This is a genomic window from Pseudomonas rustica (assembly GCF_049959085.1).
In the GTDB taxonomy this organism is placed as follows: Bacteria; Pseudomonadota; Gammaproteobacteria; order Pseudomonadales; family Pseudomonadaceae; genus Aquipseudomonas; species Aquipseudomonas rustica.
Window position 1 is genome coordinate 4,201,739 of sequence record NZ_CP188200.1, and the last position, 55,308, is coordinate 4,257,046.

The 55,308-nt window shown below is 58.8% G+C and carries 58 protein-coding genes and 2 tRNA genes (2 of these 60 only partly in view); 23 read left to right on the forward strand and 37 right to left on the reverse strand.

Annotation, left to right across the window (positions count from 1 at the left end):
- The 5 genes from ACP3TY_RS19065 to pdeM all read left to right on the forward strand — a co-directional run.
- On the forward strand, window positions 1-122 hold the final stretch of the coding sequence (locus tag ACP3TY_RS19065; protein WP_158832068.1) for an ABC transporter permease. 589 nt of this gene lie to the left of the window's left edge; only the last 122 of its 711 coding nucleotides appear in the window; its start codon lies beyond the left edge, outside the window; its stop codon occupies window positions 120-122.
- Window positions 123-150: 28 nt separating this feature from the next.
- Window positions 151-1,269: a succinylglutamate desuccinylase/aspartoacylase family protein gene (locus ACP3TY_RS19070; RefSeq protein WP_212545300.1), complete on the forward strand. Its 1,119-nt coding sequence runs from the start codon at window positions 151-153 to the stop codon at window positions 1,267-1,269.
- A 13-nt stretch (window positions 1,270-1,282) separates the two neighbouring features.
- Complete coding sequence (locus ACP3TY_RS19075; protein WP_008083895.1) at window positions 1,283-2,047, forward strand: ABC transporter ATP-binding protein; 765 nt, start codon at window positions 1,283-1,285, stop codon at window positions 2,045-2,047.
- Window positions 2,048-2,240: 193 nt separating this feature from the next.
- Window positions 2,241-4,730 (forward strand): ligase-associated DNA damage response DEXH box helicase, encoded by a 2,490-nt coding sequence (locus ACP3TY_RS19080; protein WP_426618215.1) that lies wholly within the window; start codon window positions 2,241-2,243, stop codon window positions 4,728-4,730.
- A complete protein-coding gene (gene pdeM, locus ACP3TY_RS19085) occupies window positions 4,727-5,383 on the forward strand; it encodes a ligase-associated DNA damage response endonuclease PdeM (protein ID WP_426618216.1) in 657 nt (218 codons plus the stop codon). Before ACP3TY_RS19080 ends, pdeM begins: the two co-directional genes overlap by 4 nt.
- 119 nt (window positions 5,384-5,502) lie before the next feature.
- Here pdeM and ACP3TY_RS19090 read toward each other — a convergent pair whose 3' ends face one another.
- Both ACP3TY_RS19090 and dcd read right to left on the reverse strand, forming a co-directional pair.
- Entirely contained in the window at window positions 5,503-5,712 is a 210-nt protein-coding gene (locus ACP3TY_RS19090; RefSeq protein WP_053117770.1) for a hypothetical protein, read from the reverse strand.
- Window positions 5,713-5,819: 107 nt separating this feature from the next.
- The gene (gene dcd / locus ACP3TY_RS19095) at window positions 5,820-6,386 is read right to left on the reverse strand and encodes a dCTP deaminase (protein WP_053117768.1); all 567 of its coding nucleotides are present in this window, start codon (window positions 6,384-6,386) and stop codon (window positions 5,820-5,822) included.
- A 354-nt stretch (window positions 6,387-6,740) separates the two neighbouring features.
- Between dcd and ACP3TY_RS19100 the strand changes: the two genes are divergently transcribed.
- Window positions 6,741-6,950 (forward strand): cold-shock protein, encoded by a 210-nt coding sequence (locus ACP3TY_RS19100; RefSeq protein WP_002554837.1) that lies wholly within the window; start codon window positions 6,741-6,743, stop codon window positions 6,948-6,950.
- A 150-nt stretch (window positions 6,951-7,100) separates the two neighbouring features.
- On the opposite strand, the gene ACP3TY_RS19105 is transcribed toward ACP3TY_RS19100, so the two are convergent.
- The gene (locus ACP3TY_RS19105) at window positions 7,101-8,108 is read right to left on the reverse strand and encodes a DUF481 domain-containing protein (RefSeq protein WP_159815002.1); all 1,008 of its coding nucleotides are present in this window, start codon (window positions 8,106-8,108) and stop codon (window positions 7,101-7,103) included.
- A 164-nt stretch (window positions 8,109-8,272) separates the two neighbouring features.
- On the opposite strand from ACP3TY_RS19105, the gene ACP3TY_RS19110 reads away from it, so the two are divergent.
- From ACP3TY_RS19110 to ACP3TY_RS19125, 4 genes are all read left to right on the forward strand, one after another.
- A complete protein-coding gene (locus ACP3TY_RS19110; protein ID WP_053117764.1) occupies window positions 8,273-8,626 on the forward strand; it encodes an MGMT family protein in 354 nt (117 codons plus the stop codon).
- A 43-nt stretch (window positions 8,627-8,669) separates the two neighbouring features.
- Window positions 8,670-10,229 carry an AmpG family muropeptide MFS transporter gene (locus tag ACP3TY_RS19115; RefSeq protein WP_053117762.1) on the forward strand — a complete coding sequence of 520 codons (1,560 nt, stop codon included), beginning with the start codon at window positions 8,670-8,672 and terminating at the stop codon, window positions 10,227-10,229.
- Between the two features lie 129 nt (window positions 10,230-10,358).
- Window positions 10,359-12,074 carry a proline--tRNA ligase gene (locus tag ACP3TY_RS19120; RefSeq protein WP_053117760.1) on the forward strand — a complete coding sequence of 572 codons (1,716 nt, stop codon included), beginning with the start codon at window positions 10,359-10,361 and terminating at the stop codon, window positions 12,072-12,074.
- 17 nt (window positions 12,075-12,091) lie between these two features.
- Window positions 12,092-13,045 carry a hypothetical protein gene (locus tag ACP3TY_RS19125; protein ID WP_008083883.1) on the forward strand — a complete coding sequence of 318 codons (954 nt, stop codon included), beginning with the start codon at window positions 12,092-12,094 and terminating at the stop codon, window positions 13,043-13,045.
- 89 nt (window positions 13,046-13,134) lie between these two features.
- Here the strand turns inward: ACP3TY_RS19125 and dinB are convergent, their stop codons facing one another.
- Entirely contained in the window at window positions 13,135-14,196 is a 1,062-nt protein-coding gene (gene dinB, locus ACP3TY_RS19130; RefSeq protein ID WP_053117758.1) for a DNA polymerase IV, read from the reverse strand.
- Window positions 14,197-14,476: 280 nt separating this feature from the next.
- Here dinB and ACP3TY_RS19135 point away from each other — a divergent pair.
- From ACP3TY_RS19135 to ACP3TY_RS19150, 4 genes are all read left to right on the forward strand, one after another.
- Window positions 14,477-14,553: transfer RNA gene (locus ACP3TY_RS19135), tRNA-Met, on the forward strand.
- 221 nt (window positions 14,554-14,774) lie between these two features.
- Window positions 14,775-14,851: transfer RNA gene (locus ACP3TY_RS19140), tRNA-Met, on the forward strand.
- A gap of 278 nt (window positions 14,852-15,129) precedes the next feature.
- Complete coding sequence (gene mprF, locus ACP3TY_RS19145; RefSeq protein ID WP_426618217.1) at window positions 15,130-17,769, forward strand: bifunctional lysylphosphatidylglycerol flippase/synthetase MprF; 2,640 nt, start codon at window positions 15,130-15,132, stop codon at window positions 17,767-17,769.
- A complete protein-coding gene (locus tag ACP3TY_RS19150) occupies window positions 17,769-19,064 on the forward strand; it encodes a virulence factor family protein (RefSeq protein WP_212549565.1) in 1,296 nt (431 codons plus the stop codon). The genes mprF and ACP3TY_RS19150 overlap by 1 nt, the downstream gene beginning before the upstream one ends.
- Window positions 19,065-19,461: 397 nt before the next feature.
- Here ACP3TY_RS19150 and ACP3TY_RS19155 read toward each other — a convergent pair whose 3' ends face one another.
- Entirely contained in the window at window positions 19,462-21,303 is a 1,842-nt protein-coding gene (locus tag ACP3TY_RS19155) for a potassium transporter Kup (protein WP_400649148.1), read from the reverse strand.
- 355 nt (window positions 21,304-21,658) lie between these two features.
- Here ACP3TY_RS19155 and rimO point away from each other — a divergent pair, with 355 nt between their 5' ends.
- Window positions 21,659-22,996 carry a 30S ribosomal protein S12 methylthiotransferase RimO gene (rimO, locus tag ACP3TY_RS19160; protein ID WP_426618218.1) on the forward strand — a complete coding sequence of 446 codons (1,338 nt, stop codon included), beginning with the start codon at window positions 21,659-21,661 and terminating at the stop codon, window positions 22,994-22,996.
- A gap of 223 nt (window positions 22,997-23,219) precedes the next feature.
- Window positions 23,220-23,693, forward strand: a complete 474-nt coding sequence (locus ACP3TY_RS19165) for a GNAT family N-acetyltransferase (protein ID WP_426618219.1) — start codon at window positions 23,220-23,222, stop codon at window positions 23,691-23,693.
- Between the two features lie 36 nt (window positions 23,694-23,729).
- Here the strand turns inward: ACP3TY_RS19165 and ACP3TY_RS19170 are convergent, their stop codons facing one another.
- Window positions 23,730-24,725 (reverse strand): IS110 family transposase, encoded by a 996-nt coding sequence (locus ACP3TY_RS19170; protein ID WP_426617800.1) that lies wholly within the window; start codon window positions 24,723-24,725, stop codon window positions 23,730-23,732.
- Window positions 24,726-25,131: 406 nt separating this feature from the next.
- On the opposite strand from ACP3TY_RS19170, the gene ACP3TY_RS19175 reads away from it, so the two are divergent.
- The 4 genes from ACP3TY_RS19175 (at window position 25,132) to tsaA (ending at window position 28,103) form a co-directional block, all read left to right on the forward strand.
- Window positions 25,132-25,842: an rRNA pseudouridine synthase gene (locus ACP3TY_RS19175; protein ID WP_159813160.1), complete on the forward strand. Its 711-nt coding sequence runs from the start codon at window positions 25,132-25,134 to the stop codon at window positions 25,840-25,842.
- A gap of 72 nt (window positions 25,843-25,914) precedes the next feature.
- Window positions 25,915-26,382: a DUF1456 family protein gene (locus ACP3TY_RS19180; RefSeq protein ID WP_158830785.1), complete on the forward strand. Its 468-nt coding sequence runs from the start codon at window positions 25,915-25,917 to the stop codon at window positions 26,380-26,382.
- Window positions 26,383-26,511: 129 nt separating this feature from the next.
- A complete protein-coding gene (locus tag ACP3TY_RS19185; protein WP_159813158.1) occupies window positions 26,512-27,282 on the forward strand; it encodes an SDR family oxidoreductase in 771 nt (256 codons plus the stop codon).
- A gap of 122 nt (window positions 27,283-27,404) precedes the next feature.
- Window positions 27,405-28,103 (forward strand): tRNA (N6-threonylcarbamoyladenosine(37)-N6)-methyltransferase TrmO, encoded by a 699-nt coding sequence (gene tsaA, locus ACP3TY_RS19190; protein WP_426618220.1) that lies wholly within the window; start codon window positions 27,405-27,407, stop codon window positions 28,101-28,103.
- Window positions 28,104-28,333: 230 nt separating this feature from the next.
- Here tsaA and fpr read toward each other — a convergent pair whose 3' ends face one another.
- Complete coding sequence (fpr, locus tag ACP3TY_RS19195; protein ID WP_007908723.1) at window positions 28,334-29,113, reverse strand: ferredoxin-NADP reductase; 780 nt, start codon at window positions 29,111-29,113, stop codon at window positions 28,334-28,336.
- Between the two features lie 133 nt (window positions 29,114-29,246).
- Between fpr and ACP3TY_RS19200 the strand changes: the two genes are divergently transcribed.
- Entirely contained in the window at window positions 29,247-30,173 is a 927-nt protein-coding gene (locus ACP3TY_RS19200; RefSeq protein WP_053117737.1) for a LysR family transcriptional regulator, read from the forward strand.
- Here the strand turns inward: ACP3TY_RS19200 and ACP3TY_RS19205 are convergent.
- The 3 genes from ACP3TY_RS19205 to ACP3TY_RS19215 all read right to left on the reverse strand — a co-directional run bounded on the left by ACP3TY_RS19205 (window position 30,170) and on the right by ACP3TY_RS19215 (window position 32,227).
- Window positions 30,170-30,532: a diacylglycerol kinase gene (locus ACP3TY_RS19205; protein ID WP_053117735.1), complete on the reverse strand. Its 363-nt coding sequence runs from the start codon at window positions 30,530-30,532 to the stop codon at window positions 30,170-30,172. The genes ACP3TY_RS19200 and ACP3TY_RS19205 overlap by 4 nt on opposite strands.
- Before the next feature lie 74 nt (window positions 30,533-30,606).
- Window positions 30,607-31,257, reverse strand: a complete 651-nt coding sequence (gene erdR / locus ACP3TY_RS19210) for a response regulator transcription factor ErdR (RefSeq protein ID WP_053117733.1) — start codon at window positions 31,255-31,257, stop codon at window positions 30,607-30,609.
- Between the two features lie 223 nt (window positions 31,258-31,480).
- The gene (locus ACP3TY_RS19215; RefSeq protein WP_426618221.1) at window positions 31,481-32,227 is read right to left on the reverse strand and encodes a tRNA-uridine aminocarboxypropyltransferase; all 747 of its coding nucleotides are present in this window, start codon (window positions 32,225-32,227) and stop codon (window positions 31,481-31,483) included.
- A 188-nt stretch (window positions 32,228-32,415) separates the two neighbouring features.
- Between ACP3TY_RS19215 and ACP3TY_RS19220 the strand changes: the two genes are divergently transcribed.
- Window positions 32,416-32,841, forward strand: coding sequence for a PA3611 family quorum-sensing-regulated virulence factor (locus ACP3TY_RS19220; RefSeq protein ID WP_053117728.1), 426 nt, complete (start codon window positions 32,416-32,418; stop codon window positions 32,839-32,841).
- Here the strand turns inward: ACP3TY_RS19220 and ACP3TY_RS19225 are convergent, their stop codons facing one another.
- Window positions 32,842-33,036, reverse strand: coding sequence for a hypothetical protein (locus tag ACP3TY_RS19225; RefSeq protein ID WP_426618222.1), 195 nt, complete (start codon window positions 33,034-33,036; stop codon window positions 32,842-32,844).
- 349 nt (window positions 33,037-33,385) lie between these two features.
- Between ACP3TY_RS19225 and ACP3TY_RS19230 the strand changes: the two genes are divergently transcribed.
- Window positions 33,386-34,504 (forward strand): TIGR00730 family Rossman fold protein, encoded by a 1,119-nt coding sequence (locus ACP3TY_RS19230; protein WP_426618223.1) that lies wholly within the window; start codon window positions 33,386-33,388, stop codon window positions 34,502-34,504.
- A gap of 55 nt (window positions 34,505-34,559) precedes the next feature.
- Here ACP3TY_RS19230 and recX read toward each other — a convergent pair whose 3' ends face one another.
- From recX to ACP3TY_RS19360, 26 genes are all read right to left on the reverse strand, one after another.
- Window positions 34,560-35,030, reverse strand: coding sequence for a recombination regulator RecX (gene recX, locus ACP3TY_RS19235; RefSeq protein WP_426618224.1), 471 nt, complete (start codon window positions 35,028-35,030; stop codon window positions 34,560-34,562).
- Window positions 35,031-35,038: 8 nt separating this feature from the next.
- The gene (gene recA / locus ACP3TY_RS19240; RefSeq protein WP_212549572.1) at window positions 35,039-36,091 is read right to left on the reverse strand and encodes a recombinase RecA; all 1,053 of its coding nucleotides are present in this window, start codon (window positions 36,089-36,091) and stop codon (window positions 35,039-35,041) included.
- An 83-nt stretch (window positions 36,092-36,174) separates the two neighbouring features.
- Window positions 36,175-36,675 (reverse strand): CinA family protein, encoded by a 501-nt coding sequence (locus tag ACP3TY_RS19245; protein ID WP_426618225.1) that lies wholly within the window; start codon window positions 36,673-36,675, stop codon window positions 36,175-36,177.
- 67 nt (window positions 36,676-36,742) lie between these two features.
- Entirely contained in the window at window positions 36,743-37,261 is a 519-nt protein-coding gene (locus ACP3TY_RS19250; RefSeq protein ID WP_426618226.1) for a lysis system i-spanin subunit Rz, read from the reverse strand.
- Entirely contained in the window at window positions 37,240-37,806 is a 567-nt protein-coding gene (locus tag ACP3TY_RS19255; RefSeq protein WP_426618227.1) for a glycoside hydrolase family 19 protein, read from the reverse strand. Before ACP3TY_RS19255 ends, ACP3TY_RS19250 begins: the two co-directional genes overlap by 22 nt.
- Before the next feature lie 36 nt (window positions 37,807-37,842).
- Window positions 37,843-38,061 (reverse strand): hypothetical protein, encoded by a 219-nt coding sequence (locus tag ACP3TY_RS19260; protein ID WP_212549576.1) that lies wholly within the window; start codon window positions 38,059-38,061, stop codon window positions 37,843-37,845.
- Window positions 38,062-38,073: 12 nt separating this feature from the next.
- Window positions 38,074-39,276, reverse strand: a complete 1,203-nt coding sequence (locus ACP3TY_RS19265; protein WP_426618228.1) for a carbohydrate-binding protein CenC — start codon at window positions 39,274-39,276, stop codon at window positions 38,074-38,076.
- A gap of 18 nt (window positions 39,277-39,294) precedes the next feature.
- Window positions 39,295-39,741 carry a phage tail assembly chaperone gene (locus ACP3TY_RS19270; protein ID WP_426618229.1) on the reverse strand — a complete coding sequence of 149 codons (447 nt, stop codon included), beginning with the start codon at window positions 39,739-39,741 and terminating at the stop codon, window positions 39,295-39,297.
- Entirely contained in the window at window positions 39,742-40,635 is an 894-nt protein-coding gene (locus ACP3TY_RS19275; RefSeq protein WP_426618230.1) for a gp53-like domain-containing protein, read from the reverse strand.
- 22 nt (window positions 40,636-40,657) lie between these two features.
- The gene (locus ACP3TY_RS19280; protein ID WP_426618231.1) at window positions 40,658-41,224 is read right to left on the reverse strand and encodes a tail fiber assembly protein; all 567 of its coding nucleotides are present in this window, start codon (window positions 41,222-41,224) and stop codon (window positions 40,658-40,660) included.
- A gap of 8 nt (window positions 41,225-41,232) precedes the next feature.
- Window positions 41,233-42,327, reverse strand: coding sequence for a phage tail protein (locus ACP3TY_RS19285; protein ID WP_426618232.1), 1,095 nt, complete (start codon window positions 42,325-42,327; stop codon window positions 41,233-41,235).
- Window positions 42,328-42,340: 13 nt separating this feature from the next.
- Window positions 42,341-42,940, reverse strand: coding sequence for a YmfQ family protein (locus ACP3TY_RS19290; RefSeq protein ID WP_426618233.1), 600 nt, complete (start codon window positions 42,938-42,940; stop codon window positions 42,341-42,343).
- Window positions 42,928-43,974: a baseplate J/gp47 family protein gene (locus ACP3TY_RS19295; protein ID WP_426618234.1), complete on the reverse strand. Its 1,047-nt coding sequence runs from the start codon at window positions 43,972-43,974 to the stop codon at window positions 42,928-42,930. Before ACP3TY_RS19295 ends, ACP3TY_RS19290 begins: the two co-directional genes overlap by 13 nt.
- Window positions 43,964-44,362, reverse strand: a complete 399-nt coding sequence (locus tag ACP3TY_RS19300) for a phage GP46 family protein (protein ID WP_426618235.1) — start codon at window positions 44,360-44,362, stop codon at window positions 43,964-43,966. Before ACP3TY_RS19300 ends, ACP3TY_RS19295 begins: the two co-directional genes overlap by 11 nt.
- Window positions 44,362-44,871 (reverse strand): phage baseplate assembly protein V, encoded by a 510-nt coding sequence (locus ACP3TY_RS19305; protein WP_053117691.1) that lies wholly within the window; start codon window positions 44,869-44,871, stop codon window positions 44,362-44,364. Before ACP3TY_RS19305 ends, ACP3TY_RS19300 begins: the two co-directional genes overlap by 1 nt.
- A gap of 107 nt (window positions 44,872-44,978) precedes the next feature.
- The gene (locus tag ACP3TY_RS19310) at window positions 44,979-46,019 is read right to left on the reverse strand and encodes a phage baseplate assembly protein (RefSeq protein WP_426618236.1); all 1,041 of its coding nucleotides are present in this window, start codon (window positions 46,017-46,019) and stop codon (window positions 44,979-44,981) included.
- 3 nt (window positions 46,020-46,022) lie between these two features.
- A complete protein-coding gene (locus ACP3TY_RS19315; RefSeq protein WP_400755255.1) occupies window positions 46,023-47,261 on the reverse strand; it encodes a DNA circularization protein in 1,239 nt (412 codons plus the stop codon).
- Window positions 47,248-49,650, reverse strand: a complete 2,403-nt coding sequence (locus ACP3TY_RS19320) for a hypothetical protein (protein WP_426618237.1) — start codon at window positions 49,648-49,650, stop codon at window positions 47,248-47,250. Before ACP3TY_RS19320 ends, ACP3TY_RS19315 begins: the two co-directional genes overlap by 14 nt.
- A 130-nt stretch (window positions 49,651-49,780) precedes the next feature.
- Complete coding sequence (locus ACP3TY_RS19325) at window positions 49,781-50,077, reverse strand: phage tail assembly protein (protein WP_007908778.1); 297 nt, start codon at window positions 50,075-50,077, stop codon at window positions 49,781-49,783.
- Window positions 50,074-50,421 (reverse strand): phage tail tube protein, encoded by a 348-nt coding sequence (locus ACP3TY_RS19330; protein WP_053117683.1) that lies wholly within the window; start codon window positions 50,419-50,421, stop codon window positions 50,074-50,076. The genes ACP3TY_RS19325 and ACP3TY_RS19330 overlap by 4 nt, the downstream gene beginning before the upstream one ends.
- Window positions 50,422-50,488: 67 nt before the next feature.
- Window positions 50,489-51,985, reverse strand: a complete 1,497-nt coding sequence (locus ACP3TY_RS19335) for a phage tail sheath subtilisin-like domain-containing protein (RefSeq protein ID WP_053117681.1) — start codon at window positions 51,983-51,985, stop codon at window positions 50,489-50,491.
- Window positions 51,985-52,164 carry a DUF2635 domain-containing protein gene (locus ACP3TY_RS19340; protein WP_053117680.1) on the reverse strand — a complete coding sequence of 60 codons (180 nt, stop codon included), beginning with the start codon at window positions 52,162-52,164 and terminating at the stop codon, window positions 51,985-51,987. The genes ACP3TY_RS19335 and ACP3TY_RS19340 overlap by 1 nt, the downstream gene beginning before the upstream one ends.
- Entirely contained in the window at window positions 52,161-52,745 is a 585-nt protein-coding gene (locus tag ACP3TY_RS19345; RefSeq protein ID WP_426618238.1) for a phage tail terminator protein, read from the reverse strand. Before ACP3TY_RS19345 ends, ACP3TY_RS19340 begins: the two co-directional genes overlap by 4 nt.
- 198 nt (window positions 52,746-52,943) lie before the next feature.
- A complete protein-coding gene (locus tag ACP3TY_RS19350; RefSeq protein WP_053117676.1) occupies window positions 52,944-53,282 on the reverse strand; it encodes a phage holin family protein in 339 nt (112 codons plus the stop codon).
- A 147-nt stretch (window positions 53,283-53,429) separates the two neighbouring features.
- Complete coding sequence (locus ACP3TY_RS19355; protein ID WP_426618239.1) at window positions 53,430-54,008, reverse strand: hypothetical protein; 579 nt, start codon at window positions 54,006-54,008, stop codon at window positions 53,430-53,432.
- Window positions 54,009-54,097: 89 nt separating this feature from the next.
- Window positions 54,098-55,308: the 3' portion of a colicin-like pore-forming protein gene (locus ACP3TY_RS19360; RefSeq protein ID WP_400649096.1), read on the reverse strand. Its footprint extends 463 nt past the window's final position; 1,211 of the gene's 1,674 nt are visible here — the last part of the coding sequence; the start codon falls outside the window, past its right edge; its stop codon occupies window positions 54,098-54,100.

The window sequence follows — 55,308 nt, forward strand, 5'->3', positions numbered from 1 at the left end:
TTCTGACCTTTCAGTCGTTCGGCATCGCCGCGCTGATCTACCTGACCATTACCTTTGCGCTGGTCGGCCTGTTCCGCCTCGCCGAACGCCGATGGCTGGCCTTCCTCGGCCCGACTCACTAGGACCGGCCCCAGAAAAAAAGAGATGCCAATGCGCCACCTGATCCATGACTTGCTGGCCCCGCTGCCGGGGACTGCGCGACAGATTCACAGCTTCCACTTCGGCCCGGAGCAGGCCAAGGGCAAGGTTTACATTCAGTCTTCGCTGCACGCCGACGAACTGCCGGGCATGCTCGTCGCCTGGCACCTCAAGCAGCGACTGGCGGAGCTGGAAGCCGCCGGCCGCCTGCGCAGCCAGATCGTGCTGGTGCCGGTGGCCAACCCGGTCGGCCTCGAACAAGTGCTGATGGACGTGCCGCTGGGCCGTTACGAACTGGAGAGCGGGCAGAATTTCAACCGCTGGTTCGTCGACCTCAGTGAAGAGATCGGCAACGCCATCGAGGGCAAGCTCAGCGACGATCCGCAGCACAATCTCGAACTGATCCGCAGCCATCTGCGCGACGCCCTCGCCCGCCAGACCGCCACCACGCAACTGCAATCGCAGCGCCTGACCCTGCAACGGTTGGCCTGCGATGCGGACATGGTGCTGGACTTGCACTGCGATTTCGAATCGGTGGTGCACCTCTACACCACGCCCGAAGCGTGGCCGCAGGTCGAACCGCTGGCGCGCTACATCGAATCCCAGGCGAGCCTGTTGGCCACCGATTCCGGCGGCCAGTCGTTCGACGAATGCTTCACCCTGCTGTGGTGGCAACTGAAGGAACGCTTCGGCGAACACTTCGAGATTCCGCTCGGCAGTTTTTCGGTGACCGTCGAGTTGCGCGGTCAGGGTGACGTCAATCACCCGATGGCCAGCCGCGACTGCCAGGCGTTGATCGACTACTTGATTCAGTCCGATGCGATCGTTGGTGAAACCAAACCGCAACCGCCGCTGCCGTATCCCGCTACGCCACTGGCGGGTGTCGAACCGGTGACCACGCCGGTCGGTGGCTTGCTGGTGTACACGGCAGTGGCCGGCCAATACCTGGAGGCCGGGCAGCAGATCGCTGAAATCATCGACCCGATCCACGACCGCATCACTCCTATTCATAGCTCGACTGCCGGGCTGATGTACGCCCGCTCGCTGCGCCGCATGGCCACCGCGGGCATGGTCATCGCCCACGTGGCGGGCGCCGAAGCCTATCGCAGCGGCTACCTACTTTCGCCTTGAGGATGTCTGTCCCATGTACAAACTGACCGTTGAAGGCCTGCACAAAAGCTATGGCGACCATCAGGTGCTCAAAGGCGTTTCGCTCAAGGCCAAGACCGGCGACGTGATCAGCCTGATCGGCGCCAGCGGCTCGGGCAAAAGCACCTTTTTGCGCTGCATCAACTTTCTCGAACAACCCAACGACGGCGCCATGAGCCTCGATGGCCAGACCATCCGCATGGTCACCGACCGCCACGGCATGCACGTCGCCGACGCCGATGAACTGCAACGTTTGCGCACGCGACTGGCGATGGTGTTCCAGCATTTCAACCTGTGGAGCCACATGACCGTGCTGGAAAACATCACCATGGCCCCGCGCCGGGTGTTGGGTTGCAGCAAGCAGGAAGCCGATGATCGCGCACGGCGTTATCTGGATAAGGTTGGTTTGCCGGCGCGGGTGGCGGATCAGTACCCGGCATTTTTATCCGGCGGTCAGCAACAGCGCGTGGCGATTGCCCGGGCACTGGCGATGGAGCCGGAGGTGATGCTGTTTGATGAACCGACGTCGGCGCTTGACCCCGAGTTGGTGGGCGAAGTATTGAAGGTGATTCAAGGTCTGGCCGAAGAAGGCCGCACCATGATCATGGTCACGCATGAGATGAGCTTCGCCCGCAAAGTCTCCAGCCAGGTGCTGTTCCTGCACCAAGGCCTGGTCGAAGAAGAAGGCGCCCCCGAAGACGTGCTCGGCAACCCGAAAAGTGAACGCCTGAAACAATTCCTCAGCGGCAACCTCAAGTAACCCCGTACGCCGTCCCCCTGTGGGAGCGAGCCTGCTCGCGAAAGCGGTGTGTCAGTTAAGAAATTGTTGGCTGACACACCGTATTCGCGAGCAGGCTCGCTCCCACATTCGTTTTTCATCGTCTACAAAAATCAAACTTGTCCGCCCGCGCCGTGGTCTCTGGAAGAACCCCTCCAGAGCGCGCGCAGCCGGCATGGCGAAATCTCTCGACCTCGCAAAAATCTGGTTCAGCGCCCGCAACTGGAAGCCCTTCGCCTTTCAGAAACAGGTGTGGGCGGCCGTCAAAAACGGCGAATCCGGTCTGCTCCACGCCAGCACCGGCGCCGGTAAAACCTATGCCGTATGGTTCGCCGCCCTCAATCGATTCGCCAAAACCGTTCCCGTCGATGCGCCGCCACGCAAACGCAAACAACCTGCCGAACCACTGACCGTGTTGTGGATCACCCCGATGCGGGCACTTGCCGCCGACACCGCGCGCGCCCTGCAAACACCCGTCGATGACCTGCAAATCCCGTGGAGCATCGGCCTGCGCACCGGTGACACCAGCAGCAGCGAACGTGCGCGGCAGGGTCGACGTTTGCCAACCACGCTGATCACCACGCCGGAAAGCCTGACCCTGCTACTGGCCCGTGCCGACGCACAGACCGCGCTCGCTTCGCTAAAGATGATCGTCGTCGATGAATGGCACGAATTACTTGGCAACAAACGCGGCGTGCAGCTGCAACTGGCGCTCGCTCGTTTGCGCCGCTGGCAGCCTGATCTGATCGTCTGGGGGGTGTCCGCCACGCTCGGTAATCAATCCCACGCCGAACACGTGCTAATCCCACAGGGCGGCGGCGTGAGTATTCAGGGACAAAGCGAAAAAACGCTGAAGGTCGACACCCTGATCCCACCGTCCATTGAGCGTTTTCCGTGGGCCGGGCACATTGGTCTGAAGATGCTTGCGCAAGTCGTCGCCGAACTCGATGCCTGCGCCAGTACGCTGGTGTTCACCAACACCCGGGCGCAATCGGAAATCTGGTATCAGGCATTACTGGAAGCGCGGCCGGACTGGGCCGGGTTGATTGCGTTGCACCACAGTTCACTGTCTCGCGACACCCGTGACTGGGTCGAAAAAGCCTTGAAGGATGGTTTGTTGAAAGCGGTGGTCTGCACGTCGAGTCTGGATCTCGGTGTGGATTTTTTACCGGTCGAACGCGTGCTGCAAATCGGCTCGGCCAAAGGCGTTGCACGTTTAATGCAGCGTGCCGGACGCTCCGGTCACGCACCGGGACGCACCTCGCGGGTGACGCTGGTGCCTACCCACAGTCTTGAACTGATCGAAGCCGCTGCCGCGCGCGACGCCGTCGAACAACGGCGCATCGAACCGCGCCTGTCGCCACATCAATCGCTGGACGTGCTGGTGCAGCATCTGGTCAGCATGGCGCTGGGTGGCGGATTTTTACCGGATGAGCTGTACGAAGAAGTCCGCACGGCGTGGGCTTATCGTGATCTGACGCCTGCGGATTGGGCGTGGGCGCTGGCTTTCGTACGCCATGGCGGGATGTCTCTGACAGCCTATCCGGATTATCGCCGGGTCGAACCGGATGAGCACGGCGTGTGGCGCGTGCCCGATGCGCGACTGGCGCGGCGGCATCGCATGAGCGTCGGCACCATTGTCAGCGATGCGAGCATCAACCTGAAATTCTGGAGCAAGGGCGGCGGTGGCAAGCAGCTCGGCAGCGTCGAGGAAGGCTTTATCGCCCGATTGAAACCCGGTGATGGTTTTCTGTTCGCCGGGCGTTTGCTGGAATTGGTGCGGGTGGAAAACATGACGGCGTACGTCAAACGCAGCACCGTGAAAAAAGCGGCAGTGCCACGCTGGAATGGCGGGCGGATGCCGCTCTCCAATGAACTCGCGCAAGCGGTGGTTGCGCGGTTTAGTGCAGCCGCCGAAGGTGAGTTCGTCGGCCCGGAAATGCAGGCGCTGCGCCCGCTGCTTGAGACTCAGGCACGTTGGTCAGGCTTGCCGACGGTTAATAATCTGCTGGCGGAGGTACTGAAATCCCGCGAAGGCTGGCACCTTTTCCTCTACCCGTTCGCCGGGCGCCAGGTGCATCTGGGGCTGGCGAGCCTGTTGGCGTGGCGCGTCAGCCAGCGCCAACCGGTGACCTTTTCCATCGCGGTGAATGATTACGGGCTGGAGCTGCTCAGTGCCACGCCGGTGGATTGGTCGCAACACCTCAATGCTGAGCTGCTCGACCCTGCGGATCTTTTGGCTGATGTGCTCGCCAGTCTCAATGCCGGTGAATTGGCCTTGCGCCGTTTTCGCGAAATCGCCCGAATCGCCGGGCTGGTATTCGCCGGCTATCCCGGCGCGCCGAAAAGTACCCGGCAGGTGCAGGCCTCCAGCGGATTGTTTTTTCAAGTGTTCAAACAATATGACGCCGACAACCTGTTGCTCGCCCAGGCCGGGGAAGAAGTCCTACGTGAAGAACTGGATATTCGTCGATTGGAACAGACACTGGAGCGGATCAACGGGATGAAACTCGATGTGCATCAGATCAAACGTCCTACGCCGCTCGGGTTCCCGCTGCTGGTGGAACGCATGCGCGAAAGCATGAGTTCGGAAAAACTCGCCGACCGGATCAGGCGCATGGTCGGTGATCTGGAGAAGTCTGCCGACAACGGTAAATCGTCATGAACGCGGCGTATCCCGTGCGTTTGGCCGGCGAGGAGTTGTGGTTACTTCCGGAAAAGGCGCTCTACTGGCCAGCGCAAGAGGCGTTGTTGATCGCTGATGTGCATTTTGGCAAGGCAGCGGCCTATCGCAGCCTCGGACAACCGGTGCCGCAGGGAACGACGGCGAGCAACATTGCGGTAATCGACCGATTGTTGGCCGTGCTGCCGTGTCGGCAACTGATCTTTCTGGGGGATTTCCTGCACGGGCCGGGCTCGCATGCGGTGGGTACGCTGAATGCGCTGGCGCAATGGCGTGAGCGTCATGCGGATCTGCCGATGACGTTGATTCGCGGCAATCACGATAAACGCGCAGGGGATCCGCCTGCGTCGCTAAACATTCGCGTGGTGCCAGAGCCGCTGCTCTTAGGGCCGTTTGCGCTTCAACACGAGCCTGATCCGCACCCGGAACGGCATGTTTTGGCCGGCCACGTACACCCGGTTTACCGGTTGTTCGGCAAAGGGCGGCATAGTTTACGATTAGCCTGTTTCAGACTGGGCGAGCGAATCAGCCTGCTACCGGCGTTCGGAGCGTTTACCGGCGGCTATCCGGTCGAAAAAGATGACCAATGCCGAATCTTCGTCACCGGCGACAACGAAATCTGGCCCATCAACTAATCACACCCCGCCCTTGTAGGAGCAAAGCTTGCTCGCGAAAGCGTTCGTCCAATCAAAATCGATGAATCAGACAAATCGCTTCGCGAGCAAGCTCTGCTCCTACAAAGGCAAGTAATTAATCAGGCAACTGGCGCCGGTGGTGGCTCGTCCGGAAGGGTTGGCTCGCCCGGCTCGGTCGGTTGCTCATTGGGGGTATCTGGATCAGGCTGACCAGGAATTCCGCCGGCCATGTTGATAGGCGGGTGTGCCAACAAGGACCAGGCCAATACGCCAATCTGATTGGGCTCAAGCCTTGCCAGTTCGGCAGTGATATGCGGATCGATCTTCATAAAGCACTCCTCGGCGAAGGCCCGCATTTGCTGAAACAAAAACGGGCAGTACACCCCATAGAGTGTCTGCCCGCCAAAGAATTCCCGGCATCCGCCGGATGGACGAATCAGGTACGTGGCAGCGTTACGCCACGTTGGCCCTGATACTTGCCGCCGCGATCCTTGTAGGAAACTTCACATTCTTCATCGGATTCGAGGAAGAGCATCTGTGCCACGCCTTCGTTGGCGTAGATCTTCGCCGGCAGGTTGGTGGTGTTGGAGAATTCCAGCGTCACGTGACCTTCCCACTCAGGCTCGAGCGGCGTCACGTTAACGATGATGCCGCAGCGTGCGTAGGTGCTTTTACCCAGGCAGATGGTCAATACGTTGCGCGGAATGCGGAAGTATTCGACGGTGCTGGCCAGGGCGAAGGAGTTCGGCGGAATAATGCAGACATCACTGTGGACGTCGACGAAGCTGCCCGGATCGAAGTTTTTCGGATCGACGATCGACGAGTTGATGTTGGTGAACACCTTGAAATGATTGGTGCAGCGCACATCGTAGCCGTAGCTCGAGACACCGTAGGAGATGACCCGGCTCTCGTCGCTGCCGCGCACCTGGCGCTCGACGAAAGGTTCGATCATGCCGTGTTCCTGCGCCATGCGGCGAATCCACTTGTCCGATTTGATGCTCATGGCGGGGTGTCCTGAATAGCGAGGTGGAAAAATTCTGTCCGGCATCTTACCGGGCGCGCCGTCCTCTTCAAAGTGCGCGCTGCAATTCTCGCCGAACACCCCATATTTACGCGCGCTGGCGACGAACTGTCACACCGCTGGTCCCTAAATCTTAGAAACCTTCGCAAGAAGCATTGGCACGTTCCGGAAAAAGGGTTAAGGTGGCGCCACTGTGCTGCTTGTGTCACTGAGAATCTCTACACGATATGTTGAATTTCGATCCAACCATCTACAAGAATTTTTCCTGCTCTTTGCACTCAGTCTCGGCCAGGGTTCTTCCTGTGTCGCAGTTATCTTTGTTCAAGGAGTTACACCATGTCTAATCGCCAAACCGGTACCGTTAAGTGGTTCAACGATGAAAAAGGCTTCGGCTTCATCACTCCACAATCCGGTGACGACCTGTTCGTTCACTTCAAAGCTATCCAATCCGACGGCTTCAAAAGCCTGAAAGAAGGCCAACAGGTTTCTTTCATCGCTACCCGCGGTCAGAAAGGCATGCAAGCTGAGGAAGTACAAGTTATCTAACTTGTAGCTTCTTTAGAAAAGAGCCCCGCCCTTAAAAGCGGGGCTTTTTTGTGGGCGCCTGTTTTTCAGGCGCAAAAAAAATCGCGGCCTTCGCAGCCCCACACAATCCGTGCAGGAGCTGCCGAAGGCTGCGATCTTTTGCTTTAAACGTTACCAGGCAACGCCAAACCCAGCGGTATAACGGGTCTTGCTCAAATCAGCATCATCGGTACCACTGATAATGTCGCGCTCAGCTTTCAAATTCAGAGACGCCCATTCAGTAACCTTGTAGCGCAGGCCCATCTCGGCATCCAGCGCGTAATCCGCGACACCCGACAACGGCTTGCCAAACTCGCCGTTGGTGAAGAACTCGACCTTCTTGCCGATCAGGTAACGGTTGTAATCCCACTTCATCGCGACCGAATAGAAGTTGTCCTTGCCGCCATCGCTGTATTCGTAATCGGTACGGTTGAGCAGCGAACCGAGCGAGAACGCGCCCAACTCGTCATCCCAGAACTGGTAACCGGGACCGGTACCGACCACGCGCTGGCGCGAAAGGTCTTCAACATGGTCGCGCTTGTAATTCAGGCGCCCCTGCCAAAACCACTTATCGGTCAGGAAGCGGTCGAGGGAGTATTCGGCGCGCCAGTTGTTGGTGGTGACTTCGTCGTCCTGCACTTCGCGGTTGTACTCGCCCTCGGCGGTGTGACGCCAGCGACCGTGACGCGCGGAGGTTTTGAAATCGATGTCGTAATCGTCGGTGTCTTTTTCCGCGCGCTGATAATCCATTGCCAGGTCGACATTGCCCTTCCAGACCAGATCCTCGACCACCGGTTTCGGCTTGAGAATCTGCTGAATGCTCGCCAGCTCGACAGTTTTTGGCGCCTCGCCGTTGGCCAGGGTGACCTTGCCGTCTTCCGCCGCCGTCAGCGACTTGGAGACTTCGCCGGTGTAGGCATCCTGTTTGACCAACAGGTGCTGATCGCTCTCAAGGGTCTTGACCTCTTTCCAGTCGATCGTGACGGCTCCGGCGTACTTGGTCTGAATCAACAGTTTGCCGCCGTCGAACAGGGAAATGGTGCCGCTCAACTTGTCACCGTTCTTCAACCAGACGGTGTCGGCAAGCAGGGGCGTGGACGCACTGAAAACAGCAAGGCACAGCAAGGTTCTGGACAACATAAGCGAATCGAGGGCTCAAGTTTGCGAAAAAAGGTGGGCATTATCCGTAGGAATAAGACCCTGACAAGGACTGACCGGACTATTTCTATTGAGTTCATTTCTCAACTGCACGACGAGGGATTACGCTTAGGGCCTCGATACGATCAAGTTCAGGAACTCCGTACGTGACAGACCCGAACCCCGAAGGGGACAGCGAAGCGCAAATCCGACGCACGGCGCTCTACTCGACACTCGCCCAAGTGCCCGAAGGCAAAGTCGTCAGCTATGGTCAGTTAGCCGAACTGGCCGGGTTGGGGCGCGCCGCCCGCTGGGTCGGCCGCGTATTGAGTCAGTTGCCTGGTGATACCAAACTGCCCTGGCACCGTGTATTGGGCGCCGGCGGTCGTATCAGTTTGCCGGTGGGCAGCCCGTCGGGCGATGAACAACGGGCGCGTTTGCGCGTGGAAGGCATCACCGTCCAGAATAATCGTGTGGATATTCAGCGCCATGGCTGGCGTCCGGTAGAGCACAGCGGTTAGAGTGCGCGCTTTGTTTTCGCAATCTTGAGGCAGACTTCAGCCCATGCCCCGTAAAACCTGGCGCGCCGCGCTAGCTGCTTATGCCAGTCCTTCGACGCTCGTGCTGTTGTTGCTCGGTTTCGCCGCCGGCCTGCCGTACATGCTGGTGTTTTCAACGCTTTCCGTCTGGCTACGTGAAGCGGGCGTAGCCCGTGAAACGATTGGCTACGCAAGCCTCATCGGCCTGGCCTATGCGTTCAAATGGGTCTGGTCACCGCTGCTCGACCAATGGCGCCTGCCGTTGCTCGGCAAGCTTGGCCGACGCCGCTCCTGGCTGGTGCTCTCACAAGTCCTGGTGATCCTTGGCCTGATCGGCATGGGTTTCTGTGATCCGCAGAAGCACCTGTCCTGGTTGATCGCGATTGCCGTGGTCGTCGCTTTCGCTTCCGCTACCCAGGACATTGCGGTCGACGCCTATCGACTGGAAATCGCCGACGACAATCGTCAGGCTGCACTCGCCGCCAGCTACATGTCCGGCTACCGCGTCGCCGCCCTGCTCGCCACCGCCGGCGCATTGTTTTTTGCCGAAGGCTTCGGCTCTACCGGTTTCAACTACAAGCACTCGGCGTGGACTGGCACTTATGTGTTGTTCGGCGCGCTGATGATCCCTGCCCTGCTCACTACGCTGTTCATGCGCGAACCGCCGGTGCCACTGCGTACGCAATTGCAGGCCGGGCGCTATACGTTCATGCATCAATTAATGTCGGTGTTCGTGCTGATCGTCTTGCTCGTGTCGGTGCCGGCGATGTTCACCCAGCTGTACAACACCGATTTCGCCAGCGTGCTGTTCGGCAGCATGAGCCCGCTCGATCTGCTGCTCGAAGACCGCGCCTTCCTGCGCGCCATCCTCTATACGCTGCTGACCGGTCTGTGCCTGTCGACCATGGGTCGCCGTGGCCTGGCGCCGGTGCTGACGCCGGTCAACGACTTCATCCTGCGTTATCGCTGGCAGGCACTGCTGTTGCTCGGTTTGATCGCGACCTACCGGATGTCCGACACGGTGATGGGCGTAATGGCCAACGTGTTCTACATCGATCAGGGCTTCACCAAGGATCAGATCGCCAGCGTCAGCAAGATTTTCGGCCTGATCATGACACTCGTCGGCGCCGGCATGGGCGGCCTGTTGATCGTGCGTTTCGGCATTCTGCCGATTCTGCTGATCGGCGGCGCCGCCTCGGCAGGCACCAACCTGCTGTTCCTGATGCTCGCCGACATGGGCCCGAACCTGAAGATGCTGGTGGTGACCATTTCCCTCGACAACTTCAGTTCGGGTCTGGCGACATCGGCGTTTGTCGCCTACCTGTCGAGCCTGACCAACCTGAAGTTCTCCGCGACGCAATACGCCCTGCTCAGCTCGATCATGCTCCTGCTGCCGCGCCTGATCGGCGGCTATTCCGGGGTGATGGTGGAGAAGTTCGGTTACCACAACTTCTTCCTGATCACCGCGTTGCTCGGTGTGCCGACGCTGGTGCTGATAGCCCTGCACTGGTTCCAGGAAAGTCGCCGCGAAGGCCCGACACCTACGCCCGAGCCCGTCCCGACGCCCGTCGCGGAAGAGTCGTAAGACATTTCGTCAATGGCGGGAGGAATCCCGCCGTTGAACTCCTCCACCGGCCACACGCCTGTACGTCAGCAAAAGTCGCCGGTACACTGCTCCGTCATTTCCAGTCATAGCAACCGACAACGGCCAACCATGCGCACCAGTCAATTTTTGCTCGCCACACAGAAAGAAACGCCTTCCGACGCGGTCGTGATCAGCCACCAGCTGATGCTGCGCGCCGGCATGATCCGCAAACTCGCCTCGGGCCTGTACACCTGGCTGCCGATGGGCTTGCGAGTGATGCGCAAGGTTGAAGCCATCGTTCGTGAAGAAATGAACGCTGCCGGCTCTCTGGAAGTGTTGATGCCGAGCACCCAACCGGCCGAGCTGTGGCAGGAATCGGGGCGCTGGGAAGAATACGGCCCTGAGCTGCTGCGCATCAAAGACCGCCACGGTCGTGATTTCTGCGCGGGCCCGACCCACGAAGAAGTGATCACCGATCTGATGCGCAACGAGTTGAGCAGCTACAAACAGCTGCCAATCAACCTGTACCAGATCCAGACCAAATTCCGTGACGAGATCCGTCCACGCTTCGGTTTGATGCGCGGCCGCGAATTCATCATGAAGGACTCCTACTCCTTCCACGCGGATCAGGCATCGCTGCAGATTACCTACGACCGCATGCATGAAGCCTACTGCAACATTTTCACGCGTCTGGGTCTGAAATTCCGTCCGGTGGAAGCCGACAATGGTTCGATCGGTGGCGCGGGTTCGCACGAATTCCACGTACTGGCCGAGTCCGGCGAAGACGACATCGTTTTCAGCAACGGTTCCGACTACGCAGCGAACATCGAAAAAGCCGAAGCCGTGCCGCGCGAAACCTCGCGCGCCGCTGCGACTGAAGAGCTGCGTCTGGTCGATACGCCTGACACCAAAACCATCGCGGCGCTGGTGGAAAAATTCAATCTGCCGATTGAAAAGACCATCAAGACCCTGATCGTGCGCGCCGAAGAAGAAGGCAAGCTGATCGCGCTGGTGATCCGTGGCGACCACGAACTCAACGAAATCAAGGCAGCCCAGCAAGCTGGCGTGGCCAACCCGCTGGTCATGGCCACCGATGCCGAACTGCGTGACGCCATTGGCGCCGGCGCCGGTTCGCTCGGCCCGCTGAACCTGCCGCTGCCAATCATCATCGACCGTTCGGTCGAACTGATGAGCGACTTCGGCATCGGCGCGAACATCGACGACAAGCACTACTTCGGCGTGAACTGGGAGCGCGATCTGCCTGTTCCGACCGTGGCTGACCTGCGTAACGTGGTCGCCGGCGATCCAAGCCCGGACGGCAAAGGCACGCTGGAAATCAAACGCGGCATCGAAGTCGGGCACATCTTCCAGCTGGGCAACAAGTACAGCAAGGCGATGAAGTGCGAAGTGCTGGGCGAAAACGGCAAGCCAGTCACGCTGGAAATGGGTTGCTACGGCATCGGCGTTTCCCGCGTGGTGGCGGCAGCCATCGAGCAGAACAACGACGCCAACGGCATCATCTGGAGCGACACCCTGGCGCCGTTCCAGATCGCGCTGGTACCGCTGCGTTATGAAACCGAGCAGGTGCGCGAAGCCACCGACAAGCTGTACGCCGAACTGACGGCGGCCGGCTTCGAAGTGCTGCTGGATGATCGCGACAAAAAAACCAGCCCGGGCATCAAGTTCGCGGACATGGAGCTGATCGGCATTCCTCACCGGATCGTGGTCAGTGACCGCGGCCTCGCCGAAGGCAACCTGGAATACAAGAGTCGTACTGAAGGCGAAGCGCAAGCACTGCCGGTCGCCGACGTACTGTCCTTCCTTCAGGCCCGTATCCGCCGCTGAAACCAGATAGAGACGTCATGTTCAAGCGAAACACCTTAGGCCTCGGTGGCACCGCCCTGTGCGGTGCCCTGCTGGTCAGCGGCTGTGCCAATCACATGTCACAGCGCAGCGAGCACGAAGAGCGGGTCGAGCGAAAATTGCTCGACCACAGCCTGCAGATTGATGTCGGTGAGCCTAAGGAGCTTGAGCTGCCGCAGCGACGCGTGAAGATCAACGAACAGAAGACCTTTGAAGTCACCGAGTTCGAAGTGACACGTCGTTACGATCGCTACACGCCTTACCAGCCTTGGCGCGAGGTCTACGAGATTCCGCTGGGCGTGGTGGCGGTGGTCGGTGGTGTCGGCGCCAACGTGGTCAACGTGTTTGCCCTCGGCAATCTGCCGGACAGCGTGACCAAGGATTGGCTGAGTTACGGTTTTGCCGGGCTCAACCCGTTCATGAACGTGCAGTCCAACGGCCGTGCGCAGCAGAACCTGGCCGGTATCGATGAAGTCCAGCGCGACAAGCGCACGGAGTATTCGAGCCTGCCGTGGAGCGAGCGGCCGGTACAGGTCAAGGCTGGCAAACAGACCTTCGACATGACCACCGACCGCAACGGCGTGCTGCGTGTGAACCTGCTCGACAGCCCATTCGCTGAGCATGACCTCAATTACGTCGGTAAACTGCAGATCAGTGTCGAGGACGCTAAGGATGACGTGCATTCCGACTCGTCCCTGGCGATCAGCAGCCACCTGCGTGGCAAGTTGCTCGAAGCGCACGGCTTGATTTACGACGACCTGGAAGATGACGAAGTGAGCCAGTGGGTACACCGGGTCAAACGTCTGTCGGAACTGGGTCTGGAAGAAGAAGCCAGCGAACTGGAACAAAGCCTGATCGAACTGACGCGCAACGATCCTGAGTTACAGACTGAGTTTCTCAAGTCGCTGACCAAGGATGCGGGGCGTCTGGTGGCTGATCCCGGCCCGAATTAACGCCTCATAAAAGATCGCAGCCTTCGGCAGCTCCTACATTGGAACGCGTTCTCCTGTAGGAGCTGCCGAAGGCTGCGATCTTTTGATTTTTACCGCTCAAACAACTCCATCTGCTCAAACCCACCGCGCAAATCCTCCAGCCTCACCCCAACCCCCAACAACCGCACCGGTTTCCCGCCGCGATTGAACGCCTGCGTCAGCATCAACTGATAACTGCCCAAGTCCCGCCCTGCCCCGGCCTGCTCCAGCGTGGTCTGGGTAAAATCATGAAACTTCACTTTGACGAACGGTTTGCCCGGTCGATAACTGCTGTCGATTCGTGCCATGCGGGTTTTCAGGGTTTCCAGCAGCTCCGGCAACTTGTCGAGGCAACTGCGCAGATCTGGCAGATCAACGTCGTAGGTATTTTCCACGCTGATTGACTGACGCCGACTGTCGTTGTGCACCAGTCGATCATCAATCCCACGCGCCAGGCTCCACATTCGCTCGCCGAAACTGCCGAATTCGCGCACCAGCGCCAACTTGTCCCACTCGCGCAATTGCGAGCAGTCGACGATGCCGAGCCTGCCCAGTTTGTCGGCGGTGACCTTGCCGACACCGTGCAGCTTGCTCACCGGCAAACCGCTGACGAAGTCCTCGACCTGATCCGGGGTGATCACGAACAGACCATTGGGTTTTTTCCAGTCGCTGGCGATCTTCGCCAGAAACTTGTTCGGCGCCACACCGGCAGACACGGTGATATGCAACTGATTGGAGACGCGTCGACGAATGTCTTGAGCAATACGCGTGGCGCTGCCGCCGAAATGCGCACTGTCCGAGACATCCAGATAAGCCTCATCCAGCGACAGCGGTTCGATCAGGTCGGTGTAATCGCTGAAAATCACATGAATTTCTTTCGAGGCTTCGCGATAGGCGTCCATGCGCGGCTTGACGATGGTCAGATCCGGGCACAGCTTCAAGGCATGCCCCGAGGACATCGCCGAGCGTACGCCATAGGCCCGCGCCTCGTAGTTGCAGGTGGCGATAACACCGCGCCGATCCGCCGAACCACCCACCGCCAAAGGCTTGCCGGCGAGGTTCGGGTCATCACGCATCTCGATGGCGGCGTAGAAACAGTCACAGTCGACGTGGATGATTTTTCGCTGAGTCATGACAGAAAAGGAAACATGGCGAGCCGGATCGGCAGTATCTCACTGACACCTGTATATAGCACCAGTGGTAAGAATGTTCTTTTCCACGCGTAGGAAAAGGCCTATGAATTTATTTTCTCAATCGAAAGAAGCCATTCGATAGAGCTGAAACCCTTGTGCCACCTGCCCTGCACGCCTTTTCAGGCGCTGCAAAAAGCGCTAACCGATTGAACCTCAACAGATTTTATCCAGAATGCGGGTTGACACCCCGGCGATCCTCTGTAGAATGCCGACACACAGACGCGGGATGGAGCAGTCTGGTAGCTCGTCGGGCTCATAACCCGAAGGTCGTCGGTTCAAATCCGGCTCCCGCAACCAAACATCAAAAAAGGCTACTCGAAAGAGTGGCCTTTTTTGTGCGTGTCTATTTTGTGGATTTCTTCTACTTATAAGGAAGCGATCGCCAAACAGGAATTCGTTGCATTTCCGAAACTTAGGCGCGACCTGCGACCGTTTGACGCGATCTCACACTTATTTGACCCTTTACGGGATTAGCGGTTGACACCCCGTCGTTCCTCTGTAGAATGCCGCCACACAGACGCGGGATGGAGCAGTCTGGTAGCTCGTCGGGCTCATAACCCGAAGGTCGTCGGTTCAAATCCGGCTCCCGCAACCAAACATCAAAAAAGGCTACTCGAAAGAGTGGCCTTTTTTGTATCTGTTGAAAAAGTCCTTTCGCAACAATGATCTGTCACTGTGCAGTGAACGCTTGGGATCTTCAGACTCGCCAACTTGCGACTATGCTTGTGTCGCAGGCACGACGTCTGCAATCCAGGAACTGCCCTCGCCGATACCCGGTGAGAGGCGTAGTATTTTGTGATTATTTTTTTCTACAGGGATTGGTAACTTGGCTGGATACCTCCATCCTGTCGCGCACAATCCAAGAGGTGATTGATGCGCGCCAACTCGTCTGATCCACAAGACACCGTCACAGCGGAACATCCGATCAAGCCAGAGCGTTTGCGCTTGCTGGATCGTTTGAGCAAATACCGTCAGCCAATTGGTCTGGCCGTTACGTTGCTGCTGTTCGCCATTGCGCTGATTGCCTGTCGCCATCTATTGGCCGAGCTTGATCTCGACGCTCTGCACGACTCGATTCTCGAGGTACCGAAACCCGCCCTGCTCGGCGCTTTCGGTGCGACGGTGGTCGGCTTCATTATTCTGCTCGGCTATGAATGGTCGGCCAGCCGCTATGCTGGCGTGACATTGCCGCCGCGTACTCTGGCGATGGGCGGTTTCACCGCGTTTGCGATTGGCAACGCTATTGGCCTGTCGCTGCTGTCCGGCGGCTCGGTTCGCTATCGTTTATATGCACGGCATGGTCTGGGGGCGGCGGAAGTCGCGCACATGACCCTGTTCGCCAGCCTGTCGCTGGGTTGCGCGCTACCGCCACTGGCTGCGCTGGCGACGCTGAGTGACCTGCCCGCTGCCTCTGCGGCACTCGGTCTGTCCGAAGGTCTGCTCGGCACAGTTGCCGCTGTCGTCCTGTTGCTTGGCGCGGTGCTGGCGATCGGCATCTATCGTCGGCGTCTGCCGGAGCAGCCGTTGCGCGATAACCTGCTGGTTCGGGTCGGTCGCCGCACCTTGCGTCTGCCGGGTCGACGTCTGACTTTCCTGCAACTGCTCATCACCGCACTCGACGTCGCCGCCGCCGCGACCGTGCTGTATCTGCTGCTGCCCGAAGCGCCACCGTTTGGCGCGTTCCTGCTGGTGTATCTGCTCGCCCTTGCCGCTGGCGTGCTCAGCCATGTGCCGGGCGGCGTTGGCGTGTTCGAAGCGATTCTGCTGGCAGCGTTTGCCGACAAACTCGGCGCCGCACCGCTGGCTGCTGCGCTGCTGCTCTATCGCCTGATTTACGTGGTGCTGCCAATGCTGGTGGCCTGCGTGGTGCTGCTGATCAACGAAGGTCAGCGCCTGTTCCAATCGCAAACGATGCGCGCTGCCTCAGGTTTGGCCGCGCCGATCCTTGCGGTGCTGGTGTTCTTATCGGGTGTGGTGCTGCTGTTTTCTGGCGCCACTCCTGAAATCGACACGCGTCTTGAGCACATTGGTTTTCTGATTCCACATCGCCTTGTCGACGCTTCGCACTTCGGCGCCAGCCTGATTGGCGTGTTGTGCCTGATGCTCGCCCAAGGCCTGCGCCGTCGCCTGTCGGCAGCATGGATGCTGACCACCATTCTGTTGCTGGTCGGCGCCCTGCTCTCGCTGCTTAAAGGCTTCGACTGGGAAGAAGCCACACTGATGACCCTCACCGCCGCGTTGCTGGGGGTTTTCCGTCGCTCGTTCTACCGACCGAGCCGCCTGACCGAACTGCCCTTCTCGCCGCTGTATCTGGTCGCCAGCCTGTGCGTTCTCGGTGCATCGACCTGGCTGCTGCTGTTCGCCTATCAGGACGTTCCTTACAGCCATCAGTTGTGGTGGCAGTTCACCCTCGACGCTGATGCACCGCGTGGCTTGCGTTCGCTGCTTGGCGCTGCGGTGTTGTTGCTGGTGATCGCCCTGACCTGGCTGCTGCGCACTGCGCGCCCGGTCATTCACTTGCCGACGCCGGATGAGCTGGAGCGCGCCTCGAAGATTTTGATGGCCTCTTCGCAACCCGACGGCGGCCTCGCGCTGACCGGTGACAAGGCGTTGCTGTTCCACCCCAACGACGAGGCGTTTCTGATGTACGCCCGTCGTGGCCGCAGCCTGGTGGCGCTGTACGACCCGATCGGCCCAAGCCAGCAACGCGCCGAAATGATTTGGCAGTTCCGCGACCTCTGCGACATCTACCATGCGCGCCCGGTGTTCTATCAGGTACGCGCGGAGAACCTGCCGTACTACATGGACATCGGCCTGACCGCGATCAAGCTCGGCGAAGAAGCCCGCGTCGATCTGCATCGCTTTGACCTGGAAGCCAAGGGCAAAGAGATGAAGGATCTGCGTTACACCTGGAACCGAGGCACCCGCGACGGTCTGTCGCTGGAGATCCACGAGCCGGGCCAGGCGCCGATGGATGAGCTGAAAGTGATTTCCGATGCCTGGCTGACCGGCAAGAACGTGCGCGAGAAAGGTTTCTCCCTCGGCCGTTTCAGCGACGAATACCTGAAGCATTTCCGCATCGCGGTGATTCGCTTCGAAGGTCGCCCGGTGGCGTTCGCCAACCTGCTTGAGACGTTCAGCCATGATCTGGCCAGTCTCGACCTGATGCGCGCGCACCCGGACGCGCCGAAGTTGACCATGGAATTCATGATGGTCGGCCTGATTCAACATTATAAGAGTCACGGATACGCGCGTTTCAGCCTGGGCATGGTGCCGTTGTCGGGGTTGCAACCCCGCCGTGGTGCACCGCTGACCCAGCGTCTGGGCTCGATGGTTTTCCGCCGTGGTGAGCAGCTGTACAACTTCCAAGGCTTGCGCCGCTTCAAAGACAAGTTCCAGCCTGACTGGGAACCCCGTTATATGGCCGTGCCCGCCGGACTCGATCCGTTGGTGGCGCTGGCCGACACTGCTGCCCTGATCGCGGGCGGCTTGACTGGATTGGTGAAACGCTGATGATTCAACGCTCCCTGAAGTACATCCTGGCCGCACTGATTGTGCTGGCCGTGATTGCCGGCGGCGGTTACTGGTACCTCAAACGCCCGGCACCGGAACCGACGCTCGAACCCATTACGGCAGCCGACGGCACCGTGTTGACCCGCATCATCCCCGGCACCAAGCCCAAGGCGCAGGTGCTGGTGGCGGTCAATAGCGACCAGAAGCTGACCGACAATCAACTGACCACCCTGAGCCGCAGTGCCTCGGCGCAGATCGTTCAGGTGATTCTGCCCAAGGACTGCCTGCAACAAAGCCGCGCCCTGCAAACCGGCCTGCGCGAGCTGAACGGCCCGGCCACTCTGGTCAGCGGCATCGGCCCGGGCGCCGTGCTGGCCTGGCGCTGGCTGGCGGAACAGAAAGACGACAAGGCCCAAGCCATCTCCGTCGACCTCGCCCTGGAAAAAGGGGGCTGCACGCACCTGCTGCCGAAATCCGCTGCCCACGGCCACTGGCTGGCAGCGTGGAACGACAACCCGGACGACGCCAGCGCAGGTTTCGTGCGCGATCAACCGAACGCCGAAACCAGCATCAGCGACTACGACATCAACCTGCCGCAAGTGCTGAACAACGAACTGCGCAAAATCCTCGTTGGCGGCGACAAGGCTAACGGCGGTCTGGCGATTCCGGTGGTGGAAGTGCCGGCCGGTCAGGCCAAAGACACTGTCACCCTGTTCCTCTCCGGTGACGGCGGCTGGCGCGACCTCGACCGCGATGTGGCCGGTGAAATGGCCAAGATCGGCTACCCGGTGGTCGGCATCGACACCCTGCGCTACTACTGGCAGCACAAGAGCCCGGAGCAAAGCGCACTGGATCTGAGTGAATTAATGCAGCACTACCGGCAGAAATGGGGCACCAAACGCTTCATCCTCACCGGTTATTCGTTCGGCGCCGACGTTCTACCGGCGATCTACAACCGCCTGCCGGACACCGAGCAGCAACGCGTAGACGCCATCATCCTGCTCGCCTTCGCCCGCACCGGCAGCTTCGAAATCGAAGTCGAAGGCTGGCTCGGCAACGCCGGCAAAGAAGCCGCCACCGGCCCGGAAATGGCCAAGTTGCCACCGGCCAAGGTGATCTGCATCTATGGCGAAGAAGAGGCGGATGAAAGTGGTTGCACCGACAAGACCGCAGTCGGTGAAGCAGTGAAACTGCCCGGCGGCCACCACTTCGACGAGAACTACCCGGCGCTGGCCAAGCGCTTGGTGGATTTGATCGAGAAGCGTCAGGCGGCGAGCCAGGTCGCGGAAGAGTGATCTGAAGCGTCCTTAAAAAAGCCCCCGCCATCTCACGATGGCGGGGGCTTTTTACATTCAGAGGATCACCCCAACCCCCTGTAGGAGTGAGCCTGCTCGCGATAGCGGAGTGTCAGCCACCTATTTGCCAACTGACACACCGCTATCGCGAGCAGGCTCACTCCTACAGGAGGATTGCGTTGATCACGGGATACAGGAAATACCCAGAATCATTGTGGGAGCGGGCTTGCTCGCGAAGGCGTTGTGTCAGACGACATCTCCGGTAGCTGATCCACCGCCTTCGCGAGCAAGCCCGCTCCCACAGGGGGATTGGTGCAGTATTCAAGCAATGTGTTCGGGCACAAAAAAGCCCCCGCCAGCCACAAGGCTACCGGGGGCTTTTCGGATGGGGCCAAGCTTACATCTCCACCTGCGTCCCCAACTCAATCACCCGATTCAGCGGCAGATTGAAGAACCTTAAGTTCCCATTGGCATTCTTCAACATGAACGCAAACAGCGCCTCTCGCCAACGCGCCATGCCTTCCAGCTTCGAGGCAATCACCGTTTCGCGACTGAGGAAGTAGGTGGTGCGCATCGGGCTGAAGTCCAGATCATCCAGATGACACAGCTTCAGCGCTTGCGGTACGTCTGGCTCATCGGTGAAGCCGAAGTGCAGGATCACCCGGAAGAAGCCCTCCCCGTGCGCTTCCACTTCGAAACGTCGCGATGGCGGCACGCGCGGAATGTCTTCGTAGACCACTGTCAGCAACACCACCTGCTCATGCAGCACTTGGTTGTGCAGCAGGTTGTGCAACAACGCATGCGGCACGGCGTCGGAGCGCGCGGTGAGGAACACCGCAGTGCCCTGCACGCGATGCGGCGGTTGTACGCGGATGCTGCTGATGAAGATCGGCAGCGGCAGCGCGCCTTCGTCGAGGCGATCGACCAGCAGTTGCTTGCCGCGCTTCCAGGTGGTCATCAGCACGAACAGGGCGATACCGGCGATCACCGGAAATGCACCACCCTGCACGATCTTCGGCACGTTGGCGGCGAAGTACAGACCATCCACCAGCAGGAAACCGATCAACACCGGCACGGCAAGGATTGGTGGCCATTTCCACAGCAGCAGCATCACTGCCGACACCAGAATGGTGGTCATCAGCATCGTGCCGGTAACCGCCACGCCGTAGGCCGAGGCCAGTGCGCCAGACGATTCGAAGCCGAGTACCAACAACACCACGCCAACCATCAACGCCCAGTTCACCGCGCCAATATAAATCTGGCCCTGCTCGGCGCTGGAGGTGTGCTGGATGTACATGCGCGGAATGTAGCCGAGCTGAATCGCCTGACGGGTCAGGGAGAACGCGCCGGAAATCACCGCTTGCGAGGCGATCACCGTGGCCATGGTCGACAGACCGACCAGCGGAATCAACGCCCAGCTCGGCGCCAGCAGGTAGAACGGGTTACGCGCCGCTTCCGGGTTGTCCAGCAGCAAAGCGCCCTGACCGAAGTAGTTGAGCACCAGCGCCGGCAACACCAGAATGAACCACGCGCGGGCAATCGGTTTGCGACCGAAGTGGCCCATGTCGGCGTACAGCGCTTCGGCACCGGTCAGCGCCAGCACCACAGCGCCGAGGATCGCCACGCCCATGCCCGGATGAACGACGAAGAAATTCACCGCCCACATCGGGTTCATCGCATGCAGCACTTCTGGGGTGTGGCTGATGCCATACACACCAAGCGCGCCGAGGACGAGGAACCAGGTGACCATGATCGGCCCGAACAAAATGCCGATCCGCGCGGTACCGTGGCGCTGGATCAGGAACAACCCGACCAGAACGACCAGCGACAGCGGCACCACCCAATGGTCAATGCCATCGAATGCCAGCCCCAGACCTTCAATCGCCGAGAGTACGGAAATCGCCGGGGTGATCATGCTGTCGCCATAAAACAGCGCAGCGCCGATCAGTCCGCAAACCACCAATAATGAACGCAGCTTTTTGCGATGCCCTGCCGCTCGCCTTGCCAATGCGGTGAGCGCCATGATGCCGCCCTCGCCCTGGTTGTCGGCGCGCAGCACGAACATCATGTATTTGATCGAAACCACCCAGATCAGCGACCAGAAGATCAACGACAGAATGCCCAGCACGCCGTCGTGATTGACGGGCACACCGTAGCCGCCGGAAAACACTTCTTTAAGGGTGTACAACGGGCTCGTGCCGATGTCGCCGTAAACCACCCCGACCGCCGCGACCAGCATACTCAGCGGCTTGGTTGCCGAACCCTCGGCGCCTGCCGCATGACTACTTGCCTGACCCATCCAACACTCCTGACTTACCGGAACCGGCTTCTTTTCAATGAAGCACTATGCTTTGTCGTGCAGCATGATGCGCTGATTTACCTGTTGTTACAGACGATTTGTTGACTGTAAAAAATTGGTAAAGCCCAACGGCGCGAAGCATAGCGCAGCACTCGTCGTATTTCCCGGCATAAAGCTGGTCAAGTGCGCTTCTCGCCGCTAGAATTGCGCACTTTTTGATCAGAGGCGCGCCCTAAGCGCCCATCCGTCGGCTTTCGCACTGCGCAAGCGACGTCACAAAATACCGAGGTTAGACATGTCCACCACTCCTGCGCCGGCCAATCCAAAGGTTGGCTTTGTATCTCTGGGTTGCCCGAAAGCACTGGTCGACTCCGAGCGCATCCTGACCCAGCTGCGCATGGAAGGTTATGACGTGGTGTCCACCTATCAGGACGCCGACGTTGTAGTCGTCAACACCTGCGGTTTCATCGATTCGGCCAAGGCTGAATCTTTGGAAGTGATCGGCGAAGCGATCAAGGAAAACGGCAAGGTGATCGTCACCGGCTGCATGGGCGTGGAAGAAGGCAACATCCGCAACGTGCACCCGAGCGTGCTGGCCGTGACCGGTCCGCAGCAGTACGAGCAAGTGGTCAACGCCGTGCACGAAGTCGTGCCGCCGCGTAAAGATCACAACCCGCTGATCGACCTGGTGCCGCCGCAAGGCATCAAGTTGACCCCGCGTCACTACGCTTACCTGAAGATTTCCGAAGGCTGCAACCACAGCTGCTCGTTCTGCATCATCCCGTCGATGCGCGGCAAACTGGTCAGCCGTCCGGTCGGCGATGTGCTCGACGAAGCTCAGCGTCTGGTCAAATCCGGCGTTAAAGAGTTGCTGGTTATTTCGCAAGACACCAGCGCTTACGGCGTTGACGTGAAATACCGCACCGGTTTCTGGAACGGCGCGCCGGTGAAAACCCGCATGACCGAACTCTGTGAAGCGCTGAGCACTTTGGGCGTCTGGGTACGTCTGCACTACGTTTACCCGTACCCGCACGTTGACGAGCTGATCCCGCTGATGGCCGCCGGCAAGATCCTGCCGTACCTGGACATCCCGTTCCAGCACGCCAGCCCGAAAGTATTGAAGTCGATGAAACGCCCGGCGTTCGAAGACAAGACCCTGGCGCGGATCAAGAACTGGCGCGAAATCTGTCCGGATCTGATCATCCGCTCGACCTTCATCGTCGGCTTCCCGGGCGAAACCGAAGAAGACTTCCAGTACCTGCTCAACTGGCTGACCGAAGCCCAGCTCGACCGCGTCGGCTGCTTCCAGTACTCGCCGGTGGAAGGCGCTCCGGCCAACGATCTGGATCTGGAGATCGTTCCGGACGAGGTCAAGCAGGATCGTTGGGATCGCTTCATGGCGCACCAGCAAGCGATCAGCTCGGCACGTCTGCAAATGCGCGTCGGCCGTGAAATCGAAGTGCTGGTGGACGAAGTCGACGAGCAAGGCGCAGTTGGCCGCTGCTTCTTCGATGCCCCGGAAATCGACGGCAACGTGTTTATCGACAACGGCAGCAACCTGAAGCCGGGCGACAAGGTCTGGTGCAAAGTCACCGACGCTGACGAATACGATCTGTGGGCCGAACAGATCTAACACCGCATACCCTGTAGGAGCTGCCGAAGGCTGCGATCTTTTGATCTTGATCTCGATAAACAAGATCAAAAGATCGCAGCCTCGTTTCACTCGTCAGCTCCTACAGGGATTCGGGATAGCGCTGAATTCAAAAGCCCCGCTCTTTTTCCAAGATGCGGGGCTTTTTTACGGCTATCGTTTATCGGGGGACGGACTCCCCTGAACGAACAAGAGGCCAACGGGCATGCGTCACCACTCGGTTATCCACACGCCGAAACTCAGCGATTATCAGGAACTGACCCAGGTCTGGGAGGCCTCGGTTCGCGCCACCCATGACTTTCTGCCGGACAGCTACATCGAGCTGCTGCGTAATCTGGTGCTGACCCGCTATCTGGATGCGGTGATGCTGATCTGCACCAAGGACGCCGACCAGCGCATCACCGGGTTTGCCGGGGTTGCGGCGGGCAAGATTGAGATGCTGTTCATTGATCCCGAATTTCGCGGCCAAGGTTTGGGCAAGAAGCTGCTCAACTACGCGATGCAGCATTTGAACGCCGATGAGCTGGACGTCAACGAACAGAACCCGCAGGCACTGGGGTTTTACTGCAAGCAGGGTTTTGAGGTGATCGGCCGCTCTGAAGTGGATGGCATGGGCCAGCCGTATCCGTTGCTGCATATGCGTTTGCGGCAAAATCAGCAACGCTCAAGCCACGCCTGACCCACAACCGTACCCCTGTAGATACTCTGTTTACGGTCAAGCTTTTGCGAGGTCTTTTGCGCTAAAAAGCTTGGCCGTATCGAAATCTTCTCCGGCTTGCATGCAAGCCCACAGACCGGTCAGGTATTTGCGCATGACGGCGACGATCGCCTGCATCTTTCTCTTTCCTCGCCCGATCAGCGCTTCGTAAAAGGCTTTCACGTTGCTGTCGCAACGAATGGCGGTCAGCGCTGGCATATACATCGCTGAGCGTAGGTAGGCGTTTCCGCCCTTACTTATCCGCCCAGGTTTATCGATGCTGGTACCTGATTGCGTAAGCCGCACATCGAGTCCTGCATGTCGGCTGACCTGCGCGGATTTAAGCGTCACCGGCAAAGTCGTCAATTCAGCCAGTGCCGCAAATACTGAAATTTCGCCCATCCCCGGCGCTGCGATCATGTGCCCGAACTGGGCGCTTAACGTCGGGCAATTGTCGATCAGTGCCCGGCCTGCGAGCCTGAAACGCTCGATTCGCTTGTCGAAGGCCTCAATGGCTTCTTCTTCGTCTTCAATCAACATCGTCAGGGTTGTTTGAGTAGCCTTCAGCGCATGCAGCTCGTTCTTGGCTCGGGTGCGATGACATGTCAGACGATTGATATGCCTTCCGATAGCCCGCAACTCCAGCTGTATGGCTGTAGGTGGAGTCCACAATCTTGGGCTCATGCGCTCGCCGTATTCAGCTAGCAATTGGGCATCGATTGCATCGGTTTTGCTGTTTTTCAGCATCAGCTTGGCGAAGTTATGAAAGCTCTTCGGATTGATAACCGAAACGGGCAAACCCGCCGCAGCGAGCTCCATGGCCAAATCCAGGTAATAGATGCCGGTGGCTTCCATCACCACGGATAAAGGCTTGAGTTCGAGCAACTTGTTGATCGCCGCCTTACGCCCTGCGGGTGTTTGGTCGATGTTGCAGGCGCCTGCAAAACGACCGTCGTTACGCCAACCCATGGCGGTCGTGCGAGACCCCACATCCAAACCGACATGCATGCTCATGCTTTCAACTCCGAGTGAACTGGGTTAAAAATGCTTCCTGGTTCCCCTGACCTCGAACTTCATGCCACTGCAACCTTGTAATGCGAAGTCCGACTCGTCGGCTTCTCGATACTCTTCGTGGTGGGCAATGAGGCGGGGGGACCTCTCTACAGACAAGGTCAGGAGCAAGTCCTGCCTTTAGGAGCGATCGGTCTCCCCCAGAAAAACATCTTCGTATGTCCGCACCAGTGAGCCTAGATCTCAATTGACTGGTGTGAGGGCAACATACAAGGAGCTGCCGAAGGCTGCGATCTTTGCTTTTTAAAGATCAAAAGATCGCAGCCTTCGGCAGCTCCTACAAATGGAACCGGGCTTAACCGGCGCCACACAGGTACAATGCCCACCCCTTTTTTGTTACGGCCCTGTCATGACTGACCCGATTCGCCTCTCCAAACGCCTCATTGAACTGGTCGGTTGCTCCCGCCGGGAGGCCGAGCTGTTCATCGAGGGCGGCTGGGTCACCGTGGACGGCGAAGTCATCGACGAACCGCAGTTCAAGGTCGGCGACCAGAAGGTCGAGCTCGACAAGGACGCCCAGGCCACCGCGCCGGAGCCGGTGACTATCCTGCTCAACGCGCCGGCCGGCATGGACGTCGAAAGCGCCATGCAATCGCTGAGCATCGACACCCTCAGCGAAGAACACCGCTATGGCAAACGCCCGTTGCGCGGCCACTTCCTGCGCCTGACCGCCAGCGCCGACCTGCAAGCCAAGGCCAGTGGCCTGCTGGTGTTTACTCAGGACTGGAAAATCCTGCGCAAGCTCACCGCCGACGCTGCGAAGATCGAGCAGGAATATGTAGTCGAAGTTGAAGGCGACATGGTCGCCCACGGCCTCAACCGCTTGCAGCACGGCCTCACCCACAAGGGCAAGGAGTTGCCGCCGGTCAAGGCCAGCTGGCAGAACGAAAACCGCCTGCGCTTCGCCATGAAAAACCCGCAGCCGGGGATCATCGCCCAGTTCTGCGAAGCGGTTGGCCTCAAGGTCATCGGCATCCGCCGCATCCGCATCGGCGGCGTCTCGATCGGCAAAGTCCCGGTCGGCCAATGGCGCTACCTGTCCGGCAAAGAGAAGTTCTAAGACTTCCACTGCCGCCACACATTCCGGCAGCGCGCCCGCGTGCTGCCCACAACGCTTATCAGGATTACTCACATGATTCATAACGACGTATTGCGCAGCGTGCGCTACATGCTCGACATCAGCGACAAGAAAGTTGTCGAAATCATCAAACTCGGCGGCATGGACGTAGAACTCGCTGACGTGCTGACCTGGCTCGACAAGAAAGAAGAAGACGAAGAAGGTTTCGTGCGCTGCCCGGACGAAGTCATCGCACACTTCCTCGACGGCCTGGTGATCTTCAAACGAGGCAAGGACGAAAGCCGTCCGCCGCAGCCGATCGAAGTGCCGGTGACCAACAACATCATCCTGAAAAAGCTCCGCGTAGCCTTCGAATTGAAAGAAGACGACATGCACGCGATCCTCAAGGCTGCCGAGTTCCCGGTGTCCAAGCCTGAGCTGAGCGCGTTGTTCCGCAAGGTTGGCCACACCAACTACCGCCCGTGCGGCGACCAGTTGCTGCGCAACTTCCTCAAGGGGCTCACGCTGCGCGTGAGAGCGTAAACAGCAGCTACAAGTTTCGAGCTGCAAGCTGCAAGTTGCCACTTCGCTTCTACTTGCCGCTTGTAGCTTGCAACTCGAAGCTGGCCGCATGGCCTAGAGTGTACTGATCCCTAATCCTCAGGACTCGCCATGCACCCGTATTTCTCCCTGCAAGGCCGCACCGCTCTGGTGACCGGCGGCACCCGTGGTATCGGCAAAATGATCGCCAAAGCCTTCGTCGAGGCTGGCGCGCGTGTTTATGTCTGCTCGCGCGACGCCGAAGCCTGTCATCAAACCGCGGAAGAACTCAGCGCTTTGGGTACTTGCTACGGCATGGCAGCGAATCTGGCGACTGAAGAAGGCGTGCAGGAACTGGCAGCGCGTCTGGGCGAGCAAATCACCCATCTGGATATTCTGGTAAACAATGCCGGCACCACGTGGGGCGCGCCGCTGGAGAGTTACCCGGTCAAGGGCTGGGAAAAGGTCATGCAGCTCAACGTGACGTCGGTGTTCACCTGCATCCAGCAGTTTCTACCGTTGTTGCGCAAGGCAGGCTCAGCGGCGAATCCGGCGCGGATTATCAATATTGGTTCGGTGGCGGGGATTTCTTCCTTTGGTGAACAGGCTTATGCCTACGGGCCGAGTAAGGCTGCCCTGCACCAATTGTCACGGATTCTTGCGCGGGAGCTGGTGAGCCAGCACATCAATGTCAATGTGATCGCACCGGGAAGGTTTCCGAGCAAGATGACTCAGCACATTGGCAATGATGAGAAGGCGTTGGCTGAGGACACGGCGGTGATCCCGATGAAGCGTTGGGGGCGTGAGGAAGAAATGGCGGCGTTGGCGATCAGCCTGGCGAGTACCGCCGGGGCCTATATGACCGGGAATATTATTCCGCTGGATGGTGGGTTTAGCCTTTAAAAGATCGCAGCCTTCGGCAGCTCCTACATGGGATCGACGCGCCCCTGTAGGAGCTGCCGAAGGCTGCGATCTTTTGATCTTTAGTGCATCATTCCCACCCTGCCCCGCTTCGAATGCAAACCATGACTTACAGCGTCTCCCCCATCGGCTTCGTGCGCTCCTGCTTCAAGGAGAAATTCGCCATCCCGCGCCAGCCGCAATTGGCCCCCGCCGCCCGTGGCGTGCTGGAACTGGTGGCGCCGTTCGATCAAGGTGACGCCGTGCAAGGTCTGGAACAGGTCAGTCACGTCTGGTTGCTGTTCCTGTTCCACCAAGCACTCGAAGAAAAACCACGCCTGAAAGTCCGCCCACCCCGCTTGGGCGGCAACAAGTCCATGGGCGTGTTCGCCACCCGCGCGACTCACCGACCCAACGGCATCGGTCAGTCTGTAGTGAAACTGGACAAGGTTGAAGCCGATCGCCTGTTCATCTCGGGCATCGATTTGCTCGACGGCACGCCGGTTCTCGACGTCAAACCCTACGTGCCCTATGCCGATATCATCCCCGAAGCCTCCAACAGCATCGCCAGCGCGGCACCGCAGCTGATTGACGTGCAGTGGACGGACTCGGCACTGAAACAAGCGCACACACACGCTCAGCGCCTTGATGAGCCGTTGGTTGCGTTGATTGAACAGTGTCTGGCCCAGGATCCGCGTCCGGCGTATCAGACCCCGGTGCCAGAGCGTGAATACGGTGCGCAGTTCTGGGATCTGGACGTGCGCTGGCATTACCCGACGCCTGAGCAGATTCGCGTGCTCGAAGTTATCCCTGCCGCAGCCTGAGACCTCGGTCAATGTAGGAGCTGCCGAAGGCTGCGATCTTTTGATTTTGATCTTAAAAGCAAGATCAAAAGATCGCAGCCTTCGGCAGCTCCTACATGGATTGTGGCAGGCATGAAGGAAATGTTTCGGGCATAAAAAAGCCCCCATTGCCTTTGCAGGCAGTGGGGGCTGATCGTTCCCACGCTCTGCGTGGGAATGCATCCGTTGACGCTCTGCGTCACCTGAACAGCTTACTTCTCGACGAACGCACGCTCGATCAGGTAATCACCCGGCTCGCGCATCCGCGCCGAGATCTTCAGGCCGAAGCTATCAAGCACTTCGCTGGTCTCGTCGAGCATGCTCGGGCTGCCGCAGATCATTGCACGGTCGTCCTGCGGGTTGATCGGTGGCAGGCCGATGTCGCTGAACAGCTTGCCGCTGCGCATCAGGTCGGTCAGACGGCCCTGATTCTCGAACGGCTCGCGGGTCACGGTCGGGTAGTAGATCAGCTTGTCACGCAGCGCTTCGCCGAAGAACTCGTTCTGCGGCAGGTGCTCGGTGATGAATTCGCGGTAGGCGACTTCGTTGACGTAGCGTACGCCGTGAACCAGGATCACTTTTTCAAAGCGCTCGTAGGTTTCCGGATCCTGAATCACGCTCATGAACGGCGCCAGACCAGTGCCGGTGCTCAGCAGGTACAGGTGCTTGCCCGGGTTCAGGTCATCGAGAACCAGGGTGCCGGTAGGCTTTTTCGAGATGATGATCTCGTCGCCTTCCTTCAAATGCTGCAGCTGCGAGGTCAGCGGGCCGTCCTGCACCTTGATGCTGAAGAACTCCAGATGCTCTTCCCAGTTCGGGCTGGCGATCGAGTAAGCGCGCATAAGCGGGCGGCCGTTAGGCTGTTGCAGGCCGATCATCACGAACTGACCGTTCTCGAAGCGCAGGCCCGGATCGCGGGTGCACTTGAAGCTGAACAGAGTGTCGTTCCAGTGATGAACACTGAGGACACGCTCGTGGTTCATGTTGCTCATGTACGTTTGACTCCTGGAGATTGGGTCTGCGCTGGCTTTTGAAGGCGACGGTGCGCAATTGCATCGCATTCTAATAGCGACGACAATATCTGTTAACTGGATTATTAAGATAAGGGTTATCGGTTATATCGATATGCGATTTACTCTCCGTCAACTGCAAGTCTTCGTCGCCGTCGCCCAGCAGGAAAGCGTATCCCGTGCTGCGGGTCTGCTCAACCTCTCGCAGTCGGCTGCCAGCACTTCGATCACCGAGCTTGAGCGCCAATCCAGCTGCCAGCTGTTCGACCGCGCCGGCAAACGGCTGAGCCTCAACGCCCTCGGCAAACAGCTACTGCCACAGGCGGTGGCCCTGCTCGATCAGGCCAAGGAAATCGAAGACCTGCTCAACGGCAAATCCGGTTTCGGCTCGCTGTCTGTCGGCGCCACGCTGACCATCGGCAATTACCTGGCGACCCTGTTGATCGGCAGTTTCATGCAGCGCCACCCGGAAAGTCAGGTGAAGCTGCACGTGCAGAACACTGCCAATATCGTGCAACAAGTTGCCCACTACGAAATTGATCTGGGTCTAATCGAAGGCGATTGCAGCCACCCGGACATCGAAGTGCAGAGTTGGGTTGAGGATGAGCTGGTGGTGTTTTGCGCGCCGCAGCATCCCTTGGCCAAACGCGGCACCGCAACCATGGAAGAGCTGACGCACGAGGCGTGGATTCTGCGCGAACAAGGCTCCGGCACGCGGCTGACCTTCGATCAGGCCATGCGTCATCATCGCAGCGCGCTGAATATCCGTCTGGAGCTGGAACACACCGAAGCGATCAAACGCGCGGTGGAATCAGGGCTGGGGATTGGCTGCATCTCGCGACTGGCGCTGCGTGATGCGTTCCGGCGCGGCAGTCTGGTGCCGGTGGAAACGCCGGATCTGGATCTGGCGCGGCAGTTCTACTTCATCTGGCACAAACAGAAATACCAGACCTCGGCGATGCGCGAGTTTCTGGAACTGTGCCGCGCTTTCACCGCCGGGGTTCAGCGCAGCGACGAGATCGTCTTGCCGACGATCGCTTAAAGCAGAATCACCGCCCACACCAGACCGATCATGCTCAGCGCGACGAATTGCGCGGCGCTGCCCATGTCCTTGGCGTTCTTCGACAATGGGTGCAGTTCCAGCGAGATACGGTCGATGGCCGCTTCGACCGCCGAATTCAGCAGCTCGACGATCAACGCCAGCAGGCACACCGCGATCAACAGCGCCTGTTCAACACGGCTGACATTCAGAAAGAACGTCACCGGGATCAGGATCACGTTGAGCAACACCAGTTGGCGGAACGCCGCTTCGCCGGTGAAAGCTGCGCGCAGACCGTCCAGTGAATAACCGGAGGCATTAAGGATGCGTTTCAGGCCGGTCTGGCCCTTGAAAGGTGACATAACGTTGAGACCAACCAAAGAGGAGTGAGAAAGCTAGATCAACAAAAGTCAAAAAAGCGTGAAGGCGCCAGGCTTTATTGACTCGGAATTGACTCAAGTTGTTGCAGAAGCAACGCAGCCTGCGTGCGGGTGCGCACATTCAGCTTGCGGAAGATCGCCGTGACGTGGGCCTTGATGGTCGCTTCCGACACACTCAATTCGTAAGCAATCTGCTTGTTCAACAGGCCTTCGCAGACCATGGTCAGTACGCGGAACTGCTGCGGCGTCAGGCTCGCGAGGCCATCGCTGGCGGCTTTGGCTTCGTCGGACACGGCGACTGCTTCGAACGCTTGCGGCGGCCAGAACACATCGCCATCAAGCACTTTGCGCACGGCTTGCTGAATCACGCTGAGGTCGCTGGATTTGGGAATAAAGCCACTGGCGCCGAATTCACGGGACTTGACCACCACAGAGGCTTCTTCCTGAGCCGACACCATCACCACCGGAATCTGCGGATACTGCCCGCGCAGCATGACCAACCCGGAAAACCCGAAAGCGCCGGGCATGTTCAGATCCAGCAGCACCAGATCCCAGTCAGATTTTTCGGTCAGGCGCGCTTCCAGTTCGGCGATGCTCGCCACCTCCACCAGTCGCACATCCGGGCCGAGGCCCAGCGTCACCGCTTGATGCAGGGCGCTACGAAACAGGGGGTGATCATCGGCAATCAGGATGTCGTATGTGGCCATTTTTCAAATGATCCTGTTTTTGATGGCAGACCCGATGCAGTCGGGTCTGGCCAAAGCAACTCAAGATGCCGCTTGCAAGCGGTATCCAAAGGGGCACGTTCAACGCCAATAACCAGCAAAGACGGCGTTTCAAACCTTGGCCGCACCCTAATCGGCGCCAAGCATGCCCAGCGAAGACTGGGTGGTCAAGCAGCAAGGCCGCCGGTAGCGACAGTATGGGCCACTATTGCGCCCACTCCGGCTGCGGCTTTCGTATATAGGGCAGCAACTCGGCGTGCGCGGGGGTGGATTCATTCATGTCGAGCTGTTGCTTGGCGCCGAGGTAATGCTGGCTGAACACATCGAAATAGGCGTCCAGCGCCGAGGCGGCATCCGCGTCGCCGGCCAGCTCCAGGCACAGCGCTGCGACTTCGGCGGTGCACAGGTGCTCGCTGCGGGTGGAACGGCGCAGGCGATAACGCGAGAGTTTGTCGGGCAGCAGGCTCAAGATCGGCAAGCGATCGAAATACGGGCTCTTGCGGAAAATTTTCCGCGCTTCCGTCCACGTCGCATCCAGCAGAATAAACAGCGGGCGCTTGCTGCTATCGGGCGCGACCGTGTTGGTCACCCGCGACGGCTCGACGTATTCGCCGGGAAACACCAGATACGGCTGCCATTGCGGGTCGTTGAGCAGCGCCAGCATCTGCGGATCGGGCTCAGTGCGCGACCAGATGAACGCATGGTTATCGCGCACGACATCGGCAATCAGCCAACCGGTGTTGCTTGGTTTGAACACTTCCTTGCCGGTCATGATCAGGCACACGCCTGAACGCGTTTCAACGCTCGGCCGCCAGGCGCACAGGCAATGGCTGATGATCACCCGGCAATCGCGGCAGCGCTCGGAGCGAAAGCCACGGGCCTGAATCGGCTTGATGCCTTCATCTTCGCGCTGGTCGCGCAAACGGGCGACGGCATTCGGGGCATGGTTCATCGCGGGCAACGCCGGCAGACAGGGAAACTCGACACGAACAGCACTCGGCAGGCAATAAAGGCCGGCAGTTTACCAGAGCAACGGGGACAAGCCTGTACCCTCCCGACCGGCTCCCCTATAATTCGGCGCCACTGAACGCACAGCCCCGAGGCTGGTCGAACCACCAGTCACCGAATCAGGAGAGTTTCATGCTGCGCCTTATCGTTCCCACCGCTGCCATTCTGCTGGCGTCGTCCTTCACCGCTCAGGCTGCATCCTTGAGTGAGCAGAATCTGAACCGCGAGCTGCGCAACGTCGCCGCCCAGAGCAGCGTCGGCACGCCACGCGCCATCAGTGAAGACATTCTTGATCAGGGTTTCACCGTTGAAGGCACCACGCTGATCAACCACCTGAGCGTACAGGCCAGTCATGCGCAGAAAATGCGTGCTGATCCCAAGGCTGTGTACTTTCAACTGGGCGCTTCGGTGTGCAACAACCCGGCCTTTCGCAAGCTGATGGCCAAAGGCGCGGTCATGCGTTACGACTTCACCGAAGTGAAAACCAACAAGGCGATCGGCTCCGCCAGCTATCAGGATTCGGATTGCCCGAAAACTGCCCCGGCGAAGAAGAAGTAATCATTGCGAATTCGCGCGCCGCTGTTCATCCTCGGCGCGCAATTCGGCCAGCAAGGCCTGAAGATACTGCGACGGATGCTCGCCACCCGCCAAACGCCGGCAGCATTCCTCTTCGAGACTGACCTGATGGGTCTCGGCAGATGCTTTCAACATTCGATACAACTGTGCATCGATCTCCAGAACCACTCTGGTCATGTCCCGCCTCCTGGCTACCCGCAAATCCTTCAAAAACGTGCACCTTGCGTACGGTTATTGCCGCAACGCTGTCGTAGGCGCCTGTAAGTTAGTTAATCAGAGGGTTTAGCGCGCGTTGCACGTTCGGACGAGCGGTGTGCCGAGCGAGTGAAAATCAATAAGCGGTTGCCAGTCAGAACGTTGCGGCGCAATGATCAAGTCAGCGCAATTGCACGCAAGGGTCTAAATTCAAAGTATTCCCGGTCATCTGTTAACGGCAGAAATGGAACTGCCGATCGTGTGTGTTTTTGCAGCGCGGCCCTGACGCCGCTCGTCAGGGCCACCCGCTCTGTGCAGAAGGAGACGTTGAATGCCTTACCAACCGAATGACCTGTTGAGTCGTCATTTTCAGGAAAGCGGCCCCGACCTCATCAGCCAGGTCGAAGCACAACTCAGCCGTGTTTCCCCCGACAGCCCAAACCTTCCCATTTACCGCGACATGATCCTGACCGTGCTGCGCATGGCTCAGGAAGACCACAATCGCTGGAACGCCAAGATCACCCTGCAAGCCCTGCGCGAACTGGAGCAAGCGTTTCGCGTGCTGGAGCAATTCAAGGGCCGACGTAAAGTCACTGTGTTCGGCTCGGCACGCACACCGGTCGAACATCCGCTGTATGCGCTGGCCCGAGAACTCGGCGCTCAACTGGCACGCTCCGAAATGATGGTCATCACTGGTGCCGGTGGCGGCATCATGGCCGCCGCCCACGAAGGTGCCGGCCTCGATCACAGCCTCGGCTTCAATATCACCCTGCCCTTCGAACAGCATGCCAATCCGACCGTCGACGGCACCGGCAATTTGCTGCCGTTCCACTTCTTCTTCACCCGTAAATTGTTCTTCGTCAAAGAGGCCGACGCGCTGGTGCTGTGCCCCGGGGGTTTCGGCACGCTGGATGAAGCACTGGAAGTGCTGACGTTGATCCAGACCGGGAAAAGTCCGCTGGTGCCGGTGGTATTGCTGGATGTGCCGGGCGGCACGTTCTGGCAGGGCGCGATGGATTTCATTCGCCAACAACTGGAGGAAAATCACTACATCCTGCCGACCGACATGAAACTGATGCGTCTGGTGTACACGGTCGAAGAGGCGGTGGAGCAGATCAACCAGTTCTACAGCAACTTCCACTCCAGCCGCTGGCTCAAGCGGCAGTTCGTAATTCGCATGAATCACAAGCTCAGCGAACAAGCGCTTGAGCATATGCAGGAGGCGTTTGCTGATTTGTGCCTCAGCGACCGCTTTCATCAGCACGCCTACAGCGGCGAGGAACACGACGAAGCGCAATACAGCCATCTGGCGCGACTGGCTTTCGCCTTCAATGCGCGTAATCAAGGGCGCTTGAGGGAACTGATCGACTACATCAACCTGCCGGAAAACTGGGCGCAGTCCAAACCGCACGCAGCGCAACGTACGCGTGAGCCGTCAAAGGCAATTTAAAGGCAAAAAAAAACGGCCCGCTATTTCCATAGCGGGCCGTTTTTATTGAGGCGTCTTAATCGTCAATCCCTCGACCGCTGAACAAGCGGTTGATCATCTCCATCGAGAAGCCCCGATACGCAAGGAACCGGCCTTGCTTGGCCCGTTCTTTCGCATCAATCGGCAAATGCCCGGAGAATTTGCGACGCCACGTTTCCTGAAGTTGCTCCTGCCAACTGATACCGCTTTCGCGCAGGGCGAGTTCGATATCGGCGCGTTGCAAACCGCGCTGGCTCAGTTCTTCACGAATCCGCAATGGGCCATAGCCGGAGCGGGCACGGTAGGAAACAAAGCTTTCAAGGTAACGGGCTTCGGAAAGCAGTCCCTCTTCCGTCAAACGGTCGAGGGCTATTTCGATCATCTCCGCCTCAGCGCCGCGCTGACGCAGTTTGCGCGTCAGCTCGACTCGACCGTGCTCGCGACGTGCGAGCAGATCCATGGCGGTTCGCCGCACCGCGACGAGGGTTTCGAGTACGACGGTGCTCATCGTTGCGATCAGATATCAGCGTCGGCCAGGTCGTCTTCGGTCTCTTTGACCGGCGAAGCCTTGGTGTCAGCCGCTGGGGTCAGCAGCTTGTCACGCAGTTGCTTCTCAAGCTTTTTCGCGACTTCCGGGTTGTCCGCCAGGAACTTGGCCGAGTTGGCCTTGCCCTGACCGATCTTGGTGCCTTCGTAGGCGTACCAGGCGCCAGACTTCTCGACGAAACCGTGCAGCACGCCCAGGTCGATCATCTCGCCGTTGAGGTAGATGCCCTTGCCGTAAAGAATCTGGAACTCGGCCTGACGGAACGGCGAAGCCACCTTGTTCTTCACAACCTTGACGCGGGTTTCGCTGCCGACCACTTCGTCGCCTTCCTTCACCGCGCCGGTACGGCGGATGTCGAGACGAACCGACGCGTAGAACTTCAGCGCGTTACCACCGGTGGTGGTTTCCGGGCTACCGAACATCACGCCGATCTTCATACGGATCTGGTTGATGAAGATCACCAAGCAGTTGGCGTTCTTGATGTTACCGGTGATTTTACGCAGCGCCTGGGACATCAGACGGGCTTGCAGGCCCACGTGCATGTCACCCATTTCGCCTTCGATCTCAGCCTTCGGTACCAGGGCTGCCACGGAGTCGACGATGATCACGTCAACGGCGTTGGAGCGCACCAGCATATCGGTGATTTCCAGTGCCTGTTCACCGGTGTCAGGCTGGGACACCAGTAGGTCGTCGACGTTGACGCCCAGTTTGCCGGCGTACTCAGGGTCGAGGGCGTGTTCGGCATCGACGAATGCGCAGGTCGCGCCAGCTTTCTGAGCCTGGGCAATCACGGACAGAGTCAGTGTGGTTTTACCGGAGGATTCAGGACCGTAGATTTCAACGATACGGCCTTTTGGCAGACCGCCAATGCCGAGCGCGATGTCCAGACCCAGAGAGCCAGTGGAGATAGCCGGGATCGCCTGACGGTCCTGATCGCCCATACGCATTACGGCACCCTTGCCGAATTGACGTTCGATCTGACCCAGGGCCGCAGCCAAGGCTTTCTTCTTGTTGTCGTCCATTAAAGTCCTCACGTAATCAATAAGGCCTGACGGCCAACACCTGTATAAGTAGCCAGTATTATTCCACAGCGTTCGCGGATCGCCTACCCCTGATTTTCGATTTCTCGTGCCGCTAGTCGCAGGAGCCCCTCTAGCGCGGCCTTCACCGTTTGTCGGCGGACTTCATCGCGGTTACCGGGGAAGTGTTGAACCTCACTGGTCACCGTCTCGCCAACGCCCCATGCCAGCCACACAGTGCCGACCGGCTTGTTCGGTGAACCACCGTCCGGCCCCGCCACACCGCTGACCGCCACGGCAAATCGCGCCAGACTTTTATCCTGCGCGCCACGCACCATCGCCTCGACCACCTCGGCACTGACCGCGCCTACCGTCTCGAACAACCCGGTGGGCACATTCAGTTGCTGGGTTTTCTGCCGGTTGGAATACGTCACGTAACCCGCTTCAAACCAGGCCGAGCTGCCGGAAATCCGCGTGATCGCCTCGGCGATGCCGCCACCGGTACACGACTCCGCAGTGGTGACATGGGCATTGAGCACTTGCAGGCGTCGGCCCAGTTCAGCAGCCAATTGGGTGATCTCTTTCACGGCGCACTCCGGATCGTGTGGAATGCCTCCACCGTACACGAGCCGGTTGCGCTTTCAAGACACAGAGTCATTCAAAATGTTCGGGCGCGAGCGCTCTGACATAGGCCTGACACGCCTGCAAGGCAATCAGTCCGCGGTCGCCGGTGTCGGTGATGGCGATAATTCGTTGAGCATGCGCCGGGTCAAGTCGGGCGCGTACGGCTGCATGATCCACGCCGCCGGGGCTGGCGGTGGCTGGCAGTTTGCAGCCTTGGGCAACATCGCCTGCGTCGAGGAGGACTGACAGGCGCACATCAGCAGTGGCAAGGCGATCGCGCAGGCGATCCTGATCACGTTGGGCATCGCTCAGTGCTCGATAGTGGGTTTGTTCACTGGTCGCGAGCCGTTGCTCGAGCGCCAGGCGTTTATCCTGCTCGGCCTGTTGCGCCGAGGCGGCGGCGAGATTCCGTTGATTCAGCGTTTCAATGTTTAAACGCGATTGCTCGGCGAGTTGGCGGCCGTAGCGCCAGTCCTGAAACTGCCAGGCCGCCACAAAAGCGCCGACGGCCAATAAGAGTAAGCCAATCATTCGCCAAGGGATTGGCATAGCACCGCCCTCGCCCGCGCCCAGATTTCCAGGCGATCCTGCAAGCCGTTCAACCCGCCGTTTATTCGCCGGGTGATGGTGTTGAACTGGTCGCGATCAGCCAGTTCGTTGAGGCCGTTCTGCTCCCAGAACCAAGCGGCAGATTCGGCCGCCCATTGCGGTTGTTCGAGCAGTTCTGGCAGCGACAGCAGGCGTTCATCGCCAAACAGACCGAGGCTGCACTGGCGATAGTTGCTGCGCCCGGTGATTTGGATAAGCCCACGCCCCCGATATTTTTGCCCGTCGCCGTCAGCTTCGGGCGTGTTACCCAAGCGCAAGGCCAGGGTGCCGGTGTCGTATTTACTCAGGTATTGGTTGTTGCCCAGTTCGCGTACGTACTGCAATTGCCCGGATTCGTGACCGACTTGCGCAAGAAACGCGGCGATGCGTTTGGGTGTGTCGATGCGCCGGCGAGCCATTGCGGTGTTGAGTGCAGAAACAAAAACGCCCGCTTGGGTGCGGGCGTTGGGCATGATGTTAGTTAAGTTGTTTTCGGTTATTTGCATAATGCTTGATCCTCCCTGGATATCCTTTGACTGATATCACGACTGACGGGAAATACCTGCCAGCCATTTTTTTGCGAGAGTTTTCAGAGGGCTCCCCGGCACCGCGTCCTCGACTGTTTCGCCGACTGGCAGCACCTCGCCGCCCGATAACAGCCATTGCTGATACGCGAGCCAATCACGGTTGTCGGGATCTTGCGGAATAAACGCGGAATCCTCCATGCGCAACACACCGCTTGCGGTCAGTTGATAAGTCATGAGTTTCAACCCCTATATTTCAGCGTCTGCTGTCCATTCCAGTTGCAAGGTCTGGCCTGGCGCACTGTTAACGGGTGTGACTGTGGCAAACGAGATACTGCGATCCGTAACACCTTGCAGTGTGGTGCCGGTGCAAGCCTTCATCATCGTCTGATTCCAGACCTGATTGCTGGTGTCAGCCGGGCAATAAGTAGTGACGGTCGGCTGAACTCTTTTCTGCACCAGAAAGCCGATCGTCATACCGTATTGGCCAGTGTTGCCCGCCGGAACTTGGGTGAACGTCGAAATACACGTGTTGGTTCCGTTATTCGCTTTGACGGGAAGTCCGCTCGCAAAAGACTTTTCGAAATAACGCTGACAAAGCATCAACTCGTCAACGACAGATCGCTGCTCAAAGGGAGTGGAAACCGGGCCCTCCTCCAGTTGAATCAAGGTCAGATCGACTGTTTGCATAACGTTCAACGGTAAATCAAACGACAGCGTCAGGCAGTCGTTGACCCCCTTCATTTTTCCGGCGATGGCAGGTACCTGGAACGTCGCGGTGTATCGGGTCCACGCCGTATTCAGCTGAAAAACATCCACCACCTTCACAACCGCTTCTGAACCTCCGGTACCAAACTGTTGAGCGACAGCCACTTTCAATGGCCGCGCCGCATCCGATCGGGCCCAGAACGTCAGGGTCGCGGTTTTGCCAGCAAGCGTTCTGACCGATTCAATGTTCTGATAAATCCGGTGAGTGGTAGCGCCCACCCCCGCGGTGATTTGCTGCCAGCGAAGGAAACAGGCGGGTTCGCCAGGCACTTCCGCTTGTCCAAGGGAGAAACTCTGACGGGTGATACTGACGCCCGCGTTGCCGTTCCAGTCGCAGCGAAAACGATCAGCAACATATCCGCCAATATTCGGCGCCTGATTGGAAGCCCCCCGCTGCCAGATATCAAACCCGCCATTGATCAACAGATTCCTGCGATACACCTGCATCGGAAACTGTTGCAGCGGATCCGGTTTCGACAACTCTTTGATTGCCAGCGCCAGTTGATTGGTCTGCTCCTCATCGGGAGTCAATCCGGCAGCCTTGATGGCGTTGAGAATCTCTTGAGTAACGCTGTTACCCCAACTGGCCGGAATCAGTGAACCGGGTGTACCTGCGATGGCATCTTCATCGACAAACTTACCGTTCTCCAGGCCTGAACCGGGAACGTTTTTTGGATAATCCATTTCAACATCCTTGCTGACTTAAAGCGCAGTCGCCAACCAGCGCGGCGCGACTGGTCGATGCTCGCTAAAGGGAAAGAAAGAGCCCTGCGGCCAGTCGCGTAGTGCACGCCGGTAGGTTTGCAGTTCGGTGTATTGATCGGTGGTTAGCGTGGTACCGCCACCGTCTTCGAGTTCATCACGATCGCGCGCTACCAGACCGTCAGTGGCAGCCAGTTGTGCAGTGCGCCAGTGACGTTCAGTTTCGGCTGCCTGATCCGCCGAAGGTGTTGGTGGATCAACCAGTATCGGATAACCGTTAGCTGAACTGACACCAACCGTCTTCGGCGTCACTGCCATATGCTGTAGCAGTGAGATCCAGTACGCCTGTGGGATTTCAATCACGTCTTCAGGAATGTCGGCCGAGTTGATACCCGGTACATAAACACCTAGTGTGCTGGCGCTGAACAAAACATTGTAGGCGTTCATTTAATAACCCTTTGCGAAGTAATTAATACGCCAGCCTGGCGATACCCCGTTAACTGCATCTCGCATTTTCAAGCGAATACTTTGTTTTTGCTCTGTTCCTCCCAAGACGATAACCATCGCTCCGCCAGTGCCGACGTGAGTAGCCACGCATGAGGAATATGCGTTGGGAAACGAAATCGGAAAGGTCACAAGAGCCTCACCGTTGGCATCCGTCATAACCGTTCCCCACTGATCGATATTGCCGCTGGCGTGTTTCTGATACCCGGGGTTACCGTTCAAACCGGACAGAAGCGCGGCGTACTTCAGACTCGCCGTCCCATGAACAGCCCAAATACCGCTCTCATTAACAATGGTCGCACTCTCGCCACTGTTCATGACGATCGAGGTCAGATAAGCACCTTGCGGGGTTATTTGCGCAGTGCCCGTGCATGCAATGGTGACGACCGCGTTACTCCGGCAATGCAACGAAAATGTCCCACCATTGGGCACAGTCTTGATATCGGGCAAGCTCACCGTATAAGGCGAGTTTCCACCTATACCAATCGTCCATCCCACATCCGCAACGGTCAGTTGTGTCGCGGCAGTGACGCTGCGTGCCCCGGCGTAGTTGCCCAACGAACGCTGCACAAACTCGGTTGTAGCCACCGAACGACTGACGTCAAATGGTGCCCGGGTCTGATACAGCTGCGCACTTCGAAGTGCAGTTAACAATTGCGTGTTTGAAGTTTCGCTGGGCGTCATTCCGGCGGCCTGTACAACCCCGAGAATTTCCTGGGTCACACCATTGCCCCAACTCGCCGGAATCAAGGACCCGGGAGATCCGGCAAGCGGATCCTCATCGACAAATTTGCCATTGACCAAGCCAGCACTGGGAACGCTGATTGGATAATCCATTGCATTTCTCCTTTGCGATGTTTCAGGTGTTCGCGATCGTGCCTGGCACGATTGGCCAAGTGATTTGCGCAGGGAAACCTGGCTGTTTCTCGATGCGGTTCAACTCCACGCTGTAGAGCTTCCATTCGAGCAATTGCAACTGCTCTTCATGGCTGGCATCACCGATATCCTCGGCGTATTGCAGCGGAGCAATTCGCAGAACGGCCTCACGAAGCAGTGCATCGCGCGCTTGCAGAGTCTGCTGTCTGGCACCGGCCAGTTGCGCCTGCTCATCAAGTTGCCAGGCGTTATCACCCCAGATATGGAAATCACCGGGCCAGGGCTGTGTGGTGAAGGTGTCAGGCAACTCGCCCAACTCATTCCAGTGTTGCTGCGCGCCGCCGTCCTTGCGATAAACCAGTCCCCGACGATCGATGACTTCCCGCGGTACGCCATTGATCAGCGCCCAGGTGCGGCCGGTTTCCGGTTCGGGCAATTCAAAGGACAGTTGCACGGCGTTGGCAGGAAGCTGAACGCCGATTCCGGGCGTGACGAAAAACTCGACAGGCCCGGACAATGCGCCCGAGCCGTCAAACAGATAATTGAACATGGGGAGCCTCAGATTAGTTTGATTCGACCGGGATAGGCGATGTTGCGCGGGCGGGATTTGAAGGTGTAAAGCACAGTGCTGGCCGTATCTCGCTGATAATTGGTGCCGTCCGGATAAACAGGACCACCATTGAGTAATCCTGAAACGAATTCGGCTTCTTCGCGCGTTTCAGCACCAAATCCGGTCAAGCTATCCGACCAGTAGGCACCCACAGCACCTCCGCCATTTGCACCTTGGGCGTAGGAATGAATCGAGCCTGATTGAGAGGTACCTGTTTGGCGACCTATGTCCACGCCCCGGCCTTCGTCCAGCACTCGCAAAAACTCACCCCTCCCCTCTGGCCCACGAAAGGTTGCTGCGCCATCGCCCGACGTCCACTTACCTTCGTTGCCAACGCGAGCAGCCTCGGTGCCGAGCATCCCCGATTGCTGCGCGTGATCCCAAAGCCACGGCCATTCGACACGCTTCATGACGGCGCCATTGAGCGCACCGTAACCACCGGGGATCAGCAAGACTGTCGTCTCGAAAAACGGTCGCCCCAACGGCGTGTTATCGAAGCGCCCAACCGGCCACCAACTCCCCGCGCCATCGCTGCGCAAATGCCACCAGTCACCACCACCCATCAACACTAAAAATGGATAGCCACTGGCCGAAAGGTGCGTGTGAAAACGAATCCGGTCGCTGCCGGCCGCTTGAACGACGAGTCGACTGCCGCTGTTGTCCACACGACGAACTATCACATCGCGCACACCCAATGGACCATCGGCCGCTGGCAACACAACAGTGACCGGCGCCGGACTGGCATCAATCAACACGAGACCAAGTTCCTGCTCGGTCAACGTCTTTGAAGCGGCTAGCCGGGTGATCACCGATCGCATCGGGCTGGCATTGCCGACAATCGATTGAATGGCTTTGAGCAGTTGCCGGGTGTCCGTCTCGGACGCAGCCATCCCGGCCGCATTGATCACATTCAGAATTTCTTGAGTAACGCTGTTACCCCACGCCGCCGGGATCAATGAACCCGGTTTGCCTGCCTCCGGGTCTTCATCGGCGAAACGGCCGTTGACCAGGCCGACACTGGGAACGGTTATTGGATAATCCATATTTCACGCCTTCCTAGTCATAATTGATATGCACCGTGGTATGCGCCGGCGCGCTGCGATGAATCAAACACTCCAGCGCCGAGCCCGGATTGACGCCGAAGCGCTCACCCCAGTAACTCGCGCCGAAACGCCGACCGAGCAGCAAGCGCCCGCCGGTGTTAAGCGTCCACATGAATTGCGCCTCCCACGTGCCCCAGCGCGCTGAACCAAAACGTGCGCGGCCCATGCGCGGTGCCTCGTGCTCGGTGATGGTTGCGTTGGGGTAACCCTGGCTTTTGGCGATTTCCAGGTAGTAACCGACGGCCTGGCTGCCGACCGCTAGCAAGCGCCGGCGAACAGCGAGGCGGCGGTCGTCGAACAACGGTTCGGCACCGAGGCAGGGGTCGGGCAGGTGCATCACCTGTTCCCAGTCCGGCACCAGTTCGCTGACGCCGGCCGGATCCATCTCGTTGAGCAGGTCGGCGGCGCGAGCATCGAGACGCGCCAGTTCGACCGCGACGCTTTGCAGGACTTCATCAAGTTCCGGCACGCGCTCCGGATCCCACGCCGGGCCGCTGGGCAGCAGCGCACGAAGCTGCGCCTGATATTGCGCGGCGGTTCTTATGCCCCCCATACGCAACCTCCGAAAGTGAGCAGCTCGCTTTTACCAGCACCGACATCGGTGGCCGGTGCAGTCAGTACGTGATCGAACTCGCCACCGGCACTGCTGATCGCTTCGCGGATGTGGCTGATCAGCAACGACACGCCGAGATCGGCCTCACGGTTATGCAAGTCGCGCAACTGCGCTTCGATGGCCGCACGAACGGCAGTGGTGTCCGGGTTGACGCTTTTGAATCGATAAACCACTGGCACCTGAACCGGGCTTTGCACATGCACTTCGGCGGTGACCGGGCGCAGCGGCTCGATGTAACCCTGAACCTCGGCCAATTGCTCATCGTTAGGCACGGGTTGCGGATCTTCGTCGCGCATGATGAATACCGTCACCGTGCCCGGCCCGAGCAAACCGCCACGGCACCACGCCCGCGTCACACCCGGCACTTCCAGCGCCCAGGTTTCATAATCACTGGCCGAGCCACCGTGAGGGATCACGCGATAGGAACGGATCACTCGCGAACGCAGCGACTCCAGACTCTCCCGCGCGACACCACCGCTGAGTCCCGGCGCCTGCACCACAAAACTACTACCGACAATGCCGGCAACCGGCTGCACCGGCGTCAATACGAGGCCCGCATCGGCATTACCGAGGCTGCCGGCGTCAAGCGCGGCGATGGTGGTGCTGTTGACACCGTTGGCCGTGACCCGCGCAGTGGTGACTTTGTAAGTACGGCCATCGTTGGTTTGCAGCAACGTATCGACGTCCAGAATCGCACCGGCCGTAGCGCTGAAGCTGACGCTGCCCGTGGCCACTTGCGCGGGTTTGCGCGGCTGGTTCAGACGCAACGCGGCGATGCGTTCCAGCGTCGATTCATCGGCTTTGTCGGGGAGGATCTGCTCGGCAATCCAGTCGAGATAACCGTACAGACCAAACGCGGCGCCGCCGAGGGTGCGGGCCAGCACTTGCGCATCGGACTGGCGCAGCGAATCGCCGGCCAGGTCGCTTTGGGTGCGCTTGATCAGCACCGGCAGCGAAGGGGTTTCAAACGGCATAGATCACCTGCCAACTGTTATCGGGGTTAATGTCCAGACGTTCGCCGTCGGCCAGGGTCAGCACCGTGCGCAGGTTCAGACGCTGGGCATCGAGGCGTTCGCTGAGGGTGTCGATGGCGCTGCAGTGGCCGTCGTCGATCAGCCATTGCAAGGCTTCGCGGGCATAGAATTCGGCGTCCATCTGGGTTTGTCGGGTCAGCTTGACCCGGCGCAACAGCCACAACCGCGAGCCGATACGATCGTCAGCGACGGTGGGAAAGCTGTCGCCCCACCAGCCGAATCGTTCTTCATCGTCGAGTGCGTCGTCATCGGCAGCGCGGCGCCAGGTGAACAGGCTGATAAGCACGGCGCGGGTCAGCGCGGCGTGGAGGTTTTGGCTGATAAACATCACTGGCCTCCTGCCGGCACACCGGTCTGGCCGCTGCCGGCTTGTACGCCGACGTGGACGTGTTTGATCTGGCTGATACCGCCAGCGAGCTGGTCACCGGTGGAGACGATTTTTCCGCTCTGATTGATCACCGGCGTGTCGAAATTCACCGCGCTGCTGGCGCGGATGTTCAGCGTGGCGGTTTCGATGTCGATGATCCGTCCGCGCTTGAAGTGGATCTTGTCGCCCTCGTCGGTGTAGATCGCCACTTCGCCGGCGGCCAGCGCTTGCAGGCGATAGCGGCGGTCGGCGATGACTAAAGCGATGGCGTGGGAACGGTCGCCGCCGATGAAGGTGACGACGCCTTCGGCACCGGCCAGTGGATGGCTGGTGAAGCCGTAGGGTTCGAAGTGTTCGAGGTCATCGTTGACTTCACCGGCGGTGAGGCGCATTTGCAGCGATTGCAGCTTGGCGGCCGAATTGGCGAGCACGACAGTGCCGCGCGCCAGCAGGCGTGTCATTAGGCTCATGTTGAATTCCTATGAGGCCCTAAAAGATCGCAGCCTTCGGCAGCTCCTACATTGGATCGGTGTGCATATGTAGGAGCTGCCGAAGGCTGCGATCTTTTAAGGAACAGTCAGGTTTTGGGGGGACTGGGATTGGCGTCGAAGGTATGCGGCGGGGCCACTTGCAGCGTGGTCACCGAGCCTTGTGCCGACAATGAATACGTCACTTTTGAAATGAGCATGTCGCCGTCAAAACCAAGCACCGGATCTTTCACTCGCACCAGCGTGTTGTGACGCCACAAATCGCCGTTGGCCTGACGCCAGCCCTGCACCTGATACGTGGTGGTTTGCGCGCGGCCCAGGCGGGTGGCGCTTTCCCATTGGGCACGCTGCTGCGCCAACTCAAAGGTCAGTTGCGTCCCCTCGTTAATCACCGTGGTGCGTCGACGCTTGAAGGTCAGATCAGCCGCCGTCGATTCAACTTCGCTGACCGCCGCTCCGCTCTTGGCATCAGAGCCTTTTTGCTGACCGATCACCCGGTATTCGGAGAACACCTGACTCTGATCCATCGCCGCATTGGCCGACAAAATATTCTTGCCCAGTTCCAGCGCATCACTGGCACGACCGCCGCTGCCGGGCTTGGCCAGCACCAGCCGGCCCTGCTCGTCATCGGTGGAAAAAACCCGCAACAACGAGAGCAAACGATCGATCGACTGAAACACCGTTTCACCCGGCACGATCGTGTGTTTGGCCAGCCGCGACGTCTCGGGAATTTCGTTCACGACCTTCAGCGAATACTCACTCGCCAAGGCCTCGACGATACTCAGCAAGGGTTGATCCTGCCATTGATTCGGCCGGTTGGCGGCTGCGCAATCGACCAGATCCTGTGTCTTGGAACTGCCTTCGATGCTCAGGCTGATCTGGCGTCCGTCATAACTGATCGGCGCTTTGAACACATAACCGGTGAGCACCAGATCCTTGCCGATTTTCACTTCGCAAGGGTCGCCGGGTTTGATCCGCTGATCCACAGTTTGTCCCGGCCACTGCCAAGTGATATCCAGTTTGAAGCTGCGAAACTGACGCTCCAGATCGGCGCTGATTTCGACGCTTTTCCAGCCGCCGTACTCCATGTCATTAACCGTCAGCGTGACGCGATTATCCATCTCGCTCATGGCTTACTCCCTGGAAACTTTCACGTCGTTGGGCGGCAGGTACAACGGATGAACAGTACCGTTGCGTTGGATCACTTCGGTAACGCGAGTGGCATCGGCAAACTGTTTGTAGGCCACCACCAGCGCCGGCAAACTTTCCTGAAACGACTTGCTGACCTGCCGCACACCGGACGATGCCACCGCTTTGAGGTGATTGATCAACGCCTCCTTCACATCGTTGATCGCCTGAAAATGTGCGGCCCCCGCTTTGTCCAGCATCGGATCAATCGCCGCGCTCACCGCTTCGCGCAGGGCCTGCATGTCATCACTGACGGGCACTTCCTGACGGGTCACCGGCGTGGTCGCCTGTTGGCCCACCGACGGTGTCGATTGCAGCTTCACCGGCGTGGTCGCCACCGGCATCGACGCCACCCATTGCGCGACTTTGACCAGCAGCGTGTCCTGCACCAGATCGGCCATGGCTTGCGCCGCCGCGTTGGTGTCCTTGCCGGTGGTGATCTTCGGCGCATCGGCTTTGCGAATCGCTTCGAGTTGTTGGGAGACATCGGCAATCACGCCACGGTAGCCCTCCTTCGCGAACGCTTTCAGCTCCTTGATATCGCCGAGCAAGCCTTTGAATTCCGCTGCCACTTCCTTGGGCAATTCCTTGACCGCTTTCACCAGCTCAGTGATCTGCTTGTACTGCGCGATCAGCGGTTTCAGCTGCTCTTTGATCACCTCGTAAACCCCGGTGAGGCTGTTGCGCAGATTGGCGATGCCGATCCGCGCAGCCTTGATCAGCGTCATCGCCTGTTCGAAACGCGCCACCGCAGAACCGAGCAGCGAGTCGGCTTTCACCAGCAGGACTTTCTGCGTACTGACAGTCGCCGTCGGAAACGGCAGCGGCTGATCGGGATAGAACTTCAGCGTGAACGTGACCATGCCGCCGTCCTGGCGGGTGTGGGTCATGTCGCATTCGCCGACCTTGACTTGCAGGCGTCCGAGCCACGGATGCACCAGCTCACCGCTGCCCGCCTCCAACGCCTTGAGCAACTTGTCACGTTGCTCCAGGCAATCGGCGCCGATGATGAACGCGGTGATGTCGTGGGTCTTGGCTTGTTGGCCGAGGTCTTCGAAAAACGGCAGGTCGCGCTGCGGGTATTCGTGCAACTGCCCCTTGCGACCGACCGGGGTTTTCGCCTGATCGATCCAGAAACCGACACCACGAAAGGATGCCGGCAATAAACGGTCACGCCAGTTCATTGGAACCTCCTGCCGACAGCGAGCGATAACCGATGCGCGACGACAGCGCCAGGCCTGGTTGATTGGTTTGTGGTTGATCGGTGCGCAGCCCCGGCGGCGCGTTGACGAAGCTGACGGTCAGGCCACCTTCGAGTTGCGTGCGGTTGTTGATTGCGCTTTGTTGGATCAGGGCGCTGGAGGATTGTGGCAACGAGCTGTTGAGGCCCGACGCGCTCGCCGTGCCTGCATCGTTGTTGCCGAAAAACGGCGCTGGCTGAGCGCTTTCGCCATCCGCACCGGGTTTGCCGGTGATCTTCGCGACGAACCCGGACAAGTTACCGCTGAGCAGTTCCCTGATCGGCCCGACGAGACTTTGCAACTTCGTCCAGAGTCCGGCGAACCAACCGAGCAGCGGTTCCCAGGCTTGCTGGATCGACTCCAGCGGCGACTGACTGAACAGGTTATTGAAAGCGTCCGTCACCGGTTGTGCATCTGAAGTCAACGATGCCCACAAGCCGGAAAAGTAACCTTTCAGACCTTCCCAATTAGCCGTCACCGCCGCCAGCGGCGAAAGGTTGAACATGTTTTGCAGATAGTTTTTCAACGTTTCCGCGCCCGCCCGCAGAACATCCCACAGCGCAGAAAAAACCGGCGCCAGTGGCTGCCAGACGCTTTCGATCATGGCGCTCGGCGACCAGGAAAAAACCGACTTCAATTGCTCCCACGCAGCGAGCGCGGTGCGGGTCAGATTGCCGATGGCCGTAGCGACGACGTTCTGCGCCGCATTCCAGATGCCCGACAGTTGCCCGTTCAGCGTGCTGTCGAACGTCGACTTGATCGACGTCCAGCCTGTCACGGCTTTATCGCGCATTTCACCGATGGCGGTGGAAACGACGTTTTGCGCAGCATTCCAGATGCCGCTTAATCGTCTGTTCAGCGTGCCGTCGAATGTCGATTTGATCGATGTCCAACCGCTCACGGCCCTGTCGCGCATTTCACCGATGGCGGTGGAAACGACGTTTTGCGCAGCATTCCAGATGCCGCTTAATCGTCTGTTCAGCGTGCCGTCGAATGTCGATTTGATCGATGTCCAACCGCTCACGGCGCTGTCGCGCATTTCACCGATGGCGGTGGAAACGACGTTTTGCGCAGCATTCCAAACGCCAGCCAGTTGCCCACTCAGCCTGCCGTCGAATGTTGATTTGATCGACGTCCAGCCAGTCACGGCTCGGTCGCGCATATCTGTGAGCGCCGAGGAAACAGCGCTTTGCGCAGAGCCCCATACGTCAGCCAGTCTTGCCGTTAATGAGCCGTCTAAGCTCGACTTGATCGAGTTCCAACCGGACATCGTCGCCGCCGACGCACGATTCCAGTAGCCGACGACAACTTCATCGGCGGATCGCCAAAGGGCAGACATTTTTTCCAATGGCGAGGTATAGAGTTTGGCTTTGAGTGAAGCCAGACCGGTCGCCGTATCGGCAGCCGCACGATCCCAAAAGCCAATGACGGCGTTGCTGGCCGAATCCCAGGTTTCGCCCATTGATGCACCAAACGCCCGCAGACCTGCGGACGCGCCTGCCGCCAGACCACTGACACCCGCAATGGCGTCGGCGGTCATTTCGTCCCACTTGGCGAGTGCATCGGCGCGTATCGCGGCATAACTTTGCTTCGCGTCGGTGACCATTTCGTCCCAACCCTTACGCACAGCTTCGACGCCGCGCCCGGTTGCATCGCTGATCGACTGCCAGGTTTTGCTGAAAAATCCCGAGATCGAAGCCCAGTTGTCAGTGATCAGTCGGGCACCGATCACGATGAGGGCCACCGCCCCCGCGATGAGGGCAGCAATCAGACCAATCGGTGAGGCCAGAATGCTCAGCACACCGACCAGTCCCATCGCCCCGACAGTGACCACAGTGAAAGCCACCGCAGCCGCCGCCAGCCCTTCGACCAGATACGGATTATTCGCGACGAACTCGCCGATCGAGGTAATCACCGGCGTCAGCGCGGTGACAATACTGTTGACCGCCGGCAACAACGCCTGGCCGATGTTCAGTGAAATCTTGTCCAGAGCTTCGTTGAATTTTGCCAGGTTGGCCGAGGTTTCCCCCTGCACCACCTTGGGCACTTTCAGGCCTTTGTTCGCCAGCACCTTTTTCGCCAGCGCATCCTGCGCCTCGATGGCTTTCTTGATGCCATCCTGAAACGGCTTGAGCAAGCCGCCCTCGGAAATGAACCCGGCGATGTCCAGCGGCGCAAGGCCGCTGTCTTCCATGCTTTTCTTGAATGCTGCGACCTTGCCGCGCAGCCCTTTCATTTCGGTCTCGACCTTCTCGGCGCCCTTGAGCACCACGAGCATATTGACCGTAACGGGGAAGGTCTGCGGGATCAGGCTTAATTGTGTATTAGCCATCACTGCACCTGCTGCATCGCATTGATCCGTTGCGCGTGCTCCAGCGATTCGCGGAGCACATCCAGTGGCCTGGCCATCATCTGTTCGGGGTCAACCTTCCAGAACCAAGCCAGGTCATAGGCGACTGCGATCAGGTCGGTGATGGCGCCGACGCCGCACTCATGAAAAAACTCGCAACGGCCCAGCTCAGCGCGTTGAGGTCGGCCAGATCCAGCTGGTTGACCGACGACGGCGGAATGCCGGCGCACACGGCGATGTATTTGGCCGCCACGTCCATGTCGAGGCTGACTTCTTCGCTCTTGTCGATCTTGTACGGCAGCGCCTTGATCGCTCGCACTTCCTGCACCGTCGGGCGGCGCAGAACGAGTTCGGTCAGGGGCTCGCCGTGAGCTTCGATCGCGACTTGAAGCTTCACGGCGCCGCTCATTGCCAGGTTCCTTTGATGCCTTCGAATTTCAGTTCGATAGCGGCGTCATCGCCTTTGGAGACTGGCTCTTCAACCAGATACGCACCGGCCAGCACGTAGACTTTGCCGTTGCTGAATTCACAGGTGACGGTCATGTCGACGCCTTCGATCAGTTGCTTGAGCGGGAAGTCCGGGGTGTGCAGCGCGGTCACTTTGAACGACGCTGCCACGTCGGTTTCCTTGTAAAAACCCGGCACGATGGTTTCGCGTTTAGTGGACATCAGCGGGGCTTCGCAGCCGCCGTTGATCGTCAGTTGTGCGCCGTCGACTTTGACGTAGCAGGTGCCTGCAATCAGTTGACCCATGGTGTTACTCCCTTGAATAAAAAAGCCCACGCGAGGTGGGCTGAATGCTTGCCGTCAAACGTGCGGATCAAGCCGCGTCGTCGTACTGCAGACGGAATTGGTTGAGCAGTGCGAACACGCGCAGACCGTTGATGTAATCCGGCGGGAACAACACGTTCACGCGGCTAGGATCCTGCACGTCGCGCTCGACGATCAGGTGCTCGGCGAACAGCTCGGCGTTCTCCACGTGGCCTTCCAGTTCGAGTTTGGCGTACTGCGCAATCAGCTCTCCGCGAATGGTGCTCGGCGTGACGATCGGCTGGCCGGCGCCGAAACGGGTGCCGTCGGAAGCCAGTTTGTGCCGACCGTATTTGCTGGTGATCACGCTTTGCAGACGGCGCACGATGAACGCCGACTGGTGCATGGTTTCGCTGTCCAGATAGGAGTTGTCGGCCTGGCCGTAAGCGTTTTTCTGGTAAGTAGTAATCGAGCGCTGGATGCGCACGTAGCCGCCTTCGTAGTACGCGGTGGCGATGCCGTAGTTGAGCAGCGACTGACGCTCGGTCAGGGTGAAGCGCTCGCTCGCCGGTGCCGGATCAACGCCCGGCAGGCTGCCGCTTTGCGTAGGACGGCTGGCGTCGGCGGAGATGAATACGGCGGTGCGTGCAGCCAATGCAGCGGCTTGTACCCAGAACGGTTGCGGAACGCCCGGCTCCAGCGCCTGAATGGTCATGTGCTGGTCGTTGCGCGCCTGGCCAGCGGCAACCAATGTGCCAACGGTGCCGCGCTTGGCGCTGTAGACGTGACCGAACAATTGCTTGGCCCACGACCAGCGACCGGTGCTGTCATCCATGACCGCTTGCCAAGTGTTGAGCGTCGACAGATCCGACCACGGCAAGGCGATGAATTCGAACGGCTCATCACCCAGTGCGGCGATGGCTTCGACCTGATCCGGCACACCGGCGCCGCCGGTCATGGCGGTGATTGCGGCGGTCAGACCGGCCGGAGTTTCTTCGCCGTTGCTCTTGCCCAGACGATTGAATTGCAGGCTGATGTCGTTGCCGCTGTCGCCCGTCCATTTGGCGTTCAGGGTGACCACACCTTCGGCAGCGGCAGCGCTCACCGGCAGATCGGCCGTGGCGTTGATTTTCTGCGCCAGCGCGGTGGCGGCCTGAGCGGCGGTAGCACCGTTGACCACGGTGGCTTGCACTCGCACACCGCCGACATACAGATTCAGCACGCCAGCCTGAGTGGCGGCGCCGGTCAGGGTCAGCACGCCTTTGGCGACCGCGCCTTCAGCGTTGTGCAGCGGCAGGCACCAGATCTCGCCGATCGGGTCAGCCTTGCGGAAGGTCTCGTACATCGCGGCGAGCATCGAGCCCTGACCGCCGATGCTTTTGGCCAGCGCAACGCTGGAGACCAACACCAGTTTGCCGACCTCGGTCGGCGCAATGTTGTCGTTGACCTGAGCGACGATCAAACGACGCAGGGTCGAGCTCGCGCTATTGGCGGCCGAATTGTCCATTTCGGCATAGAACAGCGGTACACGAATGTCCGCGGGGATGTTGCTGAATCCGATCGCCATTATTTGGCTCCCTTTTGTTTAGCGGTTGCGGTTTTGAGGGTGATATCGCCGTCGGCCAGACGTCGGCGCCACCAGGCGCTGTCCAGCACTTCACGGCCTTCCAGCGGCAGCAGATCGCCCGCCTCCGGGTCAGGTACGACGCGGCCGGCGGCCGGCAGTACGGTGATGCGATTGCTCATGGGGTTACGTCTCCAGAGAAAGTCATTTCCACGCGCCCATCGGGGCCCGGGCGTTTCAGATTGGGGTCGGCCGGGTCGATCGCATCGACCCGCACGGTGGCCCCGGTGAAGGACGACAAACCGTCCAGTTCGCGTTCGTGCCAACTCTCCGCAGGCTGACTCGGCAGATTGCGGCCGAGCTGGAACTTGGCAAAAAAACGCAGCCGGTAAAACGCCCGGCTGCTGTTGATCGACAGCAGTTCACCGCCGTCGTAGACGATGGCGCTGTAGTCGGTATCGGGCTTGAAACCCACCAGCGCACGCCACAGTTCGGCGCGCAGGTCGTGCAACAGATCCAGCGCTTTTGTAGGGTCGCTGGCGTCGAGCGCCAGAACGATTTCAAAGCGGTCGCGGATTGGTTGGGTGGTGAGGTTTTGTGCGGTGCTGTTGCTGGCCAGATCAGCCAGCGGCAGCACGTGGGCCGAAGGTGTCGGCAGATCGGCATTGCCCTGCAAGAACGCCAGATCGATACCCACCGAAATGTGATTGGCCAGGCTTGGGCATTGCGCACGCAATTGCGTGAGGATCGGGGTGATCTTCATGGGGGTGTTCCAAATTATGAAACTGACCACAGGTCACTGTAGGAGTGAGCCTGCTCGCGATTGCGGTGGATCAGTTAGATGAAGTTCGACTGTGGCACCGCTAGCGCGAGCAGGCTCACTCCTACAAGGGATTTGCGGCGTTTTCAGGTCAGTCTTAAGCAGCGACTTCAGGACTGAGGCGCTGTAGAAAATGCAGAATTACTGCGGATCGCGCGGCGGAATTTCGCAGACGCCAATCCGCTTGGCCGCCCAGCGTTCATAAAGTCCGATCGCCACATCGGCCCCGGCCATCGCAGTCAGGCAACCAAAAGCGCCAGCCGCCCAGATCGACATGCCAGCGGCATACAGCAGCATGATCGCCGAGACACCGCAGATCATGCAGGCGCCGGAGCGCAGGGCCAGGCGGCGCATCAGCGACCAGCCACGGGCGCCCTCTTTGTCAGCGCGCCACATTTCGCCGGACACCCCGCCCACCACGGCAAGGAGGATGACCAGCCAGATCGGCATGTCTGCCAATGCTTGTTGCTCGTTTGTCATGTCACGCCTCCTTGAGGATTTGATGGGTGAAAAGTGTTTGATTTAAGAGAGCGCAGGACTGGATAGAGCACGCGCAAAAAAGCTCGTCAGTTAATTTACTTCGAGCTTTTCTAATCTACGAGTTAAGGACATTCGGTTGTCAGCGCCTCATTGCAGAGGCGGGGAATTCTTTTTGCTCAATCGATGACGTATAACGACAGGTAAATGCCGAAAGAGCAAATACGTGGACAGCACCATCACATTCAGTAAAAACATAACACCGCATGAGAACAGAATGTAGGCGATCGGATTGCGACCAAATAAAGACAGGGGCGCGCGAGCATGAGCCAGATCAGTTTCGCGCATATAAAGCATCCAAAAAACCAAAATCATCAGAAGCACCCAACCCGCCAACAAAGACATCATCTTGAAAAGAGAGCTCTCCTCATACTCGGCATCTTCGAACAATGAGTTCTTCACAACCAGACAAGTAAACAAAACAGAAAAAAATGGAGACAACCATCCTATATAATTAACCACAGTACTGGACAGGGTATAAAATCTTGAAGAAATAAAACCAGCCCCTGTCAGCCAATAGCCGTCGACTATTGACCGGGGCAGTGAAAACATTCCGCTGCGTGCATCGTCAGAAATAAAGAACGCAAAAACAAACAAAGGCGCCCAGGACAGCAAGAGCAAGACCACCGGAATTTTCATTTTAATGAAGCGTTTACCTGAAACTCTCACGACTCCCCCTTGTTATTGACCAGTGCCCTCGGCGCGAAAACACCGAGGGCAAATTCCGGTCTAACAGACTTCGCTAGTCCGGCATAATGCTATTTAAAAAAATAGCCATTGATTTCATCAACTTTCGCCGCGTCAATGTACGCAGAGATTAATGCCATCAGCACTGCAACTGCTGGAATGGAAACGATAGCAGGGATACCGAAGAGCGCCAAAACCACGGCCAACAATGCTCCCGCTGCAGACGCGGCAGCAGTGCCGACCGCCATCGATTCGATTTCGAGACCCAACGGTTTCCAGTCACCGGTCTCATAACCAGAAACTGCTTTCTGTCGAATAGCTTCTCCCTGAACAATCTTCCCAACCACGCCGAAGGCTTTACCCAGTCGCGTCAAATTGGCTGCAAAAGTGGCTTTATCCAGTGCCTTCAGAGCATCGGCGACGGCTTTGGAATCCTGGCCACTGAGCTTTGCCCGCGGATTGCTGCGAACCGTTTCAAATGTCGCCATGGCGTCGTTGTAGCTGCGGATTTTCTTCCCGGAAATATTGCTCTGAAGATCACGGGCAACCTTACTCATACGCTCGCCGTATTTAGTCAGAATCTCCTCATTGGTGTCTGCCAGAAAGCTCAGACCATCCTTCAAAGACTCTGCCTCCAGATAGGCTTGCGCGGTATTAAGCGCAGGCAGTCTGCCCTCCAGGCTGTTTATTTCCCGCGTGATGACGTCGGCACGATACGCCGTACTGATCAATGAAAGTTCGTGCTCGAAAGCAGCATCGGAAGGCAATTTTCCGTCCCTTGCCCGTTCGAGGAAACCCTTCAGATCGCTATTTTTGAAATCCACGCCGGGATACTGCGACAGCGCGAAATTCAAAGCCTTCAAGGAATCGTACTTGCGCTGCGACAGCACATTGACGACAGCCAATGCACGGCTGACCCACTCACCAGCCGTTTGCTGCGGGAGAGGTCCTATCCTTGCGTTTTCGGCATCAAGTTCGGACTGCACTTTGGGTTCGACAGCCGCGACATCAGCGTTGTATTGATTGACGATGGGATTGCGTCGCGCAGTCAGCTTTTCGCCCCAGGCACGAATCTCTGCCCACATGGTGGCTTCTTTTACGGCAGCCTGGTTCTCCGTCAGTTGCAAAGCATCAAGAAAACGAAGAACAGACGTGTATTGGGTGTTCAACGCCGTGACCGTATCGGCATGCAACTTTGCTGAATAGGCTGCACGATAGGAACGCTCCCATGCCTTCAACGAGTCGGCATACTGAATCTTGCCTTTTTCAAAATTATTAAACG

Bases quoted from the DNA above. Each gene is read 5' to 3' on its own strand.
- ACP3TY_RS19070 (WP_212545300.1), top strand. From the start codon at position 151: ATGCGCCACCTGATCCATGACTTGCTGGCCCCGCTGCCGGGGACTGCG.
- ACP3TY_RS19075 (WP_008083895.1), top strand. From the start codon at position 1,283: ATGTACAAACTGACCGTTGAAGGCCTGCACAAAAGCTATGGCGACCAT.
- ACP3TY_RS19080 (WP_426618215.1), top strand. From the start codon at position 2,241: ATGGCGAAATCTCTCGACCTCGCAAAAATCTGGTTCAGCGCCCGCAAC.
- pdeM (WP_426618216.1), top strand. From the start codon at position 4,727: ATGAACGCGGCGTATCCCGTGCGTTTGGCCGGCGAGGAGTTGTGGTTA.
- ACP3TY_RS19090 (WP_053117770.1), bottom strand. From the start codon at position 5,712: ATGAAGATCGATCCGCATATCACTGCCGAACTGGCAAGGCTTGAGCCC.
- dcd (WP_053117768.1), bottom strand. From the start codon at position 6,386: ATGAGCATCAAATCGGACAAGTGGATTCGCCGCATGGCGCAGGAACAC.
- ACP3TY_RS19100 (WP_002554837.1), top strand. From the start codon at position 6,741: ATGTCTAATCGCCAAACCGGTACCGTTAAGTGGTTCAACGATGAAAAA.
- ACP3TY_RS19105 (WP_159815002.1), bottom strand. From the start codon at position 8,108: ATGTTGTCCAGAACCTTGCTGTGCCTTGCTGTTTTCAGTGCGTCCACG.
- ACP3TY_RS19115 (WP_053117762.1), top strand. From the start codon at position 8,670: ATGCCCCGTAAAACCTGGCGCGCCGCGCTAGCTGCTTATGCCAGTCCT.
- ACP3TY_RS19120 (WP_053117760.1), top strand. From the start codon at position 10,359: ATGCGCACCAGTCAATTTTTGCTCGCCACACAGAAAGAAACGCCTTCC.
- ACP3TY_RS19125 (WP_008083883.1), top strand. From the start codon at position 12,092: ATGTTCAAGCGAAACACCTTAGGCCTCGGTGGCACCGCCCTGTGCGGT.
- dinB (WP_053117758.1), bottom strand. From the start codon at position 14,196: ATGACTCAGCGAAAAATCATCCACGTCGACTGTGACTGTTTCTACGCC.
- mprF (WP_426618217.1), top strand. From the start codon at position 15,130: ATGCGCGCCAACTCGTCTGATCCACAAGACACCGTCACAGCGGAACAT.
- ACP3TY_RS19150 (WP_212549565.1), top strand. From the start codon at position 17,769: ATGATTCAACGCTCCCTGAAGTACATCCTGGCCGCACTGATTGTGCTG.
- ACP3TY_RS19155 (WP_400649148.1), bottom strand. From the start codon at position 21,303: ATGCTGGTCGCGGCGGTCGGGGTGGTTTACGGCGACATCGGCACGAGC.
- rimO (WP_426618218.1), top strand. From the start codon at position 21,659: ATGTCCACCACTCCTGCGCCGGCCAATCCAAAGGTTGGCTTTGTATCT.
- ACP3TY_RS19165 (WP_426618219.1), top strand. From the start codon at position 23,220: ATGCGTCACCACTCGGTTATCCACACGCCGAAACTCAGCGATTATCAG.
- ACP3TY_RS19170 (WP_426617800.1), bottom strand. From the start codon at position 24,725: ATGAGCATGCATGTCGGTTTGGATGTGGGGTCTCGCACGACCGCCATG.
- ACP3TY_RS19175 (WP_159813160.1), top strand. From the start codon at position 25,132: ATGACTGACCCGATTCGCCTCTCCAAACGCCTCATTGAACTGGTCGGT.
- ACP3TY_RS19180 (WP_158830785.1), top strand. From the start codon at position 25,915: ATGATTCATAACGACGTATTGCGCAGCGTGCGCTACATGCTCGACATC.
- ACP3TY_RS19185 (WP_159813158.1), top strand. From the start codon at position 26,512: ATGCACCCGTATTTCTCCCTGCAAGGCCGCACCGCTCTGGTGACCGGC.
- tsaA (WP_426618220.1), top strand. From the start codon at position 27,405: ATGACTTACAGCGTCTCCCCCATCGGCTTCGTGCGCTCCTGCTTCAAG.
- fpr (WP_007908723.1), bottom strand. From the start codon at position 29,113: ATGAGCAACATGAACCACGAGCGTGTCCTCAGTGTTCATCACTGGAAC.
- ACP3TY_RS19200 (WP_053117737.1), top strand. From the start codon at position 29,247: ATGCGATTTACTCTCCGTCAACTGCAAGTCTTCGTCGCCGTCGCCCAG.
- ACP3TY_RS19205 (WP_053117735.1), bottom strand. From the start codon at position 30,532: ATGTCACCTTTCAAGGGCCAGACCGGCCTGAAACGCATCCTTAATGCC.
- erdR (WP_053117733.1), bottom strand. From the start codon at position 31,257: ATGGCCACATACGACATCCTGATTGCCGATGATCACCCCCTGTTTCGT.
- ACP3TY_RS19215 (WP_426618221.1), bottom strand. From the start codon at position 32,227: ATGAACCATGCCCCGAATGCCGTCGCCCGTTTGCGCGACCAGCGCGAA.
- ACP3TY_RS19220 (WP_053117728.1), top strand. From the start codon at position 32,416: ATGCTGCGCCTTATCGTTCCCACCGCTGCCATTCTGCTGGCGTCGTCC.
- ACP3TY_RS19225 (WP_426618222.1), bottom strand. From the start codon at position 33,036: ATGACCAGAGTGGTTCTGGAGATCGATGCACAGTTGTATCGAATGTTG.
- ACP3TY_RS19230 (WP_426618223.1), top strand. From the start codon at position 33,386: ATGCCTTACCAACCGAATGACCTGTTGAGTCGTCATTTTCAGGAAAGC.
- recX (WP_426618224.1), bottom strand. From the start codon at position 35,030: ATGAGCACCGTCGTACTCGAAACCCTCGTCGCGGTGCGGCGAACCGCC.
- recA (WP_212549572.1), bottom strand. From the start codon at position 36,091: ATGGACGACAACAAGAAGAAAGCCTTGGCTGCGGCCCTGGGTCAGATC.
- ACP3TY_RS19250 (WP_426618226.1), bottom strand. From the start codon at position 37,261: ATGCCAATCCCTTGGCGAATGATTGGCTTACTCTTATTGGCCGTCGGC.
- ACP3TY_RS19255 (WP_426618227.1), bottom strand. From the start codon at position 37,806: ATGCAAATAACCGAAAACAACTTAACTAACATCATGCCCAACGCCCGC.
- ACP3TY_RS19260 (WP_212549576.1), bottom strand. From the start codon at position 38,061: ATGACTTATCAACTGACCGCAAGCGGTGTGTTGCGCATGGAGGATTCC.
- ACP3TY_RS19265 (WP_426618228.1), bottom strand. From the start codon at position 39,276: ATGGATTATCCAAAAAACGTTCCCGGTTCAGGCCTGGAGAACGGTAAG.
- ACP3TY_RS19270 (WP_426618229.1), bottom strand. From the start codon at position 39,741: ATGAACGCCTACAATGTTTTGTTCAGCGCCAGCACACTAGGTGTTTAT.
- ACP3TY_RS19275 (WP_426618230.1), bottom strand. From the start codon at position 40,635: ATGGATTATCCAATCAGCGTTCCCAGTGCTGGCTTGGTCAATGGCAAA.
- ACP3TY_RS19280 (WP_426618231.1), bottom strand. From the start codon at position 41,224: ATGTTCAATTATCTGTTTGACGGCTCGGGCGCATTGTCCGGGCCTGTC.
- ACP3TY_RS19285 (WP_426618232.1), bottom strand. From the start codon at position 42,327: ATGGATTATCCAATAACCGTTCCCAGTGTCGGCCTGGTCAACGGCCGT.
- ACP3TY_RS19290 (WP_426618233.1), bottom strand. From the start codon at position 42,940: ATGGGGGGCATAAGAACCGCCGCGCAATATCAGGCGCAGCTTCGTGCG.
- ACP3TY_RS19295 (WP_426618234.1), bottom strand. From the start codon at position 43,974: ATGCCGTTTGAAACCCCTTCGCTGCCGGTGCTGATCAAGCGCACCCAA.
- ACP3TY_RS19300 (WP_426618235.1), bottom strand. From the start codon at position 44,362: ATGTTTATCAGCCAAAACCTCCACGCCGCGCTGACCCGCGCCGTGCTT.
- ACP3TY_RS19305 (WP_053117691.1), bottom strand. From the start codon at position 44,871: ATGAGCCTAATGACACGCCTGCTGGCGCGCGGCACTGTCGTGCTCGCC.
- ACP3TY_RS19310 (WP_426618236.1), bottom strand. From the start codon at position 46,019: ATGAGCGAGATGGATAATCGCGTCACGCTGACGGTTAATGACATGGAG.
- ACP3TY_RS19315 (WP_400755255.1), bottom strand. From the start codon at position 47,261: ATGAACTGGCGTGACCGTTTATTGCCGGCATCCTTTCGTGGTGTCGGT.
- ACP3TY_RS19320 (WP_426618237.1), bottom strand. From the start codon at position 49,650: ATGGCTAATACACAATTAAGCCTGATCCCGCAGACCTTCCCCGTTACG.
- ACP3TY_RS19325 (WP_007908778.1), bottom strand. From the start codon at position 50,077: ATGAGCGGCGCCGTGAAGCTTCAAGTCGCGATCGAAGCTCACGGCGAG.
- ACP3TY_RS19330 (WP_053117683.1), bottom strand. From the start codon at position 50,421: ATGGGTCAACTGATTGCAGGCACCTGCTACGTCAAAGTCGACGGCGCA.
- ACP3TY_RS19335 (WP_053117681.1), bottom strand. From the start codon at position 51,985: ATGGCGATCGGATTCAGCAACATCCCCGCGGACATTCGTGTACCGCTG.
- ACP3TY_RS19340 (WP_053117680.1), bottom strand. From the start codon at position 52,164: ATGAGCAATCGCATCACCGTACTGCCGGCCGCCGGCCGCGTCGTACCT.
- ACP3TY_RS19345 (WP_426618238.1), bottom strand. From the start codon at position 52,745: ATGAAGATCACCCCGATCCTCACGCAATTGCGTGCGCAATGCCCAAGC.
- ACP3TY_RS19350 (WP_053117676.1), bottom strand. From the start codon at position 53,282: ATGACAAACGAGCAACAAGCATTGGCAGACATGCCGATCTGGCTGGTC.